A 57,671-nucleotide genomic window follows, 5' to 3' on the forward strand; every position below is an offset into this window, starting at 1 on the left:
GAAGCAGAAATGTTTAAAGATTTCTATTCTCAGGTAACGGGCAATGATATGTCTAATGAGCAACAAGAAGTGATTTCTGGATTGATAAACGATTTGAATAAGTAGGGCAAACCCATGAAACCACGTAAACTTGTTGTACAAGCCTTTGGCCCCTTCGCAACAAAAGAAGAGCTTGATTTTAGCCGCCTGGGCAACAACCCACTATTTTTAATAAATGGCCCCACCGGCGCTGGAAAAAGCTCAATTTTAGATGCTATTTGCTTCGCGCTTTACGGCCAAACCACTGGAGCGGAACGCACTGCAACTCAAATGCGCTGCGATTTTGCCAGCCCTAAACTACTTACTGAAGTAAGTTTAGACTTTTCACTTGGCAACAAAACCTATCGCATTACTCGTATTCCTATGCAAGAGCGCAGCAAAGCAAACGGTGAAGGCACAACCAGCCAAGCATCAAAAGCCACTCTATGGGAATTAGATGGCACTGAAAACAACACTTTATTAGTTGAATCTAAAGTCACTGAGGCTGACGCCCAAATTCGCACTTTGATTGGCCTTGACGTAGAGCAGTTTCGCCAAGTAATGGTGCTGCCCCAAGGCAAATTCAGAGACTTACTTTTAGCTGACTCCAAAGACAGAGAAAAAATATTCAGCCAGCTATTTCAAACCTCGATTTATAAAAAAATTGAGGATGCGCTAAAAACTAAAGCATTGGCTATTACCAAAGCGAAGAGCGATCACGAAAATCAAATTAAAGGGATTTTACAAAGCGCTGATGTAGAAAGCGCAGAACAATTAAAGCTTAGTATTGCTAAAATACAGCCTGAACTTGAGCTTGCTTTAACAGAAAAAACAGCCGCCAGCGAGGCACTGAAATTCGCTGAAAAACGCCTTGATGATGCTAAAATTCTCACAAGCAAATTTGACAATCTTGCTAGAAAAAATGAAGAGCTAGCACAGCACAGTATGCAAAAAGTCGACATTGAGAAAAGTCAGCTTCAGCTAAAGTTGGCACTAAACGCACAAAAGCTTGAAGCCCCGTTTTTAGCTAAAAATGACTTACATGAAAAGGTAGGCACCACTCAAGCCTCGTTGAAGCTTAGTGAAGCAAATTTAACTCAAGTAAACGCGCATCTTAAAGACGTAACATTGGCATTTTCGAAGGCTGAAGAAGCGCACAAAAATGTACAAATATTACAAACTGATTTGAATAAACTTGAGCAATACTTAGGGCTTGCAAACGAGCTAAGCGAGGCTAGAAACACACAAGAAAACTGCCAAAAAGAATTTAACGTTCACCATGAAAAGCAGCTTGGCGAGCAAAAAAAACTTAGCTATCTTAAGGCGCAAATAGCTGAAAAAGAGGCTTCAATAGCGCAGCTCAATATTGCACTTGAAGCATTGCCAGAACAAAGCATATTGCTTGAGAAATATCGCCAAAACAAAGACGCTCGGCAAAAACTTTTCCAAGCCAATGAAGAACTGCACATCCTTAAAATTCACACCCGTGCAGCCAAGAATACATTAGATGGCGCTGCCACTTTATTGAGCGATTTAGAAACCGCAGCTAAAAAATGTGAGTATTCGTGGCACAGCAATCAAGCGGCCATATTAGCGCAAGATTTGCAAACAGGTGAAGCTTGCCCGGTGTGCGGTAGCCTAGAGCATCCCAATTTAGCTCAAGCGCTCTTAGACAATGCCGCGAGTAAAGAAGATGTTGAGCAAGCTAGACAAAAAGTAAGTGCCCAAAGCGCCCTACGTGATAAGGCAAAACAAAGTGTTGATAACGCGCTAATTAAAGAAAATACGAAAGCAGCCGCCATTGCTGAGATTGAAACAGCACTAGGTGAGCTTGCCTTACAAGCACCCGAAGCGCTCAACCGTGAGTTTGAAACGCAGCAAGCCGTGGTAGAGTCTTTAAACAGCACCAAGCAATCTCTTGCCATCATACAAGGCTCGCTTAGTAAGGAAAAACGTGAATTATTGCAACTTGAAGAGACATATTCAGCCACTGAAAAGCTAGCCAATACCAGTAAAGAGCGTTTAAGAATAGCTGAAAGCCAAGTGGAGCAAACACAAAAAAAGTTACCTGAAAAGTATCAAGACTCGGTGAGTTTAAATACTGAAATTGCTGATACTCGCAGCAAAATAGTGAATTTAAACACGGCCCTAGAGCAAGCGCGTAAAAACAAAGATAGCGCGCAGTCACAGCTTGATAAAAGCGAAGCGAACACGGCCTCTTTAGCCAACCAGTTAAAAGGGCTTCAAAACGAACTCGCTACCGCCATACAAGCCTGGGAGCTTAAGTTACAGGCAAGTGAGTTTGACAATGAAGCGCAATTTACGCAAGCCCTACTAAGCGACGAAGAACAAGCTCGGCTCAACAAAGAAATTGATAACTACAAGCAAACTCTCAACACCCTTGAAGGGGCTAAAACGCAGCTTGAAAGTGAGCTTAAAGATAAGACGCTACCTAACTTAGTACAGCTTGAAGAACAACTTACCCTTGCCAACCAAGGGTATGTACAAAAAGATGAAGCATGGCGGGGTATTGAGCAGCGTAACAATCAGTTAAGTCAAGTGCAGGCCAAACTCGTTGGTGCGCTTAAGAAGCATGAAGCTTTAGACCAACAATACAATACAGTGGGCACGCTGTATGAAGTGTCAAACGGCATAGGCGGCAATAAAGTTAGCCTTCAACGCTTTGTACTAAGCGTACTGTTAGACGACGTATTAATACAAGCTTCTGAGCGCTTACTGCTTATGAGCAGTGGGCGTTATCAGCTCATTCGCAAAGAAGAGCGTGCAAAAGGCAATAAAGCTTCAGGCCTTGAGCTTGAAGTAGATGATACTTACACAGGTAAATCCCGCTCAGTGGCAACATTGTCAGGCGGTGAGTCATTTATGGCGGCACTTGCCCTTGCGCTGGGTTTGTCAGACGTGGTGCAATCATACGCTGGGGGCATTAAGCTTGACACCCTATTCATAGACGAAGGCTTTGGTAGTTTAGATCCTGAATCATTAGAACTCGCCATTCGCACGCTGGTAGACTTACAAGCAACGGGGCGCACCATTGGTATTATTTCCCACGTAAGTGAACTGAAAAACCAAATGGCCCTGCGCGTAGATGTGCAAGCAAGCCAAGCAGGCAGCAAAATTGCCTTAATCGCCTAAGGTAAGTCATAAAATCAAAGGCCAAGGCCTACTAGTGAACAATAATTAATAGTTAAAAATTAAAAAAGGTCAGCGACTCTTGCGAATCACTGACCTTTTTATGAGATAGTTTATCTAAGTCTTAAAATAAGAACTTAGCGCCTAGGTATAAGCGACGAGGTTCAACAAAGTCTTTTGCTTCACCAAATGCAAAACTACCGCTCCCAGCAACTAATTGCTCTTCTTCAAGAACAGCTTGGTCATCAAGCACGTTGAATACGTCTAAGAAGAATTCTGCTTTGTAGTCACCAAAGGTATGGTTGTACTTAAAGCGAATATCTAGGGTGCCGTATGCCTCAGTTTTTTCACTGGCTAGATTTCCTGGAGCAATCCATAATCCATCATAACCACCAAAGTCATAAGACTCCTCTTCGCGTAATGGTAATAAGCGGCCATAAACGTTTTGAGCTCTGTTATAAAAGGTACCCGAGTTCCAGTTATAAATTGCGCCAATTTCAAAACCATTATCAAAGTAGTAAGTACCGAACACTTTAAATTGATGTTCAATATTGCCTGGCTGCTTACCATACATGTTAGGTGCGCGAGGGTCTAAGTAATAGAAATCACCTTGTAAGTCTGCATTACCATCTGAATTTGAATTACCTTCCGCGTCATTGTAAGTGTATGAAGCGAGCAAATTCCAATTGTCAGTACGTAGCTTTTTGAAAGTCACTTCAATACCTTGATAATCTCGTTTACCACCTTCAAGCGTAGCTAGCACGTAGTTTGATCCAGGATTTTCAGTATAACCAAAGTAAGACAAAGGTAAGGCCAAGCTTGAACCGTCAAGTTGCCCGCCCTCAGTATAAACACCTAAATCGTAATCTTCTAAAATATCTCTAGTAGCACGTTTAGTGTATGTTACTGATATATTGGTACTTTCACTTAAGTTTTTCGAATAACCTATTAGGAATTCGTCGGTATAAGGCGTTTTAGTAGTAGGGGCAAAGAAAGCGTCTTGCGTACCCACACCACCGCGAGTACGGAAAGTTTCCCATGCGCCGTTGTAGTAAACCTGCTCTTCACGTACCGAACCTGTTAAATTACCTGCGAATGATGTCATATCAGTACGCACTGGGTCATAATATCTTCCAGTAAAGGCCCATACTTTTGAATCACCGTCGCCATTAATGTCATAAACAACACTTAGTCGCGGTGCTATTTCCCAATCAAAACTAAAGATTTTAGCGCCTGTAGAAGCGTAATGATCCCATTTTTCAGCGCGTAGCCCTACATTCACGGTTAAATCGTCAAAGTTAACACTATCTTGAATGTAAAAAGTCTGACCTTTAGTTTCAAGCTTCGACTCTGCTTGTTGAGTTTGAATAATTCGATACGCGTTTACGTCACCGGTTGGGTTGCCGGCAGTGCTATCAAATACAATAGATGCAACATCTTCAACATCAATCCCCACTGCAGTAGCTATACGTTCTGCATCATCTTCAGATAGGTCTCTAGAACCAACCCAGCCTTGATTTCCAGTGTAATCTGCAAAGGTTACGCCTGCATCTGCATCGTCTATAGACGTATATTGAGCCGAATCACCGGTATAAACTGAATTAGTGATATTTTCGTTAGTTTCACGTGAATAACCCGCTTCAATTGTATGGTAACCAAAGTCAGTATCTAAATAGTATTCAACATTTACGTAAGCACTTTCTTTATTACGGTCACGCAGCGTGTTTGCGCCTAAGCCGCCTAAATCGGTGTCTGATTGAGAGGCACTGCCAGCATTACTTAAATAAGCAACATCGTTACGCGTTGTAGCATCTTTTGCTAAATCAGAAAGTTCAGATTCATGACGCATAAATCCAGCGTTAATCACCACATCATCCCATAGGTGTGAATAATCTATTTTGAAGTTGTCACCACCTGCATCTCTTGAGCTGTCACGATTTGAAAGAACGGTAAAGTCACTAGTACCTGACCTTTCAAGCGGGTCATTAAAGTAGGTTAATACTAAACGGTCATTGTCTGTTGCTTGCCAAGTTAGTTTACCAAAGCCAAGTGTCTCTTCCCTCTCAGTAGAACGAGAAAACTCACCTGTATCAGCATTTAAAACATCATCTTTTCTGTTTTTAATTTGGTAAGAAGCAAAAAACCACAGCTTGTCTTTAATAATTGGGCCGCCTAAAGTAACGGCAGTATCGTAAGTTGAAAACCCGCCACTAGCTTGCTCAGCATCTGCGACTAGACTGTCATTTTGAAAATAATAGTTAACCGAACCGTGAAATTCATTACTACCTGATTTTGTAATAACTCGCGATACTAAGCCAGTACCCCCAGCATATTTAGCAGGTACACCGCCGGTTAATACTTGTTGCTCTTGAATAATCTCAGAGTTAATGTTGCCGCCGAATGTACCGGTAACATTATCAGTTACGTTTACACCATCAATATAATAAACGTTATCTGAAGACTGCCCAACAGTACCGCCGCTATCGGCATAGTTAACACCTGATTTCGAAGAAGGATTCCCACCGGCACTTGGCTTCACGCCCGGTGTTAATTGCAAATAGCTTTGGTAAGAACGCCCAGTAGGCAATGACTCTGTTAGATCAAGCGTAATATCGAGTCCTGTTGATGAAGACGTTGTATCAATAGCCGTAATGGCACGCCCTGATATACTAATGGTTTCAACATCGCTTGTATCGGTGCTCACAACATAACTTAAGTTTAAACTTTTACCTGTAATTACTCTTACATCAGTTGCTTCAAATGGCTGGATATTCGCACCGTTAACGCTTACCGTATATTGACTTGAAGCGTCTAGCCCTCTTAAAGTCACAAACCCGTCTGCATCTGTTACGGCATTTTTACTCACTAAACTATCAGGTGCCTCTACTAATATAGAAGCCCCGGCCAATGGATTACCACTAGCATCTGTTATTTTTATTTTTAAACCACCGGTATCTGCTGCATAGACTGAAGCGGATACACCTAATGCTGCAGCAACAGCGAACGCTGTTAAACTGCGTTTAATATTTTTCATGTCGATTTCCCTGAATTATAGTTATTTTAGATACGGCGCGTAGATGAAGATTAATCTAGATTCTAATTTTAAGTCGCTTTTTTATACTATAGTCTAATAAATGTGATGTAAACATATGTTTTTTGCGCACTCAAATTCGCTTTTATTGTTAATAAAGGCCACTTAGTTAAGCAATGAAAATTGCATACGCACGCTCGTAACCGCACGAGCAACGGGCGCACTATTGGTATTATTCCCCACGTATATGTCTGGTATTGTGTCCCACGTATATGTCATCCCCTTGAAGAAGGGGGAGCCCCTTGCCACTCGCTATTCTTTGACGAGCCGCGCTAGTGCATTTTCTATACTAAAGTTTGAGAATGACCTGCCGTTAACCTATGATGACTGCACATATCGGCGAATTTTGTCTTATCGCTAAAATATCACCTATATGTTTACTCTAAGCTTCGCTTCGATATCCTTAATATTTAACGAGAAAGTACGAGTTACGTGATAGCAAACAACAAACTCAAACACGCCATTTCTTGGGTTGGCGGTAAACATGAAACTGAGCAAATCAAATTTGCTCAATTTAAAGAATTGGTGACGAAAGTCCCTCTGCTTTACTTCATATTGCTCGTAAATTCACTCGTTTTAGCCTATACATTTTATTCTGTAGCACCAAACTACCTTACTGTTTTTGTGGCAGCTGCGTTATCGGTAGGTTGTGTTTTTCGCTCATTCAAATGGTACGGCTATAGAAAAAAGCACTTCACGATCAAGCAAGTTGAATATCAAATAAAAATGACTGTGCTATTTTCCATCATAATGGGATGGGGTTTTATGGCATGGGGGATAGCCTTATTTCAGTATGGTGATATTGGCCAACAAGTGCATGTTGCTTACTACATATCTATTACTGTGTTTGGCATCATCGTGTGTTTAATCCACTTACCCGCTGCGGTTTGGAGTATTTCTATTTCGGTAGGCATCCCGTTCGTAATTTTCTTTTGTGCAACCGGCTCACCCATCTTCATGTCTATTGCGTTTAATTTTAGCATTGTTGCCGCAGTTTTGGTTTCTATTGCCCTTAGTTACTACAAGTCTTTTTCAAACGTAATTACGTCGCGCTATGCACTTGAACAACAACATAAACAAACCCAAGCACTTAACTTACAAAATGAATTATTAGCCAATCAAGACGGCTTAACGCAACTAGCAAATCGCAGAAGCTTCGCCAAACATCTTGAAAACAAACTAGAAAGCGCTTCGAGTAACAATCAATTTATAGTAGGTCTATGCGATTTAGACGGCTTTAAACCAGTCAATGACATTCACGGCCATGCCGCTGGTGACCGAGTATTAAAAGAAGTTAGCCTGCGCTTGCGGCAAATTGTCAAAGATGACTGCATGCTAGCGAGAATTGGCGGTGACGAGTTTGGTTTTGTGATTGACCACAGCGCTAGTCCTGACAACATAATAGTCCTTGGAAACCAGATTACGCAGGCACTTCGCTCACCCTTTATTATGCGCTCAGGCTTGGTCCAAATATCAGGCTCTTGTGGCTTTGCTGTGTACCCTGAAGCGGGTAATACTGTTGATAAACTACTAGAGCGTGCCGACTTCGCTCTTTACCAAGCCAAAAACGAAGCACGAGGCTCATCGGTAGTTTTTTCAACTGACCATGAACAACTTATTAGCAACAAATCAAAAATTGAACTCGCTTTAACTCAAAGTATGCTCAACAAAGAACTGAGCTTACATTATCAACCAATTGTGAATGGTAAAACGGGTGACATACGAGGGTTTGAGGCGCTTGCTCGTTGGTATAATGACGAACTAGGCCATATACCGCCAAATGAATTTATTAGCATTGCTGAGAAAACCGGCATTATTAGTGAATTAACTTTGTATTTGTTTGAACTGGCAGTAAAAGAACTCGCCCGCTGGCCAGAACATCTATTTTTGTCGTTCAATTTGTCGGTACATGACGTAATGAGCAGTAAAACACTGCATGACTTAGAAAACATATTGATGACACACAATATTGCGCCGCAGCGAGTGCAATTTGAAATAACTGAAACCATTATGATGAGTGATATTGACCATTGCTGTGAGGTAACAAAAACCTTGCGTGAAAAAGGCTTCATTATAGCGCTTGATGATTTCGGCTCAGGCTATTCTAGTTTAGGGTATCTGCACAAGTTAAACTTCGATACTCTTAAAATAGATCGCAGTTTTGTTGCCAATCTTGAGCATGATCCGCGTAGCCAAGGGATCATAAAAACAATGCTTGAATTGTGCAGTAACTTTGATATTACGAGCACCATTGAGGGTGTTGAAACCGAAGCACAACGAACAATGCTTCTGTCTTTAGGATGCAAAAACATGCAAGGTTATTTCTTTCACCGCCCCGCCCCTATAAGCGAGTTTAATCTACAAATTCAGCGTGCATCTTAGCTAAGCATTAATATTTCGACTTTTGTTGAAGTTTTATTCAGTCCTGCCGTTACCCTCACTAATCCGTATGCTCGTTTTCACATTGGAAGTTATTACTTACTATAATTATGCTTGAACCTTTCTTTGATCTTTTTGTATTAGACGAAGAAAGCCTCCTGGTTGTTGGAAGCTTTCACCCTGCTGTAGTGATGATTTCTATTGGTATTGCCATTATTGCCTCATTCATGGCGCTACAAGTTGCCACGCAGGCAAATACTACACGTAGTAAACACAAAAGACGCTTATTAACAGCTTGCGGCAGTATTGCCCTAGGCGGTGGCGTTTGGTCAATGCACTTTATTGGCATGCTCGCTTTTGACCTTTGTACAACGGTGAGCTACAACATAGAAATTACCGCACTATCTTTTATCCCAAGCGTTGCCGCATCATGGGTAGCATTAAGTGTAATGGCCAAACCTCAACCTAAGATGAGCGAATTTATTGCAGGTGGTGTACTGGTTGGCGCCGGCATTGGTACCATGCATTACGTGGGAATGGCGGCTATGGAAATGGCCCCTTTACTACGCTACGACTTGTTTTATTTTTTGCTATCGATTGTGGTGGCGGTAGCCCTCGCTATTTTATCATTGTGGATTCGTTTCAGCTTAAATCGTTTTGCTGGCATTAAATTAGGTCACATGCACAAAAATGCTATTGCGGCCTCGGTAATGGGCTTTGCTATATCTGGCATGCATTACACCGGCATGGCAGCGGCTCGCTTTGTAAAGCCTCCGGGTTTTGAAACCGGTTCGCAAACCGGACAAATGTCATTTTATTTAGGCTCTGCGGTAGCCATTATCACCATTATGATTATATTGCTGGTACTTTTGGTGAACATGCTGATTAAATATCAAGACTCCCTTCAGCAAGTAAAATTAAGTGAAGCTAGATACAAAGCCACCACCAGCACAGCCATAGATGCGATTATAACGTTCGATGACAAAGGCCAAATTGAAAGTGGCAACAAAGCAGTAGAAACTTTATTGGGCTGGCAATTACGCAAGCTCGATAAACCTAATATTCGTCAATTTATTCCCCCTAAATTTGTTGACGACTTCAATGCATATATTCAGCATTTTTCAAATAATAATCAGGCGCTTGCATCAAAAGAAGGCCGAGATGTAGAGGCTATTCATAAAGATGGCAGCCATATTCCAGTATCAGTATCAATTGGCCATACCTGCGTTCAAGGTAAGAGCCTTTTTGTAATGTACATTAGTGATTTGCGCTACCGTATTGAAATGCAGCGCGCTCTAGTTAAAAGTGAAGCGCAGTTTCGCTCACTTATTGCCAATATCCCCGGTATTGCTTATAGGTGCATGAACGCTGAAAAATGGCCCATGCTCTTTATTAGTGACGCGGTAACCCAAATTACAGGCTACCCAGCAAGTGACTATTTAGGCAAGCAACCCAAGCGATACTTTTACGAACATGTACACCCTGATGACCTTGAAAAAGTAAGCCAACAGGTTAAAGAAGAGCGAAGCTATCAACTAGAATACCGAATTATTGATAAAGACAAAAACGTTCGCTGGTTATTAGGATATGGCAATAGAGTTGATGGCATAGACGAAGCAGACGTGTGGCTAGACGGCTTTATTATGGACATTACTTACCGCAAAGAAATGGAGCAAGATTTACGTATTGCTAAAGACAATGCGGAACAAGCGGTAGCTGCTCGCACGGCGTTTTTGGCTAATATGAGCCATGAAATTAGAACACCTATGAATGCCATTATTGGTTTTAGTGACATACTACTAGATGACAAGCTTGCACCTGAGCAACAAAAACACCTGCAAACTATTAACCAAGCGGCTAAATCATTACTTCACTTACTCAACGACATACTTGATAGCGCCAAGCTTGAAAAAGGTAAATTTGATTTAGAGCTTCGTGATTATTCACTTGTTGAAGAAGTTGATTCGGTAGTATCTACCCTCTGGCTGCAAGCTAATGGAAAAGGCTTGTATTTGAATGTAAATATGGATTCAAATATAGCACAGCAATACCACGGTGCCCCCGACAGAATTCGCCAAGTGCTGACCAATTTAATCGGTAACGCTATTAAGTTTACGGCGCAAGGCGGTGTTAATGTAGATGTATCAGTTAACACAAAGCAAGAATTAGAAGTGTGTATTCGTGATACCGGCATAGGAATGACCGCCGAGCAGCTAGACACGGTTTTTGACGCTTTCGCACAAGCCGACGCAAGTGTGAATCGCCGCTTCGGTGGAACAGGTTTAGGTACCACTATAAGCAAGCAACTAGTTGAACTTATGGGCGGCGTTATATCGGTTCAAAGTATATTTGGCTCAGGTACAAGTTTTACCTTTACCTTTCCTGCTCACCCCGCACATAACGACGCTGAGAACGAGTCAGTCATAGCGAAGGTCGATATTCCGCCCTTGAATATGCTACTGGTAGATGATATTCAGCAAAACTTAGATTTACTCACCATACTCATGCGCAGGCAAGGACATACCATTACCACTGCTCGTGACGGCCAACAAGCCTTGCTTCGCATGCAAAGTGATGCCATAGATATTGTATTGATGGATGTTCAAATGCCCATTATGGATGGATTAAGTGCAGCTCGAGCCCGCCGAGAACAAGAACTAGAGCAAAACTTAGCACATATTCCATTAATCGCCTTAACCGCAAGTGTGCTTCCTGAAGACAAAAAAGCCGCATTTGACGCAGGCATGGACGGTTTTGCCAATAAGCCGGTTGATGTAGAACTGCTTCAGCATGAAATAGCCAAGGTACTGCAACTAGATACGCGCGCTGCCGTTGGAAGTAGAACTACCACGCGTGAAAGCCATACCCAAAGTGTGAATGAGAAAAAAGGCGCCCTAATGTGGGGCGATAGCCAAACCCATTTAAAAGAAATTCGCAGCTTTATGCAAAGCAAAGCGCATTTTATTACGCACATTGAAAAATTACTCGCCAGTGAAGATTGGCCGCAAATTTGCGCCCAGCTGCATGGTGCGAAAGGCTTAGCTGGCAATTTAGCCTTAAGCGCACTTACCCAAAGATTAAGTGAAGCTGAAAAGCACGCCTTGAAGTCATCAAGCCATAATCTTGAGGTATGTTTGCCGCTGATAAAAGATGAAATGGATGCGCTGCACACTTATTTAAAGGGCCAGGCAAATATTGGCGGAATTGAACGCGACGCCGATAAGAATATTGATGTAGAGAACTGCTTGCGCCTAATTAGTAATATTCGAAAAAGCGCCGCTGACAACCAATACAACGAAGCTGATTTAGACACCTTATTAGCAAGTGTACCAAGTGCTCAAAGAGCACAATGCGAGTTAATTCATGAGGCTTTAGATGACTTCGAATTCGATCAAGCCATAAAGCAATTAAACATTTTAGAATCACAAATTAAAGCGACGTAAAGACAGTACTATATGAGTGATAAAAAGATAGAACGCAAACATACAATACTGGTGGTTGATGACGAACCCACCAATTTACGAGTATTGAAAAAAATGCTCGAAGAGCATTATTTGTTAACGTTTGCTAAAAGCGGGGAAGAAGCGCTTCGCATTGTAAAACGAGACTTACCCGACCTAATATTACTTGATGTTATGATGCCTAATATGAGCGGATTTGAAGTGTGTAAACACTTAAAATCTGAGCTTATCACTAAACCTATTCCGGTTATATTTGTAACCGCGCTTAGTGATGACGTAGATGAAGCAAAAGGCTTTGAGGCAGGCGCGGTAGATTACATCACCAAGCCAGTGTCACCTTCGGTGGTAAAAGCGCGGGTGAAAACTCACCTATCATTAGTGCAAGCCGATGATTTACGTCGCACCCGTTTACAAGTTATTCAGCGCTTAGGGCGAGCATCAGAATACAAAGATAATGAAACCGGAATGCACGTTATGCGCATGAGCCATTATTCTAAAGTGATTGCCCTTGCCCATGGTTTATCTGAAACCGCCGCTGACAACTTATTACACGCCGCGCCCATGCACGATATTGGTAAAATTGGCATTCCTGATAGCATTATGCTTAAACCAGGCAAGCTTACCGATGAAGAGTTTGCGGTTATGAAAACACACCCTCAAATTGGTGCTGAAATTTTAGGTGAAGACGACTCAGAGCTAATTGCTCTAGCCAAAGTAGTATCACTTACGCATCATGAAAAATATGACGGTACAGGCTATCCCGCGGGCTTAAAAGGCGAAGAAATACCTATTGAAGGACGCATAGTGGCAATAGCCGATGTATTTGACGCACTCACCAGTAAGCGCCCTTACAAAGAGGCTTGGAGTGTTGAAAAGTCTTTAGAATTTATTCGAAGCCAAAGCGGAAAGCACTTTGACCCAACCATGGTTGTGCTGTTTGAGCAATCTTTGGATGAAATTTTACAAATAAAAGAGCGTTTTCACGATTAACTTGCTGCGCCAGCATCAATGCATTTGCGCTTTTTAGTGCACCACTATGTAACATTACCAGCAGGCAAGGAAGCAAAGCCGCTCTTTTATCTTATGTTTCACTCTACTTTTCCCGCACACCAAATACACCTATCCAGTTGATACATAGACACTTTTAAATGAAACAAATGTTTCACCCTAACAAGCTTGTAAAAATTTGGGTCAAGTTCTTGCATAAGAAATAAATTAGCACTTTTTTAAAGCACTGCAAACGAATCATGCAAGTTACACACATCCACTCAGTTATCCCCTGTACGAGGACCATTTAATGAAACCAAATTCAGATGTATTGTTTGCATTAGATGACATACCCACTCCCAAGCAATCTATAACCGCTGGCTTACAGCATATTTTAGCTTGCTTCGTGGGGATTATTACTCCCTCGTTAATTATAGGCTCTGCGCTTGGATTAGAATCTGAAGTTCCTTATTTAATTAGTATGTCGTTGTTTGTATCAGGCATAGCAACCTTCATTCAAGCTAAAACCTTTGGGCCTGTGGGCTGCGGCCTTATAGCAGTGCAAGGCACAAGTTTCGCGTTTATTAGCGCACTATTAATAGCCGGCTTCTCGGTGAAAGCAAATGGTGGCAGCAAAGACGAAATTTTAGCCAGCTTATTTGGCGTGTGCTTTATGGGCGCATTTATCGAAATAATTGTGAGTTTGTTTGTTGATAAAATAAAGCGTGTTATTACCCCCTTAACCACCGGCATAGTAATTACCACTATTGGCGTAAGTTTAATTAAAGTAGGGATTACTGATTTAGGCGGCGGGTTTGGTAGCGAATCATTTGGTAGCATGACTAACCTAGCCATTGGCGTATTTGTGCTAAGTTTGATCATTGGGTTAAATGTCTCTAAAAATCCGTGGGTTCGTTTATCAGGCATTATGATAGGCATGGTATTGGGCACTGTTGTAGCCTACTTTATGGGAATGGTGTCATTTGATGGGCTAGCTGAACAACCCCTTGTTAGTGTTCCTGTGCCGTTTAAATATGGCGTAAGTTTTGAATGGGATATATTTATCCCTATTGCAATGATTTACTTTTTAACGGCTCTTGAAACATCGGGGGATTTAACGGCCAACAGCCTATTTTGCGGCCTTCCAATTAAAGGCCCAAAATATATTAAACGCATTAAGGGCGGCATATTAGCCGACGGCATTAATTCAGCTATAGCGGCTGTATTTAATACCTTTCCAAACACTACGTTTGGCCAAAACAATGCCGTAATTCAACTTACCGGCGTGGCGAGTAGGCATGTAGGTTTTTATGTAGCGGGCATGCTTGTAATTTTAGGCCTATTTCCAATTATTGGCGGCGCACTGCAAGCTATTCCCAAACCCGTATTAGGCGGTGCTACACTGGTTATGTTTGCGACCATTGCAGTGGGCGGGATCAAAATCTTGGCTAGTGAGCCCATTGATAGAAGAAGGTCACTTATTATTGCAACATCACTTGGCATGGGCTTAGGCGTATTAATGGTGCCTGATGTTCTTCAAGGTTTACCTAGCGTGTTACAAAACATATTGTCATCTTCAGTTACCTCGGCCGGATTTACCGCTATTGTAATGAGCTTACTAATACCTGAAACACATGATGAAGCAACAGCGAGTGAATCATTAAAAGATACCGCACCATAAGAACATCGAGCTGTTATTCGAAACTATTCCTAACATATACATTGCAGGCGCAATATTTTTCTTACGAGGTATTAACGTTTAGCAGAATAAGATTTAAGTCGCTTATATCAACAACCTTTGTTGCAATACACGAAGCGTTTTACGTTGATTAAAAAACCCGCCAAGTGGCGGGTTTTTTGTTTGGAGGTTAGAGTAAAAGCGTGGCCCGTTACTCTGGCAAAATAGGGGACCTTCCGTTGCTTGGATCGTAACTTTCGTTGACAGGCTTTACGTAATGTTCTGTTACTTTTTCTTTGAAGGCTGTACATGAAACCAGTTTGTCTATTAATTCGCCATTTCCTATTGCTGGCCTATAGAAGGAAGTTCTTGCATCTCCTCCAATATAGTAAGCAAACGCCTCTGGCGTAAGAGTCGGCCCATTTGTTTCAAAAATGCTTTCAAGATCAAAACCTGTGAACACCACGGTGCGGTTAACCCGTTGACGCGGGGAATTGTTATGATCACTCACTGGCCATATTTCAAACCAGGTTATGTCACTGCCCAGCACCATGCGAAAATAAAAATCTTCACTTTTAATTTCTTTCTTTGTGTAATTAGCAGCAAGGTTATCCAGAGATGCTACCCGAGTGGCCGTTTTTTCGTTATGGAATTTATAGACGCTAAAAGTACCACCCGTGTCAGGGTCAAGATCCAATGCGTAACTGTTGAATTTCTTGTCATTGGCGCGATTGCCAACCCTAAACCCAGCAGTTCTTATTTCCGTAAACCCATTCCGAATAGTTTCATTTAAACCGACTGTGAAAATGATTCTATTTTTTTTCTTTAAAAAGGGCTTCAGTTTTATTGGCTTGGTAATTGCGCACACATCAATATAGTCCCGAGGAGATCTTCTATCCTTGACGAAAACTTTGTCAGATGAAACATAAGGAAAATCAGACTTAGCAGTATATCCATCGAAGTATTCACCATTACCAAACGCATCAAGTGGTTCCACATCCAACTCATAAAACCCCTTGTTATTAATGCGGACGTCGGCGTTAGCCGCAAACCCCAGCGTAAGTCCCACTGCGACGGCAATTGACTGTAGTTTATTTAAATATTTCATTATTAATCCTTATATCCAAATGGGATAGATTTTTCGACTTTATGGGCAATCGTGCCTTTATAAAAGATAGGCACATCTGTGTTCATTACAGCGTATTGCACACCGGGAATAGATGACATCCAGTGTTGATTGCCTCTCATGTCTGGCTCTTTACCTGCTGCTGTTTCATTGCCAAAGAATTTCCAGTTGTATTCGCGGCCGAATGTGCCCTTGTCACCCATGGGGTCAATGCTCCACATTGCCGGACGAACGGGTATTTTATTTCTTCCATTTAATTCGGTTAACACATAGGTCATTAGGTTTTGGCTTCCCTCCATACTCGATGTCCAGTGGTACGGTGAGTACACAGCGACTTCATAGGTGGCAACGCCCCTGCTATTGTTTGTTTTTTTGTGCCAGGCTTTTATTTCTTTGACAGTATCATTCTCAGATATACTTGCAGACTTGTTGGGAATGGGGCTCCAGAGAAATTTTTTCATAAAAGTTTCTCTTTTAGCAGTGTTTTGCCATAGACGTTTTCGACCATCATATGGTCCCCTTGCATAGCTCCAACGAAGCATAGTGTCTACTCGCTTCCATATTTCTTCAAGTGGGCTGGCTGTTTTTAGCACTATATGGTGCTCAGCCGCGTTTTCATAAGCTAGCACCATGGCGCGAGCCAGCAGCCTGGCCTCATGGTTGTAAGCCTCTTTTTCCAGTACTTTTTTAGAAGCGCCGGGGAAGTACTCTTCTAAGTTCGGCACTTTAGGGTCAACCATCAGTACGTAATCGTTTCGTTTGGCGTGGCCTAAAATATGCTCAAAACGGACGTAACTGTCTTTGTATAGGAAATCACCATAAAAATTTCGCCAGGTTTCTTTGTTTTTCTTTATTGTTTGGTTGCGCAAGCGCATGTGCGCAAGGTTTATGTCGGAGTTAGCTTCCTCAAGGTCATCAAAAAAGACGGGCATGTTCATAGGCCTAAGATTGAAACTTTCGTAGATTCTTCTTCCTTTAATGTCAGTGTATTGTCCATCAATAGTTTCAAGGTCAGTAGCATGAAGCCTGAAATAGTGCCCAAGAAAAAGCTGCCAGGTGTCACCAGCACCCTCTGCAAAAGCGTCCCTATAGCTATCTTTTTTGATATCGCCCATCATCGCCACGTCAATTTCTACAAACCGGCATTTTGCGTCAATTGTGGCAGCTTCAATTGCACCAAAGGTATTTTCAGCTCGCTGTTTGGAGTGGTCTAATTTCATTCCTGTATTGGTTTGTATACGCTTCGGGCCCCATATACCTCGGTGGGGTATGCCGATAAAATCGGCTTTGTTTTGGTACATTTGTGGCACTTTTAAGTGGTCGAGTGCTTTACAAATTTCAGGGCGATCATTACCCCTATATTTGTAGCAAAAATGTTCTTCGTTATAAATTTGTCTTAGATCAACTTGATCACCATCAACGTCACGAATAAAATTGTTTGGCGTTTTAATGGTTTGACAATCACTGTCGGCTATCGCCGGTAGTGACTGCGAGGCAATTAGCCCTACTGAAAAGGCTAATATCATTTTAGGTATGTTCATAATTATCCCGTTATAAAGTAAATGTGAAACGACGTGGTGTTGATTTTGTACTGCTTAATTTCAATATCAGTATCGTAGAGAAGGTTTATGACAGCAATATTAAATAAAGTTTACCTAACTTAATTGAATGGTTTTTCGGAGTGATTTTATATTTTTTGTGCCGCCTAGTTTAGATCCGCAGCTATTGTAATGAGCTTACTAATACCTGAAACACATGATGAAGCAACAGCGAGTGAATCATTAAAAGATTGAGCTTAAGGGGATATTATGTTGAGTTTACTAGCAGTGGTCGTAAGCACTCAAAGAGAGCGCTACTCCAATATCAAGTATTCATGTTGATCCGTACTAATGTGAAGTTCGACTTTACCATTTTCGTTTAATCTTGAATGCATATGACTATTCGAAAAAGCATTGGAAAAAACATCCCCAATTAGCTGAGGCCCTTTCCAATTGATGGAGCCATCTTTATTCATATTTACTATACGCGGTAACGCTCTGTTTTTATTTGATTCGGTCACTTCCGCAATGGCAAAGTAAGTTTGAATATCACTATTGTTCGGATTAGGCACTAATGCGCTCACTTCGTTTTGTAAGAAATATTCAGCACTTAATTGAAGTTTATCTTGATCAATGCCGTAATATCTAAACACATATGGAGCAGAAAAATCACTGGAAGTGTTCTGGTTATTTGGACTTGCACAAAGCAATTCATGATTTGCGCCTACATCTGCTTTTACAACGCTAAGAATATTACAACTAGTTGGTAGTGCTAAAACATCTATACTACTTAAACCTGCTTCATTAATTTGCAACAGTATCAACTCCGAGTTAAATACCGCAACAATGTAAGCCATTTCACCGTGTTTCAGCGCTTTAAATCTTCCATACCTTTCCTGAAGAGTAAGCCGTCCTAGTTCTTCATTATTGTAAAGGTCAAAAACAACTACCGTTTCGTCAATAGCGTAAATCATCTCCTCTTTGCCATCACCGTTCATATCAAACGCATCAATAATTTTTACTTCGCTGTTAAGGTCAGTAACTTGGGCCTCATGCCATTGCCCTAAGTCAGAAAGCTGAAGAGCTGATACTCCTTTGAAAGCACCTGAAACTTGATTAACAAACAGGTCACCGAAGCCATCTTTATTAAAGTCGTTTACAACGCCCTTATCACTTTGCCAATTACCAAGGGCATCACTTACTGTTTGATTATCATGATCTTTATACGATAAGAACCTTGCCCCATAAACATTGTCATTGTCAGCTTCTATTAAATAAACGAGTTCACTATCAATACCATTTACTGAGGCCCAGCCTGCAAAAGAATATGAATAGGCTATTACTTCATTATAATCTCGAATATCTTGACTACTTTGCCCAAGTTCTACAACTGAATAACGGGAGGGATTTGAATGCATATTAATGCTCGCTAAAATCGCTTCGGCTTTACCATCGTTGTCAATATCTCCTAGTGTAAAGTGCTCAAAATTCCACGTGCTGTCTTGCTCAAGTGTATATCGCTCATGTAACTCACCATCTGCAAAATCTAATACTTGCAGTTGTCTTTTGCCAACATCACCAAATACTAGTTCTTCAGCTAGATCATCATCTATGTTTACTGCTGAAAGTCCGTTAATGTCAGTCAGGTCAAATGCAGCCAGTTGAGTTCTTGATACCGCAGAATGGATCAGTAAATCATCAGCAGGTTTGCCTACTATTTCTTTAATTCCATTACCATTTACATCTGCAAGAATAAGATTTCGGCCAGCAAAGTTATCAGCATTTTGCCATTCAATTTGCCAATTTTGAGTATCTAAAATAGAACCTTCTGAGAGCACTATTTCAAGGGCCGGATCAAGATCTACATTCCCAACGGCTATCGATGAGATTAAGTTAAACTCACCTATATATAGTGGAATATCAAAACGGTCCCAACGATATATGTAAAGCCTAGTGCCATTACTCGTGCTAGTACCTAAAATAAGTTCGTCAATGCCGTCACCATTAAGGTCGGCAGCTTTCATGGTTTCTATTGCACTATCAAACCTTAAGACCTCTCGCGGTTTTTGACCTAAATCATCAATAATAAATAAGACACCATATTGATTGACTAAAATTTCTTTTTTGCTATCTGTTGCCGTTGTTTCAATAGGGGTTATTTGTGTTCCCAAAAAAAGCCCTTGGGTAGCGCCAGTATCTGCGTCAATAGCAAAAGGGTAAACCCATTTACGTTGTAAGCCATTATTTTGTAGCCCCATCAAATAGATAGTTCCTTTATTATCGGTGGCTAATAACTCTTGTCCCGTTTCGTTGTCAAAATTTCCTACATATAAAGATTTATCTGATATAGGCGGGCCTACTTGAGAGGTAATAACAGGTAGTTCTTTTTCAGACTGAACCTGAATTTCAATGCTATCTTTTAGAGGATGCCTGAGGTATCCGTCATATTGAATGTTTGCTTGAAACACGTAGCTTTGTTGTGCAAAAAGCGAGTCTTCTGGCACTTCCCACGTAAGCTCTCCATCATTATTTACACTTGCGCCCTTTGGCAAACTTATAAACTGTGCTGATTGTTCTGAGCCTGGTAAATCAGGGTCGCGCACTACCGATGTAAAACTTATTCGATCACCAGGAGAAACAAGCTCAGGCACATTTGTAAAGTTTAATTCAGGAGCTGAATCTTCAATTTCGACCCTGTATCGAGCGCTAGGAACACTATTTACACCATCGAATACGGTCGCAACAAGTGATACTTCGTCACCATGAACTGCATGGTACGGAGGAAAGTAGTTGCTTGTGCTGATATCATTCTTTGGTTGATCATTTACAAACCAATTATATGTAACAACTAACTGCTCTAGTGCTGTATCTTCATCTTGTAAGTTATGCAGTTTAGCGGTAATAGTGCTGGATGTGAAAATGCTGTTTGATGTATAAATGCCATTAAGGCCATTATCGAAATCTATCCATACAGATTCAGGAGGGAGCGTAAGAACATTTAGGTCTGTTAATGTTGAAAAAGCGCTTTCGCCTTGCAACAGTGCTCGTGCGCTTCCAAAATATAAGCCCTTGTCATAAGACCCATCTAAATTGGTATCTACCAGCAGTTTCACTCGTTCATGTGGTGGCAATATTTCAAAACGTGAAGTGTTTACGCCTTCTAGATCAATATAACCGATTTGGCTAGGGTACCTATCTATTTTGAAGTTAGCAGCGGAAAATTTAATATGCCCGCCTTGTTCGATATATATTGAGCCAGTATCAAGCCTAGTCTCATTATCAGCATTGATGCTGATTTTACGATCAATGAAAGTTGTTTTATTAGCAAACGCTGCAACCGTAATATATTCTTGTGTTTCGCGCTCATCTTCAACAGTTTCAACGCTTGCTCGACCTTCTGTAAAAGCAAAATTATATAAGCCAGATAGCTTCACTTGAGAACTAAAGCTCGTCGCCTTGAAACTTACATCATCATAAGCCGTGAAACCAAGCAAATTATTATCATCAATTTCCTCTACTACAAAGGCCATTGTGCCGTTCACCTCATTTAAAGAAGGCGTTAATTGATAGTCTTGGCAACGGTCGTAATTAATTGATATTTTAAGTGAGTTACTAGTGTCTGCAATACCCTTTATTGAGGCAGTACCGGTGCTAGAGCAGTTGATTACAGTGTCTATGCTTCCAGGGTTTTGCAGCATTTCCTCAACCAAGCCACGGGCAACGTAAGGAAACTCTATGTTTTCGTCGCTAGCAAACAATAACTTCGACACATGAAGAGCTTTAGCATCATCTATGGTTGCAAGTGAAGTATCACCGGTGTATTTAGCATCAGCTAAAGCGCGGGCTGCAGCTTTTATACTCTCGAGTGATTGTGTTGAAACGTCTGCAATGATTGCAGAATCTGTACTTAACACCGGCTGTTCAGGAGAAGTAGGTGTTGGCAAACTAGGGCTGTTATCTGAACCTCCCCCTCCTCCGCAAGCAAATAAAAAGAGTAGAGCTAAAGAGCCAATAAGGCGTGTAATGTATTTGAGGCTATTCATACTAGATGCTATCCGTGTCAATTTAGTACCGCTTAAGCGGTTGTTAACACTACCATTAAATAACGCTCATAGTAAATATTGTTAAGCCTGAAAACCACCACAGGCTTGCATCTCGCCAGTTACAACTTATTGCTCGTGCTTTAAAAAAACAGTTTTGTTTAACCAATCCACAATGTGAGAATGTTCTTGCTCGCCAATCATCGACATATAAGCGTGTTCACGATTATTTATTTCAAGTACGTTTATTTGACTAGATTTCAAGGGCGCAAACTTAAGGTAAGGTGATACGCTGTCAGTGTTAGACGCAAAAATTAAATAGGGTATTTCGCTGGCGCTAATTACCGGTAGCGTATTGGTTTGCTCAACGCTTAAGCCTGCTGCCCGCAGTGCGGCATTTGCCCCCTTACTTTTGTGCGCGTCTGACAATAAAAAGTCATACCAAGGTTTAGTGTCTTTAAAATAACCCAGTAAGGAGTCATCAAATTGCGTCATAGGGGCTTGCAGTACAACGGCATCTACTACCTTGTTTTTGCCAAGTGTTGCGGCAACTAATCCTCCCATAGAATTGCCAACAGCAATAATGGGTAAGGTGGTGTTGAGCTTTTGGGAAATAAAGTTTTGCACGTATTGGCTATCGCTAACCCCGAAGCCTTTAGCAGCTGTTGAGTTACCGTGGCCAAGTAAATCAAGTAGGTATACATCAAAGCCTAAGAATTGAAAATACGCAGCTGATACCAACATCCACTCTTTACTGGCCCTAAAGCCATGCACAATTACAACACTGCCTGTAAAGGGCACAATGTCGGCTCGTTTGAGTTGTAATGAACTAGTATGTGGCGTGCGAGTAAATTGCGCCTCAATATTCATATCAAACTTTTTACTAGCGCTTTTGCTTGGAGCGAACAAATACTCATAGCAGCCAAACTTAGGGTCACAATGTTCACGCACCTGCACGTCAAACTCTTTCATCATGTTTTGCGTGTTACTTAAGTTATTCGGATAACTTTTTGCATTGAGTAGCGTGGTTTTCACAAGCGTCTCGCAGCCACTTAACAATACAACCATCACTAATAAAATACTCCAAAGTAGCTTTGGCCTTTTGTGGTTTATAGCAGTGCTTAACGTGAACATTATTTCTAACTCTAAATTATGAAGTGAATAAGCACAACAAACTATAGAAGCTGTACACTATTTGCAATGCTCAAAACGGGTATTACAGGTTTATAGGATACTCAACATACTAAACGCGCCTTAAGGCTTGCGCATTTTATATAAGCACTCTGCTCAAATATCGCACTTTGCCAGTGCAAAACTTTCACCAAAGTATTGCACTGAATTACCGTTTGTAGGCTAAACCCCGTAAAAACGAACCACATGGTCAGGATTTGGGCATTTGGCATAAGTATTGCCTTAGCCTTATTAGTTCATGCACGACACCGTATAAAAAAGACCAATAAAAGCGTGAATATATCACCATCAAGGAATCGCTGCGGCGAAAAACACGCGAGATAATAATCATGAAACAATTTAGATATAAACCCTTATGCGCCAGCATTATTTCAATAATGGCCTTAAGTTACGGTACAAGTGCATTAGCACAAACAGCACCTGAAGAAGACCTTGAAACGATTTCTGTTACAGGTACCAAAGATGTAAATTCACTTATTCCCATTGAATCAAGCAGTGCCTTTGGATTAGATAAATCACTTATTGAAACCCCTCGTTCTATTACAGAAATAAGCTCTGACTTAATAGAAGCTTACGGTTTACGAAGTGTAGATGATTTAGTCAGAATTACTCCGGGCGCATTTACCAGTTCATTTTTTGGGATTCAAGGTGCTATGGATATTCGCGGCGAATCGGCTGACAACTACTTTAGAGGCTTTAGAAGAATAGCCAACCCTGGCGCTTTTAAAACGAATATTCGCGGAGCAAAAAGCCTAGAAGTAATGCGCGGCCCAGTAAGCCCATTATACGGGAATGGTAGTGTAGGCGGGCAACTAAACTACTCTCCTAAATCGGCAAAATCAGATGCCACCAAATATGTTGAACAAGCCAGTGGCGAAGTGCATTTAACCTTAGGCACGTATGATCAAAAAATATTAGCCGTAGAGGGCGGAGCACCGTTCATGCTAGGTGACAAACAAGCCGGTATATATGTATTTGCCGAAGCTGAAGACTCAGGCTCATATTATGATAACTACAGTCCAACTAATGAAATTCTGCAGGTAGCTTTAGATTTAGACCTAAGCGAAAATACCGTTATGGAATTTGGTTTTCAGTATCAAACCTCTGATGCAATTCAAGTACCGGGCTGGAACCGCGTTACGCAAGATTTAATTGATAATGGCACCTATATTACCGGTGCACCTGTAGCCAAAAATTCTGATAACCCCATTGGTGCTGACCGCCTCCTTCCCCAGGAATCTGGTTTTATAACTCCCTTTGCGCCTTTCTTTATTAACTCGTCATTCTCGGGCGTTGGCTCATTTTGCAGCCCAGGCACTACTGATAACACCAACTATCAATACAATGGCATGTTACTTTCGTGCCCCGGGGTAGGCACTGAAATTGAAAATTTATATTCGCTCAGCAACCCCGGTACCACGCAAATAGATCATAAAACCACGTTTATTGATGACATTGATTTTGCTGACTCAACCGCCTTTACCGCGTATTTGGATTTCACCACATATTTAGATAACGACATAACGTGGAAAAACCAATTTTACTATGACTACATGGACCACACTAAGTATCAAAGCTGGGGATTCACCGCTGACTACCCAGGGGCAAAGGCGATGGAATTTAGATCTAGCCTTAACTTTGAAACCACCCACAATAGCGCAGTTGTACAGCATATTACGGGCATAAGTGTGCGCAACGAAGACTTAGATTATAACCATGCTTACTATGATGAAACCTTTGATTTTAGGGATATCACCGTAGGGCCAACACCTGATGACAGAATAGATTGGGCAGTTCATGACCCATACGAAGACGCCACCATTTTATATGATGATGAGGGCAACCCCACCGGCATAGACGGCACTGTGCGCAGAAACTATAACGAAGTACAGCTATCAACTGCGCTAAACGCTGGCTTGTTCTACATTGCTGATATAACCGTTGATAAACTAAGCGTGTTGTTAGGTTTGCGCTATGACTACTACGACATAGAGTCTGAAGATAAAGCAGTATCTTTACTTGGCATCCCATTTGGCGACGGCTTAGTACATAAAGATTCGCAAACCGCCACAAGCTATAACTTAAGTGTATCTTATAAAATGGATTCAGGCTTTGTACCTTACATGACTTACGCTGAATCTAATTCTTTAAGCACCAACCAGCTTGGCGGTATTATTCCAAGCAGCGTTGATAATGGAGAGTACTTAGCTGATTCAACCTTAAGTGAAGTTGGCCTGAAATACAGTAGTGACGATGACTCTATATTTGCCGCGGTAGCTTACTTTGACCAAGAAAAAACAGACAGAATAGGCCAAACCTCAGCCCTAGTTGCTGTTTACAGTAAAGGCCTTGAGTTTGAAGCGCGCGCTATATTTAACGAAAACTACTCATTAACGGCTACCGCTACCCACATTGAAACTACCGAAGTAAGTGATGGTGCCCTAGCGGTAATTAACGGCGCTGACTTTGCAATTCAAAATGGCTTAGAACCTTACCAAGTTTACGGCGGCCGTATAGCCGGAAATCGTTCTACCTTTGTAGGTGAAGGCGTTGAGCTTGATCGTGGCGGCTTACCTGACAATACAGTAAGTATGTATTTAAACTACAATAAACCTTTAGAAAACGGTAGACTCACAGGAAGCTTAGGCTTCGGTTGGGCTGACGAAACTTACACTGATGTACTAGAAACAGTTTTACTGCCTAATTACATGGTGTGGACAGGCTCAGTTGGGTACGTGGCTGATAACTACCGCGTACTCTTTAGTGTGAACAACTTGTTTGAAGAAGAATACTATACATCGGCTGACTTGTTTGACTCTGTGGTTGTAAAACCCTCAGAAGGTCGCACAGCATCGGTTATGTTCAGTTATTCTTTCTAGCTTTTAAGCACCATCATCCCCATGGATGATGGTGTAGTTCACCCCCTACGAGGCGCTAATATTTTATAAAACCTAACATTACAAGAAGCATATATGACCAATCCGCATCGCCCTTTGTTTAAGCATATCCGAAACCATACCGCGCTTTTTGCTGAATTAGCGCAGCTTCGAAACAATTATGCACACAGCCTAGGCATGCAATTTGACCAATTTCACAAAACTCCCAAGTTGATCACTAAAAGCGGGCAGCGCTTGTCTATAGAGCCTGAACGCAGCATTGTATTAAAGAATTTTAGTGCAGCGAGGGGGCTTAAAACTATACTAAGTACTCGTATCCTAGGCTTTCACTTAGTAACAAACAGTGACATAGGCTTTCGTTACCCTACGGCTGCTTTAGCGGGCTTAGATGCCCCTTACATTAAGCGCTTTCGCTCAGAGTACTTTCACCGTGTAGACGAAAACCGTGACATATGCCGTCCAACTAACTTAAGTTATGGGATTAAAAGCCGCGGTAAAAGTGATAACAGGGAAGAATACGAAGTATGGATACCCGAGCAAGACGTTAAGCTTGACCCATCACCTTTGTTTGTAAATAAATACGCAGAAGATTTACCCGAAGCCGTGCGCACCTTTGCAGCTGAGCCTCCCGTTGTACATGGCTGGATGGGCGTTAAACGCTGCGCATTTGAAGGTATTTATTACAATAAAGCGTTATTTGGTGATATTGCCATAAGTGTGGCCTTGTCATTAGACGCCTATAACATTGGCGCCAAACCTGATTTATCAATGTCATCTGAGGTAGGTAGCTCAATATGCCTTGGCGGCGCCGAGGTAGAATGGGAAGTAATGGGGTATTTTGCTCCTAAACAAATGCATGTTGAGCATGACCATATTTGGTCAGCTATTAACCATACCTTAGAGGCTATTTCAGCGCCTTTAGAAGAAGCATTTGCACCTGATATACTTACCACTGACCAAAGTAAAACTGAACGTATTTTAAGTGCCGTGGCAAGCGCCGGCGTAAGCGATGCCGCAATTGCAGAGCAAAACTTAAAGCCTTGGGAATTTTTACAAACTATGAGCGAAGAGCGCAAGAAAAATCATGACGCAAGCAGAAGCGTGAATTTCTTAGGGCGTTTAAACCGCTTGTTTTACCACCCTGATATGCCACTGCCTTCATTAAAAGAGTTACACTTTTTGGCTCAACAAAGCCTTGATTAAAAAGCATTATAATAATCAAATAGCCCCTGCCCAAGCAATTGGGTAGACTACAATTAGTTTAACTAGCAAGAGACAATGAATGGCCTCTAATAAAAACATACTCGAACGCATGGTTGCTGAGTTTCCTAGCTTGTCACCCAATGCGCGTGACATAGCGAACTATATTCAGCAAGACCCACTACGTTTAATGAGTATGTCGGTACAGGCCTTGGCTGACGCCACTAACACTTCAAAAGCTACGGTTAGCCGGTTTTTCCGCCAACTTGGCTATGCCTCGCATCAAGAGGCCAAGCAAGCCATTGTTAATTTACGCAGTAGTGGCTTCCCACTAGGAAATACGCAACAAGCTGATGATGACGCCACTCATCTTGATAGCGAAATCCACAATATTCAAAAGACCTTACAAAGTATAAACACCGCTGAGCTTGAAGCTATTGTGCTTAAGTTAAAACAAGCAAAGCGCATTTTCATAATTGGCTTTAGAAACAACTATCCTTTAGCCCTTCATTTGCGCCAGCAACTCATACAAGTTCGCTCACAAGTTTTAGTGTTACCACAACCAGGGCAAACCTTGGGAGAAGATCTGGTTGATGTGCAAGATGATGATTTGGTGATTGTATTTGGCTTTAGACGCAGGGCGGTTAATTTTGAAGAGTTAATATCTCAATTAGCAGGCAAGCAAACAGTGCTAATTTGCGATCCAACTGGGCAAGTTTTTAACCAACAAGTTGCTCACTTGTTGGTTTGCCACTTAGGTAACAATGATGCTTTTGACAGCTACGCAGCCCCCATGAGCTTAATATCGCTTTTGTGTAATAATTTATACAAAGCTAGCTCAAGCAATGGGCAGGCTCGTGTTTCAGATATATCGCACTTGTATAGCCAATTAAACGAAATATCGAAGCTTTAAGGTAAGCTAACACTTACTTACTTTTCTGGATTCATGGCTGTCCACGACTTATCAATACTTGAAGACTCTTCTGTTTTATCCAGTGTAAGTAAGTTTTCAAGTTGCTCATTGTGTTTTTGATACGTAGCAATGTAGTCATGTTCGTCATTTCGAATGGCGTGCAGTTTTGGCATCAAATCTACTTCTTTATGTCGAAACATGCGGCTTAGCCGATGCGCATCGTAGGCGGTTGTGCCAAGTTCAATAAGCGCGTCTTGCCCTAGCTCTAATGCTGTTCCAAAGGTTTCGCGATGAACTTTATCAACGCCCGCATCCATTAACTCAAAAGCGGCTTTTCTATCTTTGGCGTTACTAATAATTTTAAGGTGCGGAAAATGCTTTTTAATTGTTTCTATAAGCAGCAAAGAACGCTCTTTATCGCCAATGGCAATTACCAGCACTTCAGCTTTGTGGGCGCCTGCAGATTCAAGTAAATCAATACGTGTTACGTCACCAAAATACACTTCAAAGCCCAGTTTTCGCAGGGTTGAAACGTTTGCGGCGTCGTGGTCTAGAATAACAGGTTTAATGCCGCCGCTAATCAATAAGCGCCCAATATCAATACCCATGCGGCCAAAGCCCGCTAATATAACGCGGCCTTCATCTTTTACATCGTCAGCATCGGCTTGTGCATCTTCGTTTTGTGCCTCGCTTTTACTCAGTTTATCGTGCAATACAAAAAGAATAGGCGCAATAAACATAGATATTGCTACTGCAGAAATAAGCGGTTCAATTACACTTGTAGGCAGTACGCCATTGGTTTTAGTCACTTGAAACAGAACAAAAGCAAATTCACCACCTTGCGCTAAAGCCACGGCAAAAAATGCACGGTTTTTCTTGTCAGTGAATACTTTGAAACCAAGTGCAAATAACACTAACCATTTCACGGCTATTAAGGCTAAAGCTAAGCCTATAATCAATATAACTTTATCCCCAATTAGGGTGAAGTTAAGACTTGCCCCAATTGAGATAAAAAATATACCTAATAAAAGCCCTTTAAAGGGTTCTATATCACTTTCTAGTTCATGGCGAAATTCACTGTCGGCCAGCATTACGCCTGCTAAAAATGCACCCAAAGCAGGTGACAAGCCAACAAGTAACATAAGTACAGAGGCACCCACCACTAAAGCCAAAGCGCTTCCTACAAAAATTTCACGCACGCCGGTGGCGGCAATGGCGCGAAACATAGGGCCACACACATACTTACCCAATACAAAAATTAAACCAATAGAGGCCGCAGTTGCAATTACTTGTAAGTAGCCCGGTAGGGAGTGAATATCAAACAATGCCGAATGATGGCTAGCGCCGCTATCAATGCTCAAAGTAGCAAGTAGCGGAATACCTGCAAGCATTGGAATAACGGCTAAGTCTTGAAATAACAGCACTGAAAAGATTGAACGCCCAGCAACGCTTCCCATCAGCCCCTTCTCTTGTAGGGTTTGAAGCACAATAGCCGTAGAAGACAAAGCAAGAATTAAACCTATAGCCAGCGCCTGTTGCCAAGGTAAAAAGAATACCGCTATAGCAAAAATGATGAAGCTGGATGCAAATACTTGTACACCGCCGGTGCCTAAAATTGGCCCTTTCATTTTCCACAACATTGACGGCTTAAGCTCTAAGCCAACAAGAAACAACATCATTACCACGCCAAATTCAGTGAAGTGCATAATGTCATCAATATTATTAATAAGTGATGCCCCAAAAGGCCCCACAATAATCCCTGCTATTAAATAGCCAAGCACCGAGCCTAAACCTAACTTTTTGGCAATAGGCACCGCAACTGCACCAGCAGCAAGAAAAATAAACAACTGCAATAAGAAATGTTCCATTTATTTACTCCTTGTGATGGTGCTAGCGCTAGAATTCAAATATTCAAATTCTTTCGCTAAACTCAAATCCAGCGTATCGTCACGCAGCGCTGTTATAAGCTTTTTGTACTGTTTTGCATGATTACTTAATACCTCACTAGCCAAACCGCGATGCACACCACTAACGAAAAACGGGGGCAATGTTTGCATTTTGCATAAAGCCATAGTGGCGTGAAACGGCGAAGTAAGCTCTGCAACTGTAAATTTATTTGCGCCCTCTTTTTGGTAGGTACTGGCATCACCACCTGCTGATATTGCTTGAAAGCTTAACTTGCCTTCAAGCGCATGGCCTTTTGCACCGTAGGCCCAGTCATGCTCTAGCACTAGGTCCATCCACTCTTTTACAATTGAAGGCGTTGAATACCAATAAAAAGGATGCTGAAAAATGATGATGTCGTGGCTTTCACACAGCTCCTGCTCTCGTTTTACATTAATCATAAAATCAGGATAACGGTTGTATAAATCATTTACATATACACCATCAAGATTATCAATAGCTTCTTTTAGCGCTATATTGACGGCTGACTTTCCTTGGGCAGGATGAGCGAAATTAACCAGTATTTTTTTCATTGTAGACTTAGTGTTAGCTTGCATTGATGCATAATGCAGCCATAATATTTTAATAAGTCTAAAATGATAATAAAGCGTTAAGCACAATCAGTATTTAGATTTTATTGATAATAGCCAGCATTCAGCTTTCCCAAATTGGCGGCGAGCCAATTTTCTCGACTAAGTAATCAATAAACACTCTCACCTTGGGCGTGAGCACATTTGATTTAGGATATACCAACCACACTGCGGCTTGATCATCTACATGGTAGTCAGGCAGTACATGCACTAAGGAGCCTTCGCTTAATTCAGCTTGCACGTTCCAAGTGGAGCTCATACATATGCCTACTCCAGCTTTCGCCGCTATGCGCATTGAAGCGCCATCATCACACACCACTCTTGATACAGCTTTTGCAGGCGGAAAAGTATAATCTTGTTGATTACTGGCTGATTTCAATTTGCGCCGTTTAGCATTAATAAACATGAGCAATTGGTGAGCATCTAAATCTTCAGGGCTTTTGGGCGTGCCGTACTTTGATAAATAAGAGGGAGAGGCACACAATATACGTGTATCACTTGCAAGGCGCCTTCCAATTAGGCTGCTATCTTCTACTGCATAGTTACGTAAAGCTAAATCAAAGCCACCTTCAATTAAGTTCACTTGAGTGTCTGATAGCTTCAATTCTATGTTTATGTCAGGGTACTTCTCTAAAAACTCAGGCAGTATTGGTGCAACGTAGCGCTGAGCAAAAGTACTTGAGGCAGCAAATCGTAAAGTACCGCTTACCGCTGAGTTACCTCGCCCCAGTGCGGCAAACGCGGCTTCTTCCTGCGCTATAATTTCCTTCGCATAAGGCAAAAACTCGCTGCCTTCTATCGACAGAGTTACTTTTCGGGTAGAGCGGTGGAATAAATCAGCCCCAATTTGCAGCTCTAACTTTGATAAACGCGCACTGGCAACAGACGGCGTTAAACCCAACCTATTTCCTGCAGCGCTAATATTTAATAACTCTGCCGCGATTACAAACAACTTTACGCCATTGGTATCCACTTATTATCCTCAAAAACCGAATTGTGATTCCCTTTATACGTCATTTATCTCGTTATTCCAAAGTATTAATATGAAGTCATTGAGAAATACAAGCGCTTAACAGGCGCTGTTAGGAATAATTTTAAAGGCTATTTATGAACATTAGTGCAACGGTAAATTATCATATTAAAAGCAATACAAGCCAAGCCTTCCATTTTGATGTGGACGGTATTGACGGCAATCTTATTTCGCCAGAGTTAGTTACTACCGAAGTGAAGGTAAAGGATTTGCGCGGCCAAACCGATGCGGTCAATTTTAATGACAACGGCATCACCTTTAAGACCTTCCCAAGCAATATTTCAGCTTTTGATGACAGCGATGCATGGCATAAACAATACAACCAAGAAATTAGCCAATTACTGAAAAGCGAAATTGGCGCAAGTGAAGTAATAGTGTTTGACCACACCTTACGTATTGATGACCCTGACGCCCTTCGCCGTCCTGCCCGAAATGTACATAATGATTACAGTAGCGATGGCGCTGAACAACGCCTTGTTGATCTATTAGGTAGCGAAAAGGCGAATGAATATTTACAAGGTTCATTTGCCTTTGTAAACGTATGGCGCCCTATTGAAAATATCATTACAAGCTCGCCCCTTGGCTTTATTCACCCGCTCTCGATGCAACAAGATGATTGGATGGATATTGAGCTTGTATACCCAACTCGCCATGGGCAAATTCTTGGTGTAGCCGCAAATGCTAAGCATGAGTGGTTTTACCAATCAAACATGCACCCTGATGAAGTCGTAATTTTTAATATTTACGACAATCAAGGCCGTGCCCACTTAGCTCATAGCGCCCTTGACCTAATCAATCAAGCGCCTACTTCTGTGCCTAGAAAAAGCTTAGAAACGCGTACTTTAGTGCGCTACCCCAATTAGTAATATTAATAAAATAAACATTTACAGGCCTTTAGGTCTACTCAAAGGAAACTACTATGAAATATGAAAACTTCACGACCTTTACTACCGAGCAGCAAAACGGCGTACTTACTGTAACTTTTGATTTTGGCCCTGTGAATGTGCAAGGCCAAGAAATGCTAGCTGACTTAAACAGCTTAGCCATGCGCTTAGAGCGCGACAGAAACACCAAAGTGGTTGTGTTTCAATCGGCCAATCCTGAAATTTGGGTGTGCCATTACGACACCGAGCTACTTAAAGATATGTCAACCGTGGCGGTTTCACGTGATGACGCTAAGTTACTTGATTTACAAGAAGTGTGTGAAAGAATTAGCCGAGTACCTCAAGCTACCATTGCTAAGTTAGAAGGTTTTGCTCGTGGGGGCGGCCATGAATTAGCGCTAGCTCTTGATATGCGCTTCGCTGCACGTGGCAAATATAAATTTATGCAAATGGAAGTAGCCATGGGAATTTTACCTTGTGGCGGCGGAGCTTCGCGTATGGCACGCCAAACGGGTTTAGGTAAAGCTTTGGAAATAATATTAAGTGCACGCGACTTTGATGCTGATGAAGCAGAGCAGTTAGGCACTATTAACAAAGCCTTAGACCCGAATGAAATTGGCGAGTACGTTGATACACTAGCTAATAGAATTGCGCAGTTCCCTGCTGAATCAATTAATGCATGCAAACAAGCGGTTTACGAATCTATTGATAGACCGATTGAAGACGCACTAAAAGCTGAAGCGTATTGGTTGTATCAGGCAACAAGCAAAACGCCGGCGATAAAACGATTCACCATAGCTGATGAACAGCGTTTAGAAGATGATATTGAAACCCAGCGCAATTGGAATGATGTGGTTATGCAAGTGCAAGATATTAACTAAACAAGGAATAAGTAGCCTACGCCGCAATGACGTTACTCACCTTGCCGTCATCGTACTCACGTTGCCGTCATCGTGGCGAAGGCCACGACCTCTTTGGGCTCCCTTTAACTTTAAATTCGTCGGTAATTTTGGCGGGTTGCAGCCTTCGCTGCAATGACGATGCTTAAATTACCGTCATCGTGGCGAAGGCCACGACCTCTTTGGGCTCCCTTTATATATGAGTTTCTCAAGTTATATTGCCCTGCAGAAGAACTGTGCATAATCTTGATTCGCGTTATTTTCTCGGCTATAAACGTATTACAAAGGAAATAGAAAGGTAAAGCAGGGAAGAACCTATGAAAGTAACACTATTGGTATTGATGTGCGTTTTAAGCTTAATTGGGAACATTAAAATTGTTGTGTCCAAAGAGGTGAGCAAGCCAAGCATGTTCAAGGAGGATGTTAGTCGCATCATTTCAGATTACAGCGAACTAGGCTGGTTTAGTGGCAATCTTCTGGTGGTTGAAAAAGGTAAAACGTTACTGCGTTTGCATACCGGAATGGCCAGCACTAAGCGTGATGAAAAGAATCAACAATGCACTCGATTTAACACAGGTTCTTTAACCAAACACTATACCGCTGTATTGATTTTGCAATTGATTGAACAAGGCAAACTCAGTTTTAACACACCACTGTCGAGTTTCGATTTTGGCTTCACCCAAGTAGACACTACCTCAATTACCATTGAGCACTTACTTAAACACCAAGCAGGGTTTGCTGACATATTTGTTGCTGAATATATGAATAAGCCACTCGCCTTTACCAGCCTTGAAAAAAAGATTGCGCTTTTAATCAATGACCCCCTGCAGTATATACCCGGTAGCGACACACAGTACTCAAACTATGGTTTCATTATTTTAGGCGCCATTGCAGAAAAAGTTACTAATACAAGCTTTGCTAACCTGCTAAAAGAACGTATTTTTACACCTATTGGAGCAGTAAATAGCTCTTTGAAACGCAGTGAAAATGATAAGTGTCAGTCTGATCGTTTTACTTATGCAATATCAGGTCAAAACGTTGAAACACAGTTTCGTGAGGTGTCGGGTCCTGATGGGGGCATTGAAGCGACTATTGATGATGTGCATAGGTTTTACGACGCACTTTTCTTTTCTGATTCACTACTTGAGCGCAAAGGGCCTACTTTTAAACGCTACTTTCAAGATAGCAATCATATTGGTTCTTACGGTGGTGGAACGGGAGTGAGTGCGGCCGTTGAAGTATTGCGTAGCGAGCAAATTATTGTGGTGGTACTTGCTAACACAGATAATTTAGTGGCTGAACGCGTATCAGCAAGAGTGCTGGAGGCGGCACAAGGTAAAGCTATTTCGCCCGTTAGATTACCCGCCAAACATTTTGTTTATAAGCATTTTGAAAAATTAGATTCAAAAACGTTTCAAGCAACATTTAAAGACACGTATCAAACTTCTGGGTACAAAATGTTTTTAGGCCGAGCGCTTAATGAAGCTGGCCTTAGTATTCTACGGATAAGCCCTGATAAGGAAGGCCTTGAGATTATCCAAATGCTCGGGCACTTTTACCCAAACGCTCCTCAGGCTTATGATAGTGAAGCCTACGCTTATCAACTTCTTGGTGATGAAAACAAAGCACAACAAGTATTTAAGAAGGCTCTAGAAATAAACCCCGCATTTATAAGCGACTACAGCGAAAGTAACTTTGGGCTTAAGTAGTGGGAAAAAGCAAGTTAAACCAAAAGCACTAAAATGCGTAAAAGAAGGAAAACTTGATTTGGGGCTTTTTTTAATTGCAATCTGCACCCGCATTCTTACTTCTGAATAAGCTAAGCTTAAGGGCGTGAACTGACGTATTCCTGCCCTTAGTTTTCTTGAGTCCTGCTACTACCTCCCGTCATCGTGACGAAGGTCACGACCTCCTAGGATTAACACAAAACCCAATCAAATCCAGTTCCAAAAGCCAGTAATCAGTCACCTAAATAAGTGATATGTTTGAACCTTTGTAAAAAGGAAATCAACATGAAACAACCCGCTATTTATTTTATTACCAATTATCACAATACTACGCTGTATGTTGGTGTCACTAGCAAACTACAACAGCGTATATACCAGCACAGAACCAAAAAGGTGAAAGGCTTTAGCTGTAAATATAATCTTGAAAAATTAGTGTATTTTGAATTGTTTGAAACGATGAAAGAAGCGATTTTAAGAGAAAAGCGGTTGAAGAATTGGCAACGTGCTTGGAAGGATAGATTGATTTGCGAGCTAAATCCGTTTTGGGAGGATTTGTATCTGAGCTTATAGAAAGAACGAGTGGTTCCAAGGGGGTCGTGGCATGCGCCACGATGACGTGAGGGATGTATCAATAACGCAATTACAAATGTCCGCTTTGGCGCTGATAGGCAAGATTAATCAACGGTCTTGTTTCTGGAACTGCCGTAAACCTAAGGTATGTTTACAACAAAGAAACGTCATCCCGTTGTATACGTGCTTGATGGACCTGGCTCTTTTAATTTTTTATGCTAGTAATCGACTTGCGAGCATTGATAATTTCGCTTTATGTACCAACGAGATGAATATGCGATTTTCCTAAAGATTAAAAGTGACTTTCCTTAGTTCAACTTAAAGTGTTGTTTATTATGTAAATATGTTAGCTTTGTTGTATCTATATCTTACTCTCGCTCAGACATGTTACTCTTAAACGACACTGTTCAGGCTCGCCTCTATTTGCAAAAGCGCGCTTTTTTCATCTCCTTTTTCACCGTTGCTGTGCTATTCATTTTTCAACCGTTTGGGACCTACGAGTCCCAAGATTCCTTTAAGTATTTAAAACTCACCGGTTATGGGCTTGCTACTTTTTTTGCCATTATTGTGTCTGGTCTCATTGAGTTGCAGTTAACACGCTTTAAGACTCAATATAGGTTTTATCCGGTCGGTATTTTAGTCATGAACTTAATCATCGCGGCCATTTTTAATCACAGTTACTTTGTCGTCGCCATCTTAGAACAGTGGCATTGGGCCAACCAACTAATGTTTTTTATTTATGTCTCTGCCATTGCCACTTTCCCATTGTCTGTAATGTATATACAAGAGCAAAGCCGCCAAGGTATTAAGCAAGAAGCTACTCAAGGCACGAAAACGATCAGTCTTGAAGATCACGCAACAACACAAGACCTTACAAATGAACAGGTCAACGAATGTACCACTGGGTTTACCTTGTATGGCGATAACAAAACAGAACAACTTACTCTGTCGATTGAAGAGTTGGTTTACCTAAAAGCGGCCGATAACTATTGTGATATTTACACTTATAAAAATGAGACGCTACACACCACGGTACTGAGAATTCCTTTATCTCGCGCAATAGAGCAGATTCCTCCAAATAAAAGAATCATTAAGTGCCATCGCTCTTATGCCGTTAATTTATTATTTGTGAAAAGTAGCTCAGGCAATGCCAATGGCTTACAACTCGCCTTAAACGTGACTGAAGAGAACATACCGGTATCTCGTACATTCGTGGACGCCATAAAACAGTCTTTGTTAGCCACCACAAACACCTAGTCATTCACCCCAAATAAGTGCAAACAGCCCAAAACAGAGGCTTTCATCCCTGCCTCATTGCTGAGAATCAAAGCCTGTATCACACTTCACCTCGTTAATTAAATTTCATAGAGGAAAGTGAAAATGAACAAAAATATAAAAGCTATATTACTTCTTATTGTATTCGTGTGTTGCCACTTATTCATGCGCAGTCTTTTCCCTTCAGAATGGGTAAGCACTTTACGTGAATTAGATTCTGGCTCGGGCGTTGTTCTGTCTTTGGCCAGTTGGTTGTTTATTTTTGGGCCTTTTGTCGTATTAACGTTAATCCTGTTCAGAAACGAAGACTGGTTAACCACCCTTGGCTTACGCTCTGACAATGGTAAATGGTATTTAAAAGCGGCTGTCATAACCTGTATGCCAATGTGTATTGGTTATGCTTACTTATCAACGAGCTTAGATCTCTCACTTGCTAATATCTTAACTGGCTCAGTGTACCCTGCCTTTTTCGAAGAAATTATTTTCAGAGGTGTTCTATTCGGGCTGCTGTTTAGAATTTGTAAGTGGGGATTTGTGCCGGCAGCATTGGTCAGTTCACTCATTTTCGGATTTGGTCATCTATACCAAACTAACGATGTTATGTCTGGACTCATGATGTTCGGATTTATGGCAGTTGCGGGATCTTGGTTTGCTTGGTTGTACTGTGAATGTGGCTACCGAATTTGGTACCCAATGTGGATGCACTTTATTATGAATGCAGCCTACGGCATATTTGGCATGTCAGGCGGTGCAATGGGAGAAGCAGATGCCAATATTTTTAAAGCCTCTGCCATTATCTTAAGTATCGTTTATGTCACTTGGTTAATTAAAAATGGTAAGAAAAGAGAAGTGACGAAACAGCGCTTGTTTAAAAATAGAGACACCGAGCTTACTATTCAATTAAATAGCGTGACCGTTTAGGTAAAGTCATTGTTTATTTTTGTATTTTAATACTTTCTCAACGAAATTGCCTTTATGTTAACTTGAAAAGTATTTTGCAATAAACCCGTTTTGTTGTAATTTCAACCATGTTTAGGAAGTCCAGTTTGGCCTATGTTATGTCTGCGGGGTGACTCTTGACTTCCAATTTGTATTGAACCAACTATACAAAAAGTAAGAATTAATGAGGAAATTATGAAGAATAAGTTACTTGCTGTCCTGTTATTGCTGTCATCATTTACGGCTTACGCAGACCTTGAAATGTGTCGTAAACTTACTGTTGGCTTTGGTGAATATATGGAGGAGCTTGCTCCTGAATATGAAGAGAATGAAATCGCTGTTATGGCAAAACAGTACGCACAAGATCTTGAAGATTTATATAGAAGTGATTTTGTATCTTATGGACTAAGATATAGGGAATATAAAAAAAGAGGAATGAATGAAAAGGCTCAAGAAGTTCTAAATAATTTTTCAAACAGAGTTGGTTACGTAGCAAAAAGCTTTGAAGAAGACACAGAAAATAGATATAAGGTTAAGATTACACTTACACCAGATGAGTATGGGAATATGAAGGTTGATTGGCATATTGCATACGGGCAAGTTATTAAAAATGATAAAGCAGAAAACTTCAGCTCAGAAATAGAACTATATAAAAATGTTATTACTGATAGGCCTGCAATATTTAACGCAGATAAAACCTTAAGAGGAGTAGAGTTAAAAAACTCTAAAATGGTAGAGTTCGAAAGTCTTGAAATGATGGGTGTTTATATAAATAAAGAAGTGCATTCAAAGTGTAAAAAGTATTTAGACTTTGTCGAAACAAAAAGAAATCTTCATAAAGCCACAATATCTGGTAACACAAAAGAAACACTTTCAAAGTCATTTGTATACATTGTAAGAACAAAGGATAAAGAATATTACGGTGACCCAGATAAAATGTCATTTGGTGTAAGATCTTATTATTATAGTAACGTTACTGAAGCTCTGAGTATTTATAAGCAATAGTAAGCCACTAAAACTACTCCATAATTGTATTAAATTGGACGTCACCATAAAATCAAGTAATAGCAGATGATATTCACTGGAATTGAAAACGAAACACTGGAATTTAAAATAGTTGGTTATGAAATTCCCGAAAACCAAGGCCCCTCTTACGAAGCTAACTTTTTGTATATAGAGTTAGATGTAAAAAGTGTTCATAGAAACTGGCACACCGATAATTGTGCGCTTTCAACCACAGATGTTGAAAAAATAATTGATTGGTTTTATAGGCTACAGCAAAACAATATAGTAATACGAGACTTGGAATTTATTGAAAAAGGAATTTCATTTGAATACCTTCAACAAACTAATAGCCAAGTGCAGTTTCGTATACTGCTACATTCGGACTGTACCCCAAATGATATGAAGAATTTTCATATCAATTTCAAGCTAAATGAAAAAGAATTAAAAGTAGTTCATGAAAGCCTACAAAAAGAACTAAGTGCTTTTCCAACTCGCGGTTTTGAAAAATAAAATCTATTCACAAAACTGTATAGCCCCGTTTTGCTCAATGCTGAAACTAATTAGAGTAATCGTGGAAGTTACCATCACCGTCATCACGGCGAAGGCCACGACCTTCTTAGACTACCTCATAGTGATATTTCAGTGCCGCTATAGTGCTCAATAAAAAGGCGTTATTTGAAGTGCGAAGTTTTTTCTCTATATTAAGGGCATAAACGAATGTAATTTCTTGCAACTAAAAAAGGCCGTACATGTTTTCAATATGTGTAGAACGAGTAATAGACAAACCCATCCAAGAGGTTTTCGCTGCCCTAAGTGATCACGAAAACTACGCACAATTCAAAGGCGTAGATGAGTCAAATTTAATAGTAGAAGGTAAGTTTGATAAAAACGGCGTGGGCGCGGTACGCGAAATAATAGCCGCTGGCGCCAATTTGCACGAAGAAATTGTGAAATATGATCCACCTTACACTTTGGGATACAAAATAATTAAATCAACACCGCTCCCATATGATCACGAACTAGGCGAAGTTACTTTGCGGGAAGAAAACGGTAAAACCCATGCGACTTGGCGCTCTAAAGGGCATATAACAATATTTCTTTTGGGCAGCCTGTATTTTGATAAGGCTATTCAAAAAAATGGAAGTAGAGCCTTTGGCAGTATTTTAAAACAAATTAGCCAACGTTAAAAAAAGCGGCTTAAGTAAGTAACCAAAAGCCGCCTTACAAGCTTTATTTTTTAGTTAAAGAACATTCTAAAGGTTACACCCACGGTGCGTGGTTCACCTACTCTATAACCTAGGCGAGCTCTTCCACCGCGCTCTCGGTCAAATGACAATAAAGCGTTTTCGTCAAACAAGTTATTAATATAAAGCAGTACTTCATACTCATCATAAACAAAGCCTGCGCTTACATTCATTGTAGAGTATTTATCTAGCTCTAAATCAAGGTTTGTCACTTCTTCACCTGTGGCTCCGCCAAATGCAAGGTTTGACTGGAAGCTTCCGGCGCCTTCTACTTGGTCACTTGGTTGAGTAATTCTATCTCCCACAAACTGATACGAACCTTGTAGGTAAGTTGCACTTGAACCAAATAATGGCTTATCAAATTCATAGGTAGATGAAATTGCATAAGATGACTCAGGCACTGATGCCAAACGGTTACCATCTTTTACGCCGCCTAGCACATTACCACTACTATCTAGTACCGTACTTCCAAACTCAGCATTTAAGAAACTACCGGCAAATGAAACGAACAAGTTTTGCGTAACTTGGCGCGTTAACTCAAACTCAAGCCCTTGAGTAGTTGCCTCTGGTACGTTAAACGAGATACGTGAAGAACACGAACCAGCGTCTAAGGTTACTTGCAAGTTTTCTATGTCAGAATGAAACGCAGATACATTTGCTGTCCAGCCTCTACCCGATGATTTCACGCCTATTTCATAGTTGGTAAGGGTTTCATCATCATAGTCTTGGAAGTTACCAAACACGTCCAAGTCTTGGTCGTTACATAAGCTTCTGTTTAGTGGGTCATTTACACCACCTAAACGAAAACCTTGTGAAACTTGCGCGTTCACATTTACGTTGTCGTTTACTTGGTATTGGGCAATCGCACGCGATGTAAATCCATCAGAGGTGGTTGAATCGGTTTGATCATCACCGTTAGCGAATAAACCACCGGTCGTAAAACGGCGCGTTTCTTCATAGTCATACCAACGGCTGCCTAAAGTCACCATTAGCTTTTCAGTTGCAGCGTAATTGATTTCACCAAAAATAGCGGTTTGTTGTAAATCATACGGCAAGGTTGCATTGTAAGGTGAATCTGCAGCAAAGCCATTTGCAACAGCTGCGGAAGTGCCGGCACCTAAGGTAGCATCAGTAGCCGCGTCGTATCCGGGTGTAGGCAAAGTTTGCTCATACGTACGCTCAGTATCTGACATAAACGCACCAACAACCCACTGTAAATCGCCTTCGCCGTTTGAAGCAGCACGTAGCTCAAAAGTATCTTGGGTAACTTGTGTTCTATCAAGCAAGTTTGACGGAAGTAGCACCGCCTCATCAGGGAAACCTAAATCAATGCTAACGCTACCGCTTAATGCGCTGGCATCACGGCTAACTAAAATGTCACGGTCGGTATAGCTATACACAAATGTAAAGTCAGCTATATCTGCTGAGTATTCTGCGGTTAAATCAGCAATAAGGGTTTCGTCGTCAAAACCTTCATCAAGCAACAAATATTGTTGTCTTTCTTCAAGCGTAATAGCTGGGCGAGTAGTGGTATATGGGTTTGCAAAAATACTAAACGCTTCCTGGCGGTTTGCGCCATTCACGCTAATGTCTTGCATAATAATACGCGGTGTAATGGTAATGTTTTCAGTAGGTGTATATTTAAGCGCAATACGCCCGCCCATTCTGTCGCCATCATTTACATCTTCTTTTAACGAACCGCCTTCGCCAAGTGCATCAATAAAGCCGGCGTAATCAGTGCGGTAAAACACAGCACGCATGGCTAGGGTGTCATCAACTAGAGGAACGTTTACCATGCCTTTTAAATGATTGCCGTGGCCGCCATCGGTTTTAGTGTTCAGGTTAGCTTCTATTTTAGCATCAAATTCGTCTAACTCAGGTTGATTAGTAATGTAGCGGAGTGTACCGCCTATTGAGCCTGAGCCAAATAAGGTGCCTTGAGGGCCGCGCAATGTTTCAACACGGCTTAGGTCAAACAAGTCTAAGTCAGGTGTAAATAATGAAAGCGAAATAACACTTTCATCTAAATACACACCTACTTGCTCTTTAACACCCGGTTGGTCACGTACTATTTGGCCAGCCGATACGCCGCGCATTGATATTTGGCTTTGTCCGGGGCCTAGATTTTGAATAGAAACGCTTGCTACATTGCGCGAAACATCTTCTAAACTATTTGCGCCAGAACGTTCTATGTCTTTTTGCGTTTGAGCGTTAATTGAAAACGGAACATCTTCAATAGCTAGGCTACGTTTAGTTGCCGTAACCATGATTTTTTCAATTTCTTCATCGTCGTTGTTTTGTGCCGCAGTTTGCGCCATAGCCGGTGCACTAATAACAGCACCTAAAGCTAGACTCACTAAACTTCTTTTAAAAATATGATGATTGTAAAATCTCATAATATGTCCTTTTTTTGATTATATGTATTATTTGTTATTTTTTTGTTGTTGTGTGTAACGAGGGCGAGGATCGCAAAATGTGGCTCGAATATCTACCGCTTTTAGTATGATTTCACTATTTATTTTTACTTTATGTGGCAAACTGAGATAAGCATTTTCATCCTTGAAAAGCGTAAGAATACTGGCAATATACAAACTAGAGGCACTATAGACTAATATATGAACAATAAAACAAATGTTTCACTTGACATTTTTAAGTAACAATTGTTTCATATAGCATATACACACGTGGAAAGACCATTATGCTCAAAACAAAAACTGGGGCAGCTTTTGTTAACCGAGCAGCCGTTAATATACCTATAACAGATTACGCTTTGCGCGATTTAAGCCTAGCTGTAAAAGACCTATTTCATATTCAAGGGCTACCCACTAGTGCGGGCAATCCAAGCTGGCTTGCATCACACACTATTCCCGAACACACCAACAGTAGTGTGCTTAAGCTATTGCAAGGCGGTATTAAATACACCGGCAAAACGCTAACAGATGAATTGGCCTACAGTTTAAATGGGCAAAATGTGCATTACCCAAGCTTGTTAAACCCCATAACACCTGATCGCATAGCTGGTGGTTCATCAAGTGGTTCGGCGGTAGCGGTTTCCAGCAGGCAGGCTGATATTGGCTTAGGTACCGATACCGGCGGCTCTATTCGTGTACCAGCCAGTTACAACGGTTTATTTGGAATTCGTACAAGCCATGGCGCCATTGAATGTGACAACATGGTTCCCCTTGCTCCCGCCTTTGACACCATAGGCTGGATGACCCGAAGCTTGGATCATCTTCAGCGAATAGCCAAGGTATTGTTACCCACGCAAGGCGTAAAAAACCAAACAACTTTACGCTTATGCGTACTCAACAAATTGGTAGAGGGAGCAGAGCACAGCAGCGCAATAAATACTTGGTTGCAAAAGTTAAATGGCGTGCAAATTCAAGCCAAGGCATTTGATGTACAAGCTTTAAATACCAGCGAAACCTTTCGCGTACTGCAAGGCGAACAAATTTGGCAACAGCATGGCGAATGGATAAGCCAGCAAACGCCAGAATTTGCGCCTGATATTCACGACCGATTTAAATGGTGTGCCAGCCTCACTAATGAACAAGTTGCAATGGCCAAAACACAGCAAGTTGTTATTAATGAGCAGGTCAACGCCCTGTTTGAAGATTGCGACTTGCTTGTTATACCTACCACACCCGGTAGAGCGCCAATGCTAGATACACCCGCCAATGAATTAGTAACATATCGTGAAGACTTAATGAGCCTTACCGCTATTGCTGGTTTAGGCAGCTTACCGCAGTTGCACTTGCCTTTATTTAAGATACAAGGCGCGCCTTGTGGCGTATCACTTATTGGTAAAAAGAATACTGACCACGAACTAATTGCAATGGCTCAGCGCCTTATTCATGATAATGAACACGCTTTGCCACCCGTAAAATAACCGAAGAATAAGAATATTATGAGTACAACACAAAAAGCACAAATCGCGTTTACCGCGCCGCATCACGCCGCTACAAATGCTGGCCGTGAAATACTAGAACACGGCGGAACCGCCATTGAAGCCATGGTGGCTGCAGCGGCCTCTATTGCCGTAAATTACCCCCATATGAATGGCCTAGGTGGTGATGGATTTTGGCTTATTAGCGAGCCAAACAAAGCCCCCATAGCAATAAATGCAAGTGGCACCGCTGCACAAAATGCCAATCTTGATTTTTATGCAGGTGAGTCAGCCATTCCTAGCCGCGGCGCCAAAGCTGCGCTTACTATGGCAGGTGCAGTTTCAGGCTGGAAAAAAGCCTTGGAAATAAGTGCGCAGTGGCAAAGCAATCTGCCTCTTGAAGAACTGCTTGATACAGCCATTAACCAAGCACAATGGGGCATTGAAGTGACCCAGAGTTTGTCAGATGCTAGCTTTAAAACCTTTGATGAAATGGCAAATAACCCTGGCTTTGAGCAATTTCTGATTAAAGAAAAAGCACTCAAAAAAGGTAAAGTAATTAAGCTACCTTTAATTGCTAAAACACTTAAAACTCTTGCCAAAAATGGCTTGGATGACTTTTACCAAGGTGAAATAGCTAAGCAACTGGCACACGATTTACAGCAAGCTGGCTCGCCTATTCAGCTATCTGACTTCGCACAATATGAAGCACAATTAGTTGAGCCTTTGAGCGTAACTACGGGCCAAGGCAAGCTTTATAATTTATCAGCACCTACTCAGGGCATTGCTTCGCTAATTATTTTAGCTTTATACGACAAACTGCAAACTAGCAGTATGAGTGAAGCTGAGCACGTACATCTTTTAATTGAATGTACTAAGCAAGCATTCATTAAGCGAAATCAATATGTAAGCGATGCATCTAAAGTGAGCATTGACTTGCAAACACTTCTAAGCCCTAGCGCGCTTGATGAAATGGCAAGTAATATATCAATGGATTCAGCCTTAACATGGCCCCATGAAGCCAAACAAGGTGATACCATTTGGATGGGCGCATGTGACAGTGAAGGGCGCATGGTAAGTTACATTCAAAGCTTATATTGGGAATTTGGTAGCGGTATTGTTAGCCCAAGTACCGGCATTGTATGGAATAACCGTGGTACATCTTTCTCATTAGACGAAGGCCACTTACAGCAACTAAGCCCCGGCTTACAGCCTTTTCATACACTCAACCCAGCTTATGCTGCACTTGATGATGGCCGCAGAATTGCCTATGGCACCATGGGCGGTGAAGGACAGCCTCAAACCCAAGCTGCTTTGTTTAGCCGCTTTGTTTATCAAGGCTTTGATATTAAAGAAGCCATTTCTAGAGGGCGCTGGTTGCTGGGGCGCACTTGGGGTGATGAATCTCATAATCTTAAAATTGAAAGTGACCTAAACGACAAAATAGGCGCAAACTTGTCGCATTTGGGCCATGACATTGCCGTGGTAGACCCATGCAATGAACTTATGGGCCATGCTGGCGCAATTGTGCTTGAAACTAACGGAGAAGTAGCAGCGGCTACCGATCCTCGCAGTGATGGCAAAGCCATTACACAAACATTTAAAACCCCAAGTAAGGCTGAATAATGGATTTACTACTAAACAATTTGCCTACCTTGGCAGCACTTATTGGAACAGGCGTTGTAGCGGGCTTGCTCGCAGGCCTATTAGGCGTAGGCGGCGGCATAGTGATTGTGCCCATTCTATACTTTTTGTTCCAAGCATTTGGTGTATCAGCTGATTCAGCCATGGTAATCGCAACTGCAACATCTTTAGCAACTATTGTCCCCACATCGGTAAGCTCTATTCGAGCCCATCGCAAAAAAGGCAATGTTGATTTTAGCTTGTTGAAAATTTGGGGCCCGTTCATTTTAATTGGCGTATTAGTAGGTAGCTACTTAGTGACCCGAGTTGATGGTGAATTACTTACCACGCTATTTGGAATTATTGCGACCTTATCTGCTTTGAACATGTTATTTGGCAGCAAATCTCCCATGTTCAAAAGCCTTCCGGGTACCGCGGGGCAAGCAGGCATGGGCACAAGTGTAGGCTTGTTTAGCTCATTAGTTGGCATTGGTGGCGGTACGTTAACCGTTCCTATGTTGACCTTTTGCAACTATCCAGCACATCGTGCAGTTGGTACGGCCGCCGCCGTTGGCTTAATTATTTCTCTGCCCGCTGCCATTACCATGTTAATTGTGGGCCAAACACCTGCCGATGCGCCGGTTGGCACCATTGGCTTAGTTAACTTAGTTGGCTTTGTGTGCATTGTGCCACTCACGGTTTTATTTGCACCAATTGGCGCGAACTTAGGCAGCAAGCTTGATGCCGCAAAACTGAAAAAGGTTTTTGCCGTAGTACTTATGATCACAGGCATTCGCATGCTATCTCAATTATTCATTTAGGAATTTGTCATGTCTATTTTAACACCGCCACCTCGTTTACTTATGGGCCCCGGCCCAATCAATTGCTATCCGCGCGTTTTAAATGCGATGTCAACGCAGTTAGTGGGGCAGTATGACCCTGTAATGACCGGCTACATGAATGAAACCATGGCCTTGTATCGCAATGTGTTTAAAACCCAAAACCAGCAAACCATGTTGATAGACGGTACTTCTAGAGCCGGTATTGAGGCGGTACTTGTGTCGGTACTTGAACCCGGCGATAAAATTCTTGTGCCTATTTTTGGCCGCTTTGGACATCTATTGGCTGAAATAGCTGAGCGTGCCGGTGCCGACGTACACACTATTGAAGCACCTTGGGGTGAAGTATTTGAACCTGAGCAAGTTGAACAAGCAATTAAAGCGGTTGGACCTAAAGTAGTCGCCTTAGTACAAGGTGATACCTCAACTACCATGCTTCAACCCCTTGCTGAAATTGGCGCCATATGCCGTGCCCACGATGTAATTTTTTATTCGGACGCTACCGCATCAATAGGTGGAAACCCTTTCGAAACTGACGAATGGAAGCTAGATGCAGTAAGCGTTGGTTTGCAAAAATGTTTGGGCGGCCCCTCAGGCAGTGCTCCTATTACCTTAGGCGAAAGATACGTTGATATTGTAAATAAACGCCGCCACGTAGAAGCCGGCATACGTGACGACAAACACATAGCAGGGCAAGCAAGCCGTATTCGTTCAAACTACTTTGATTTACCTATGATCATGGATTATTGGGGCGAAGAACGCTTAAACCACCACACCGAGGCGTCATCAATGTTGTATTGCGCCCGTGAATGCGCGTTGAACTTGCTTGAAGAAGGAATTGACGCTTCTATTGCTAGGCACAAAACCGCAGGTGATGCCATGCTAGCAGGCGTAAAAGGACTGAACTTACAACCCTTTGGTGACCTAAAGCACAAGATGAACAACGTGGTTGGGGTATATATTCCAGAAGTGGTTGACGGCGAGGCCATACGCCACCAAATGCTACATGACTTCAACATTGAAATTGGTACCAGCTTTGGGCCACTCAAAGGAAAAATTTGGCGCATTGGCACAATGGGTTATAACGCACGCCCCGACTGTGTTTACCAAACGCTACAGGCATTAGAAACCGTACTTCGCCGCTCAGGGCACAAATTATCAATGGGTGAAGGGGTAGATGCGGCCATTGATGTTTATCAAGCGGCCACACGCTAATGACTACCGCCACCACATTTAATCATAAAGCTCAGTGGGTAATGGATTGCTGTGAAGCCCTTGGTAAAGTGAGCCAGTCACCCGCATACGTTGACCGGCGCTACCTAAGCCAAGAGCATAAACAGGCCAATGCCTTAGTCGCAACATGGATGCAAGATGCCAACATGCGTACATGGGAAGATGGCGTAGGCAATTTGTGGGGGCGCTTTGAAAGCGACTCGGCCAACGCTAAAAGCTTACTCATGGGAAGCCACTTAGATACCGTGGTAAATGGCGGTAAATATGATGGTATGTTAGGCGTTGTTGCCCCTATTGCCGTGGTTAAATATTTTCATGAACAAGGTATAAAGCTTCCTTTTCATATAGACATTGTTGGTTTTTGCGATGAAGAAGGCACTCGCTTTGGCTCAACTTTATTAGGAAGCCGCGCACTTACTGGCAAATGGCAAAACGAATGGGCCAACCTTATAGATGCTGACGGCGTTAGTTTACGTGATGCAATGCAAAGCTTCGGTTTGAACTTTGATGCGGTTAACGCTTGCGCCATAAAGGGTGAAGACATTCTTGCCTATTTAGAAATGCATATTGAACAAGGCCCTGTGCTTGAAGCACAAAACTTACCCACCGGCATCGTTACCGGTATAGCCGGTGCTAAGCGCATGTTGTTCAATGTTCAGGGAATGGCGGGCCATGCTGGCACGGTTCCTATGAACAGCAGGCAAGATGCTTTAGCCGGTGCCAGTGAAATGATACTTGCGGTAGAAAAAGTTGCTCAAAGCAATAATATTGTGGCAACGGTAGGCAATATTGCCAACCATCCAAACGCTGTGAATGTGATTTCAGGTAACACCCAATTTAGCGTAGATATTCGAAGCATTGATGATAAGCAGCGTGATGTATGCGTAGCTTCGCTTTTTGCAATGTGCCAAGAAATAGCTGAAAAACGTAACTTAGTACTTACTATTAATGAAACGCATGCTGCGCCTGCAGTTAAGTGTGATAGCGCCCTTATGTTGCAACTAGAAGCCGCAACGAAATTGGCACAAATAAAACCTTTTAATTTAGTTTCAGGTGCTGGGCACGATGCAATGGCCATGGCTGATATTTGCCCTGTAGCCATGTTGTTCACGCGCTGCGAAAAAGGCATAAGCCACCACCCCAAAGAAGCGATTGAAACCCCCGACGTAGCAGCCACATTAGCGGTGCTGTATCACTTCATTCGTAATTTCTAATATAGTTACAGCTGTTCTCACTTATTGACTCACTATAGCAGTGAGTCAATTTTAGCTATCCACTCGCGCTTTGTTTCCTTGGGTAAAAAGCTAGCGCTAAAGCTATTTTTGACTAACTTCACTAAGGCCTTTTCTGTTAAAGGCAAATTATGTAAAAGCGCTAAGTAGTTTTCGTTAAGGTATCCGCCGAAGTAAGATGGGTCATCTGAATTGACCATCACCATTAAATCCATATCAAGTAAATCCAATATATTGTGCTGCGCCATGTCATTTACTACGCACAACTTTAAATTACTCAATGGACATACCGTTAGCGGAATTTGATGCGTTTTTAAGTACTCCATAAGGCTGGGATCTTCACTGCTTCGTACGCCGTGGTCAATGCGGTCTACATCAAGTAAGCGAATTGCTTCCCATACATAGTCAGCTGGCCCTTCTTCACCGGCATGAGCCACAATCAAAAACCCTAGCTCTTTACCTTGCTTAAACACTCTTTCGAACTTGCTAGGCGGGTTGCCTAATTCTGAACTGTCTAAGCCAAGAGCTTTTATCATATTGTAGTAGGGCTTAGCTTGCGCTAAACAAGCAAAAGCGCTGTCTTCACTTAGGTGGCGTAAAAATGACATAATCAAATAAACTGACATACCAAATTCATTTTCAGCTTGTTTAATTGCTCGCTCAAAGCCCTTCATAAATACTGAAAATTCTATTCCGCGCTCTGTGTGTGTTTGTGGGTCAAACATAATTTCTGTGTGCACCACGTGTTGTTCATTACATTTACACAAATACGCCCACATGAGTTGATAAAAATCATCTTCATCAAGCAATACACTTGCACCTTGATAGTACAAATCAAGAAAGCTTTGTAGATCTTCAAACTGGTAGGCATCTTTAATATCGTCAACGCTTGAATACGCCAACGAAACACCGTGCTTTTGTGCCAAGTCCCACATTAGCTGGGGCTCTAGCGAGCCTTCAATATGCAAGTGTAATTCGGTTTTGGGAAGGGCTTGTATTAAAGATTCAAGCCTTGATTGTATTGCCTTGCTTTCGCTCATTTGCGTGCGATCCTATTAAATATTAATTGCCTTGCACTGCACTCATTTGGTGCGCTATGAATTGTTTTTTTGCGCCACTATGCTTATTTTATCAAACTATCGCGAAATATATGCGAGTTACGTGCCTAATTTGTACCCGCTAGCGAGTAAAATAATCTACTTTGCGTGGCCCTTGTTAAGCGTTATAGTGGCATTAAATTTAAAAAAGCCTTATGTATACAAACGCTTAGCCTTACATGGTGTAAAGCGCGAATTAAGCGGCTTTAATTTAGTTTAATTAGTTATGCATTTTTTTGACTACTTGGTCAAGTTTTTGCTTTAGCTTTGCCTTAACTATCTACAAGAACACCTGCTGTAATAGCATTAATATAAAGGAATTTTCATGTCTGCTCGTTTTCTAGACCGCCTATTTCAATTGACTGAACATAGCACCACCATAAAAACCGAAGTCATTGCTGGGCTAACTACGTTTGCAGCAATGTCTTATATTCTTATTGTGAACCCTAGTATTCTAGGCTTAAGCGGTATGCCTGTAGAGGGCTTAATTACGGTTACTGCACTGGCGGCCTGTTTGGGTACGCTACTAATGGCTTGGCTTACAAACTACCCTGTTGCATTGGCTCCCGGCATGGGCCTGAATGCTTTTTTCGCATTCACTATATGCTTAACGCGCGAAGTGCCATGGGAAGCGGCACTTGGTATTGTATTTTACAACGGCCTTTTGTTTTTGCTGCTCACCGTAACTGGCGTGCGCACTAAAATAGCGGAAGCCATACCCGCCTCATTGAAGATTGGGGTGCAATGCGGTATAGGCCTGTTTATTGCCTTCATTGGCCTTAAAAACGCAGGTCTAATAGTTGACAACCCAGCCACATTCGTCACTTTGGGTGACTTATCAGAACCCGCTGTACTGCTTGCCTTATTGGGGATTATTTTTACCGTAATACTGGTCATCAAACAGGTAACTGGCGCCATATTAATATCTATTATTACGCTCACGGTAATAGGCGTATTTATTCCTACCGAAAGCGGCTATTTAACGGCCACACCCGATGCCATAGTTGGCATGCCAGAATCAATTTCCAGCACATTTTTGGCAATGGATTTATGGTATCCCATTGAGAATTTTGCCAACACTTGGGATCTTATATTCGCCCTAATGTTTGTAAACATGTTTGATACCATTGGCACCCTAATTGGCGTATCAAAACGCGCTAATTTAACTGACGAAAACGGTAAACTTCCTAAAATGGGTAAAGCCATGACAGCCGATGCGGCAGCCAGTATTGTAGGCGCTGGCGTAGGTACATCACCGGTAACCAGTTATGTTGAATCAGCTGCTGGGGTTTCTGCGGGCGGTCGCACAGGCTTAACGGCGGTGGTAGTCGCTATATGCTTTGTTCTAGCCTTATTCTTAACGCCACTCATGGTAGTTATTCCCATTATGGCCACTACACCTGCCTTGGTGATGGTAGGCATATTTATGATGGAGTCAATTAAAGACCTAGAGTTTGAAGATTTGGCCAGCGTATCAACCGCCACCATAGCACTTATGGCAATGCCCTTAACCTTCAGCATTAGTGAAGGTATTGCTTTAGGCTTTATTACTTACGTGGGAATAAGGCTAGGCACAGGTGAATACAAAAAAGTCAGTATGATCACCTATGCTATGGCAGCAGTATTTCTGCTGCGCTACATTCTTGACTTAAAGTAAGGGTGGTTTGAAGTAAAAGGCTACTCGCCTTTTGGCGGAAAGTGGGCAAGCCAGTGTTCAGCAATGGCTTGCCTTGTACAAATCCATACATCATCTTGCGCAACCACATATTCAATAAAGCGTGCTAGGGCTTTAAGCCGAGCAGGGCGCCCAACAATTCTGCAATGCAAGCCAATTGACAGCATTTTAGGTGCGTAATCACCTTCTTCGTATAGCACATCAAAAGCATCTTTTAGGTATTGATAAAAATCATCACCGGTATTGAACCCTTGCGGCGCCGCAAAGCGCATATCGTTTGTATCTAGTGTGTAGGGCACCATTAGCAAAGGCTTGCCGTAATGGTAATCGTAATAGGGTAGGTCGTCAGCGTAGGAGTCAGCGCAATATAAAATATCATCCCGTTCAGCAACTAAAGCAAGGGTATTAGGGCTTGTGCGGCCGGTATACCAACCTCGTGGTTTTTCGCCAGTGAGTTTTTCTTGCAAAACAATAGCATCGTCCATGAGTTTGCGCTCTTGCTCAATGGGCATGTCTTGGTAATGAATCCAGCGCATAGCATGGCTGGCAATTTCCCAACCCGCTGTTTGCATAGCATTTAGCGCTTCAGGGCTGCGTTCAAGGGCCATAGTTACGCCAAACACGGTTACTGGTAATTGGTATTTCGTAAACAAGCGGTGTAAGCGCCAAAATCCTGCGCGAGAACCGTATTCATACATCGACTCCATGCTCAAATGGCGGTCGTTAAATGCTTGGGCACCAATAATTTCTGATAAAAACGTTTCTGACTGTTCATCCCCATGAAGCACACAATTTTCAGCGCCCTCTTCATAATTAATCACAAATTGCAGGGCTATTTTAGCCTTATTCGGCCACTTTGGATGTGGCGGATTTTCACCATAGCCTAATAAATCACGCGGATAATCAGCATTAATGGTGTTGTTTTTTGTTTGGCTCATGGGCTTAACTCAATTGTTCAAATGTTTATGAATCGGCTAATTGATACTGAACCGGCACTTCTAAACCGCATCCATGTAAAATCAATTTAATCACCGTTTTAGTGGCCTCAGCAAACTCTTGCTTGGTCATAGCTTTTCCGCGCAGTTGCTTTATTTGCGTGGAAAAATCGGCATAGTGCTGGGTGGTAGACCAAATGTGATATAGCAAAAATTGCGGGTCAACCGCATTTAACTTACCGTTTGCAATCCATTTCTCAATAACTTCTACGCGCCCTTGCACCCAAAGCTTATGCTGCTGTTTAAACGAGCGGTCAAGGTTGCTACCACCATTTATAATTTCTATGGCAAATACTTTCGAAGAAAAAGGATTTGTGCGCGACACTTCCATTTTTTCCGCAATATACTTCGCTAAGGATTCCGCAGGGCAGTCGTGTTCGTTCACGTCATCAAAACTAGAATTCCACATGTCTAAAATAGAGGCCATTACTTCAGAATATAGGCTCTGCTTTGAGCTAAAGTAATAAAGTACATTGGCTTTGGGTAACTGCGCAGCATCGGCAATTTTTTGTATTGAAGCCCCTTTGTAGCCGTCTTGCGCGAACGCTTTTAAGGCGGCAGACATAATAAGTGAGCGCCGCTTGGCACCAATATTTGACACGCTTTTACTTTTCACTGTCATTGGTGTTCACACCGTGTGCTCATTTTTATTTCATTTTCCATAATGTTGCTATACATCTCAATTACTGCTCAAAAACTAAAGTCGAATCTACCTAAGCATGCATCATACCAAAATTTCTAATTTATAGACCTCAAACCAGATAAAAATTTTCTGACCGATCGGTCTACTTTTTGCATTAGAAACCCTATATACTTTGTTTATTCGCTAGGGTGTGGAAAAGCATAATGATCCAATTTTTAATCAACAGCAAGTTAGTTAGCGTAGAAAACGAAGCCGCCGACTTAACTTTGCTTAATTATTTACGCAACGATTGCTCCTTAAATGGAACAAAAGAAGGTTGTGCGTCAGGTGACTGCGGTGCATGCACGGTGGTAGTGGCCGAACCTTGCTCAGGCAGCCAAAATAACGCTGCGCCTAAGCCATTGCAATACAAAGCAATTAATAGCTGCGTAACGTTTTTATCAGCCCTGCATGGCAAGCAAATTCTTACGGTTGAAGGCATTAAACAAGGCAAAGACTTGCACCCCGTGCAACAAGCCATGGTAAGTGAGAATGCCACCCAATGCGGCTTCTGTACACCTGGATTTGTAATGTCTTTGTTTGCACTTTACCAACAAGCAAACGAACAAAGTGCATCAAGCCCTGTTAAGCGAAGCGAAGTCATTAACGCCTTATCAGGCAATTTGTGCCGCTGCACGGGTTATCAATCTATTATTTCGGCTGCATTACGCGCTTGCAACGAAAAGAGCGAAGCAATAAATACATTGGCTGAACAGGCTGTTGCTACGCAATTACAAAGCCTTCAAGGTACCAGTGAAGCGGGCACCGAAGTGCTGCATTTACCCAGTTCGCGTCAAGCCTTAGCGCAGTGTATGCAACAACACCCTGAAGCAATGCTAGTGGCCGGCAGTACTGACCTAGCCCTGCTTCATACTCAGCAATTAAAAGCGCTCCCTAGTTTAATTAGTTTGTCATACCTTCCTGAACTTAAATCAATTGCCGTGAATGAAAACACTTTGAGCATAGGGGCCGCCTGTACCTTAAGTGACTTTGAAGCAACACTACTAGAACACTTCCCAAGCTTAGAAGAAATAATGGAGCGCTTTGCAAGTTTGCCCATTCGAAATCAAGCAACCTTAGGTGGAAACATTGCTAATGCCTCTCCCATTGGTGATATGGCTCCCGTTTTAATTGCACTAAATGCGAACATAGTGCTCGACAACGGTGCAGAATATCGTGAAATGCCACTTAAAGAATTTTTCACTGGCTACAAGCTTACTCGCTTAAATACTAACGAATGGTTAAGCCGAATTGAAATACCCTTGTTAAAGCCAAATGAAATATTAGCTGCCTATAAAATATCAAAGCGTTGTGAAGATGATATATCAGCCGTGTGCATGGCAATAAAATTAAGCCTTGAGAATGGCTCGGTAGTGCAAGTGAGTACGGGCTATGGCGGCGTAGCAGCTACACCGGCATATTGTGACGAATTACATAATGCCCTTGTTGGCAAAGCTTGGCAAAATCAAGAATGCGTAGCACTAGGGCAAGCCGTTTTAGGTAAAGCCTTTACCCCCCTTGATGACGTACGAGCAAGCGCGAATTATCGTATCCAAATGCTAGAAAATTTATGGCATCGTTTTTGGTTAGAATCTAATGCAAAGCAATCGCAAAATAGCATTGATATAAGAGTACAAGCCCATGCGTAAACTGGTTGAGAACACAACAACATCCAAGGGCGCAACAAGCCAAGTAGGTTCGCAGTACACAAAAGCTTGCCCACATGAAAGCGCAGTGCGACAAGTAAGCGGCGAAGCCCGTTACGTTGACGATATTCCCGCACCCGCTAATTTACAATACGCAGCGGTAGGCTTAAGCCCATTTACCAGCGGCACTATTACCAAAATAGATGTTGACGCGGTATGGCAAAGCCCCGGTGTGCTAGATGTAATTACCGCTGATGACGTGCCGGGGCACATTGATATAGGCCCCGTATTTAAGGGCGATCCTGTACTTGCGCATAAAGAAATTAAATTTCATGCACAGCCCGTATTTGCCGTTTTAGCGAAAACCCAAGAGCAAGCGCAAATTGCTGCAAGCCTAGGCAAAATTGAGGTAAACGAGCAAACAGCCATATTAAGTGTCGCGCAAGCGAAAAGTGCTGATACCACCGTTCGCCCCCCTCATTTTATGCAAGCGGGTAATTACAGCGAAGCAATTAAACAAGCAGAACATACCGCCAGCGGCAGCCTAGAAATAGGCGGACAAGAGCATTTGTACTTAGAAGGGCAAGTTTCAATGGCCTTGCCTCAAGAAGAAGAGCGCATGTTCATTTACACCTCAAGCCAACACCCTAGTGAAGTGCAAAAGTTAGTAGCCGAAGTACTAGATATTAAGCTTAACAAAGTAGTGGTAGATATGCGCCGCATGGGCGGTGGTTTTGGCGGTAAAGAAACCCAAGCTGCGCAATGGGCTTGTATTGCCGCTTTATTTGCTGCTCGCCAAAATTGTGCGGTCAAACTTCGCTTACCACGCCAGCAAGATATGATGATTACCGGCAAACGTCACCCTTTTGAAAACAGTTATGAAATTGGCTTTGATAGTACAGGCTTAATTCAAGCGGCAAATATTGAGCTAAACGGCAACTGTGGCCATTCACCTGATTTATCAGACGCAATTGTAGATAGAGCCATGTTTCATGCTGATAACGGATATTACCTACCCCATTGCAATATTGCGGGGCACAGGCTTAAAACGCATCAGGTATCACATACCGCATACCGTGGTTTTGGCGGCCCTCAGGGGATGATCATGGCAGAAGCCATGCTTGATAAAATAGCCCGCGCAGTCAAGCAAGACCCACTTACCGTACGTAAACGTAATTTGTACGGGCCAAGCACCGGCATGACTACGCCTTACGGCATGCAAATTGAACAAAATTTACTGCCCGAAATTATAGAAAGCCTTGAAGCATCAAGTGACTACTGGGCGCGCCGCGAAGCAATTACTGCCTACAATAAAACAAGCCCAATTATTAAAAAAGGCTTAGCGTTAACCCCGGTTAAATTTGGTATTTCATTTACTGCCAAGCATTTGAATCAGGCGGGTGCATTAGTACACATATATACTGATGGCAGTGTGCAAGCAAACCACGGCGGCACTGAAATGGGCCAAGGTTTACACACTAAAATTAGCCAAATTGTGGCCAACGAGTTCGCGCTTAATTTAGACGAAGTTGAAGTTACCTCAACACGAACCGATAAGGTGCCTAACACCTCACCCACGGCGGCTTCAAGCGGCACTGACTTAAACGGTAAAGCGGTGCAAAATGCCTGTATTACCATTAAGCAAAGGCTCGCTGAATTTTACGCGCAGTCAGTAAACGGTGATGTAAACGACGTACGCTTTGAAAACCAAACCGTTTATTGCAATGAACACAGTTTGCCTTGGTTTGATTTAATTCAGCAGGCTTATTTTGCTCGCGTGTCATTATCCTCTAGTGGTTTTTATAAAACCCCTAAGCTCGCTTATGATCGTGAAACAGGCAAAGGCCGCCCATTCTTTTATTTTGCGTATGGCGCAAGTGCAACAGAAGTAAGCATAGATACCCTAACAGGTGAATACAAAGTAGAGCGCGTAGATATTCTTCATGATGTGGGCACTAGCTTGAACAAGGCCATTGATATAGGCCAAATTGAAGGTGGTTTTATTCAGGGTATGGGCTGGTTAACTACCGAAGAGCTAAAATGGGATGATGGCGGCAAACTAAGCAGTAACAACTTGGCTACTTACAAAATTCCGGCTATTGGTGATACCCCTAAAATCTTTAACGTTGACTTGTTTGACCGACCCAATAACGAAGACAGCATTTACCATTCCAAAGCCGTGGGCGAACCACCATTTATGTTAGCTATATCGGTGTGGTGTGCGCTTAAAGATGCTATTGCGAGTTTACACGACTACGCAAGTGACCCAACCTTGCATACCCCAGCAACCCCTGAGCGTATAATGCAAGCCATAGCCAGTATGAGAGATAAGCACTAATGCGCGTTTCAACATGGTATGAAGCCCTTTATAAGTGCCAGCAACAAGGCCAAGGCTACGTGCTTATTACAGTAGTTATGAGCGCTGGCTCGGCCCCTCGTGAAGCTGGCTGTAAAATGCTTATTACTGATGATCAACAATTCGATACTATTGGCGGCGGGCATTTAGAATTTGAAGCTACTCGCCATGCTCGTGAGTTATTGGCTAAAAACGAACAAAGCCAAACCTTAGTGTCTTACCCACTTTCTAGCAGTTTAGGCCAATGCTGCGGCGGAGCCGTTAAAATATTATATGAAGTGCATGTGAATCATCATCAGCATATTGCGGTATTTGGTGCAGGCCATGTAGCGCAGTCGTTGGTACCAATGTTAGCGCAATTACCTGTGCAAATAAGCTGGGTAGATGGCCGTGAGCGCTTCTTTGAAGACCTCCCGTTGCATATGGTAAATTTAAGTAACGTAAAAGCCATTGATAATGACGACCCTTGCCAAGTACTTGAAGCATTGCCTGACAACACTTGGGTAATTATTTTAACGCATAATCATCAACTCGATTATGACTTAGTGGAAGCCGCGCTTAAGCACCCCAGCATTGATTTTGTGGGGATGATTGGTTCGCAAACTAAAGCAAAGCGTTTTCGCACAAAATT

The 57,671-nt window shown here is 42.0% G+C and carries 39 protein-coding genes (2 of these 39 running past the window's edge); 27 read left to right on the plus strand and 12 right to left on the minus strand.

Annotated features, from left to right (window positions below):
• Both ACOI22_RS10990 and ACOI22_RS10995 read left to right on the plus strand, forming a co-directional pair.
• Positions 1-105 carry the final stretch of an exonuclease SbcCD subunit D gene (locus tag ACOI22_RS10990; RefSeq protein WP_420672071.1) on the plus strand. The gene continues 1,023 nt to the left of window position 1, outside the view, so the window shows 105 of its 1,128 coding nt (coding positions 1,024-1,128); its start codon lies off the left edge, out of view; the stop codon is at positions 103-105.
• Between the two features lie 9 nt (positions 106-114).
• Entirely contained in the window at positions 115-3,171 is a 3,057-nt protein-coding gene (locus tag ACOI22_RS10995; RefSeq protein ID WP_420672072.1) for an AAA family ATPase, read from the plus strand.
• Between the two features lie 121 nt (positions 3,172-3,292).
• Here ACOI22_RS10995 and ACOI22_RS11000 read toward each other — a convergent pair whose 3' ends face one another.
• Entirely contained in the window at positions 3,293-6,202 is a 2,910-nt protein-coding gene (locus tag ACOI22_RS11000) for a carboxypeptidase regulatory-like domain-containing protein (protein ID WP_420672073.1), read from the minus strand.
• A gap of 489 nt (positions 6,203-6,691) precedes the next feature.
• Between ACOI22_RS11000 and ACOI22_RS11005 the strand changes: the two genes are divergently transcribed.
• The 4 genes from ACOI22_RS11005 to ACOI22_RS11020 all read left to right on the plus strand — a co-directional run bounded on the left by ACOI22_RS11005 (position 6,692) and on the right by ACOI22_RS11020 (position 14,767).
• Entirely contained in the window at positions 6,692-8,641 is a 1,950-nt protein-coding gene (locus ACOI22_RS11005; protein WP_420672074.1) for a putative bifunctional diguanylate cyclase/phosphodiesterase, read from the plus strand.
• 107 nt (positions 8,642-8,748) lie between these two features.
• Entirely contained in the window at positions 8,749-12,081 is a 3,333-nt protein-coding gene (locus ACOI22_RS11010; protein WP_420672075.1) for an MHYT domain-containing protein, read from the plus strand.
• A 12-nt stretch (positions 12,082-12,093) separates the two neighbouring features.
• On the plus strand, positions 12,094-13,089 hold the full coding sequence (locus ACOI22_RS11015; protein ID WP_420672076.1) for a response regulator: 996 nt from the start codon (positions 12,094-12,096) through the stop codon (positions 13,087-13,089).
• A gap of 307 nt (positions 13,090-13,396) precedes the next feature.
• On the plus strand, positions 13,397-14,767 hold the full coding sequence (locus tag ACOI22_RS11020; protein ID WP_420672077.1) for a uracil-xanthine permease family protein: 1,371 nt from the start codon (positions 13,397-13,399) through the stop codon (positions 14,765-14,767).
• Positions 14,768-14,975: 208 nt separating this feature from the next.
• Here the strand turns inward: ACOI22_RS11020 and ACOI22_RS11025 are convergent, their stop codons facing one another.
• The 4 genes from ACOI22_RS11025 to ACOI22_RS11040 all read right to left on the minus strand — a co-directional run bounded on the left by ACOI22_RS11025 (position 14,976) and on the right by ACOI22_RS11040 (position 22,602).
• On the minus strand, positions 14,976-15,872 hold the full coding sequence (locus ACOI22_RS11025; RefSeq protein ID WP_420672078.1) for a hypothetical protein: 897 nt from the start codon (positions 15,870-15,872) through the stop codon (positions 14,976-14,978).
• Between the two features lie 2 nt (positions 15,873-15,874).
• Entirely contained in the window at positions 15,875-17,431 is a 1,557-nt protein-coding gene (locus ACOI22_RS11030; RefSeq protein ID WP_420672079.1) for a hypothetical protein, read from the minus strand.
• Between the two features lie 311 nt (positions 17,432-17,742).
• Positions 17,743-21,471 (minus strand): hypothetical protein, encoded by a 3,729-nt coding sequence (locus ACOI22_RS11035; protein ID WP_420672080.1) that lies wholly within the window; start codon positions 21,469-21,471, stop codon positions 17,743-17,745.
• Between the two features lie 126 nt (positions 21,472-21,597).
• Positions 21,598-22,602 carry an alpha/beta hydrolase gene (locus ACOI22_RS11040; protein ID WP_420672081.1) on the minus strand — a complete coding sequence of 335 codons (1,005 nt, stop codon included), beginning with the start codon at positions 22,600-22,602 and terminating at the stop codon, positions 21,598-21,600.
• Between the two features lie 386 nt (positions 22,603-22,988).
• Between ACOI22_RS11040 and ACOI22_RS11045 the strand changes: the two genes are divergently transcribed.
• The 3 genes from ACOI22_RS11045 (at position 22,989) to ACOI22_RS11055 (ending at position 27,669) form a co-directional block, all read left to right on the plus strand.
• Positions 22,989-25,538: a TonB-dependent siderophore receptor gene (locus tag ACOI22_RS11045; protein WP_420672082.1), complete on the plus strand. Its 2,550-nt coding sequence runs from the start codon at positions 22,989-22,991 to the stop codon at positions 25,536-25,538.
• A gap of 93 nt (positions 25,539-25,631) precedes the next feature.
• The gene (locus ACOI22_RS11050; protein WP_420672083.1) at positions 25,632-26,759 is read left to right on the plus strand and encodes a hypothetical protein; all 1,128 of its coding nucleotides are present in this window, start codon (positions 25,632-25,634) and stop codon (positions 26,757-26,759) included.
• 79 nt (positions 26,760-26,838) lie between these two features.
• Complete coding sequence (locus ACOI22_RS11055; protein ID WP_420672084.1) at positions 26,839-27,669, plus strand: MurR/RpiR family transcriptional regulator; 831 nt, start codon at positions 26,839-26,841, stop codon at positions 27,667-27,669.
• A 17-nt stretch (positions 27,670-27,686) separates the two neighbouring features.
• Here the strand turns inward: ACOI22_RS11055 and ACOI22_RS11060 are convergent, their stop codons facing one another.
• The 3 genes from ACOI22_RS11060 to ACOI22_RS11070 all read right to left on the minus strand — a co-directional run bounded on the left by ACOI22_RS11060 (position 27,687) and on the right by ACOI22_RS11070 (position 31,176).
• Positions 27,687-29,537: a monovalent cation:proton antiporter-2 (CPA2) family protein gene (locus tag ACOI22_RS11060; RefSeq protein ID WP_420672085.1), complete on the minus strand. Its 1,851-nt coding sequence runs from the start codon at positions 29,535-29,537 to the stop codon at positions 27,687-27,689.
• The gene (locus ACOI22_RS11065) at positions 29,538-30,146 is read right to left on the minus strand and encodes an NAD(P)H-dependent oxidoreductase (RefSeq protein WP_420672086.1); all 609 of its coding nucleotides are present in this window, start codon (positions 30,144-30,146) and stop codon (positions 29,538-29,540) included. It abuts the gene before it with no gap.
• A 121-nt stretch (positions 30,147-30,267) separates the two neighbouring features.
• A complete protein-coding gene (locus ACOI22_RS11070; RefSeq protein ID WP_420672087.1) occupies positions 30,268-31,176 on the minus strand; it encodes a LysR family transcriptional regulator in 909 nt (302 codons plus the stop codon).
• A 134-nt stretch (positions 31,177-31,310) separates the two neighbouring features.
• Here ACOI22_RS11070 and ACOI22_RS11075 point away from each other — a divergent pair, with 134 nt between their 5' ends.
• From ACOI22_RS11075 to ACOI22_RS11115, 9 genes are all read left to right on the plus strand, one after another.
• Positions 31,311-32,096 (plus strand): CmcJ/NvfI family oxidoreductase, encoded by a 786-nt coding sequence (locus tag ACOI22_RS11075; RefSeq protein WP_420672088.1) that lies wholly within the window; start codon positions 31,311-31,313, stop codon positions 32,094-32,096.
• A 56-nt stretch (positions 32,097-32,152) separates the two neighbouring features.
• The gene (locus ACOI22_RS11080; RefSeq protein ID WP_420672089.1) at positions 32,153-32,998 is read left to right on the plus strand and encodes an enoyl-CoA hydratase/isomerase family protein; all 846 of its coding nucleotides are present in this window, start codon (positions 32,153-32,155) and stop codon (positions 32,996-32,998) included.
• Between the two features lie 335 nt (positions 32,999-33,333).
• Positions 33,334-34,725 carry a serine hydrolase gene (locus ACOI22_RS11085; RefSeq protein ID WP_420672090.1) on the plus strand — a complete coding sequence of 464 codons (1,392 nt, stop codon included), beginning with the start codon at positions 33,334-33,336 and terminating at the stop codon, positions 34,723-34,725.
• A gap of 303 nt (positions 34,726-35,028) precedes the next feature.
• Positions 35,029-35,313 carry a GIY-YIG nuclease family protein gene (locus tag ACOI22_RS11090; protein ID WP_420672091.1) on the plus strand — a complete coding sequence of 95 codons (285 nt, stop codon included), beginning with the start codon at positions 35,029-35,031 and terminating at the stop codon, positions 35,311-35,313.
• Between the two features lie 642 nt (positions 35,314-35,955).
• Positions 35,956-36,570 carry a LytTR family DNA-binding domain-containing protein gene (locus ACOI22_RS11095; protein ID WP_420672092.1) on the plus strand — a complete coding sequence of 205 codons (615 nt, stop codon included), beginning with the start codon at positions 35,956-35,958 and terminating at the stop codon, positions 36,568-36,570.
• A 123-nt stretch (positions 36,571-36,693) separates the two neighbouring features.
• Positions 36,694-37,509: a CPBP family intramembrane glutamic endopeptidase gene (locus tag ACOI22_RS11100; protein ID WP_420672093.1), complete on the plus strand. Its 816-nt coding sequence runs from the start codon at positions 36,694-36,696 to the stop codon at positions 37,507-37,509.
• A gap of 213 nt (positions 37,510-37,722) precedes the next feature.
• Positions 37,723-38,532: a hypothetical protein gene (locus tag ACOI22_RS11105; protein WP_420672094.1), complete on the plus strand. Its 810-nt coding sequence runs from the start codon at positions 37,723-37,725 to the stop codon at positions 38,530-38,532.
• Between the two features lie 66 nt (positions 38,533-38,598).
• Positions 38,599-39,042 (plus strand): WapI family immunity protein, encoded by a 444-nt coding sequence (locus tag ACOI22_RS11110; RefSeq protein WP_420672095.1) that lies wholly within the window; start codon positions 38,599-38,601, stop codon positions 39,040-39,042.
• 239 nt (positions 39,043-39,281) lie between these two features.
• A complete protein-coding gene (locus ACOI22_RS11115; protein ID WP_420672096.1) occupies positions 39,282-39,719 on the plus strand; it encodes an SRPBCC family protein in 438 nt (145 codons plus the stop codon).
• Between the two features lie 50 nt (positions 39,720-39,769).
• Here ACOI22_RS11115 and ACOI22_RS11120 read toward each other — a convergent pair whose 3' ends face one another.
• A complete protein-coding gene (locus tag ACOI22_RS11120; protein ID WP_420672097.1) occupies positions 39,770-42,172 on the minus strand; it encodes a TonB-dependent receptor in 2,403 nt (800 codons plus the stop codon).
• A 302-nt stretch (positions 42,173-42,474) separates the two neighbouring features.
• On the opposite strand from ACOI22_RS11120, the gene ACOI22_RS11125 reads away from it, so the two are divergent.
• Genes ACOI22_RS11125 through ACOI22_RS11145 form a run of 5 tightly spaced genes read left to right on the plus strand, consistent with a single transcriptional unit; the run spans position 42,475 to position 48,571 of the window.
• Positions 42,475-43,665, plus strand: coding sequence for an amidase (locus tag ACOI22_RS11125; protein ID WP_420672098.1), 1,191 nt, complete (start codon positions 42,475-42,477; stop codon positions 43,663-43,665).
• Positions 43,666-43,683: 18 nt separating this feature from the next.
• Positions 43,684-45,288 (plus strand): gamma-glutamyltransferase family protein, encoded by a 1,605-nt coding sequence (locus ACOI22_RS11130; RefSeq protein WP_420672099.1) that lies wholly within the window; start codon positions 43,684-43,686, stop codon positions 45,286-45,288.
• Positions 45,288-46,106, plus strand: coding sequence for a sulfite exporter TauE/SafE family protein (locus tag ACOI22_RS11135; RefSeq protein ID WP_420672100.1), 819 nt, complete (start codon positions 45,288-45,290; stop codon positions 46,104-46,106). The genes ACOI22_RS11130 and ACOI22_RS11135 overlap by 1 nt, the downstream gene beginning before the upstream one ends.
• A gap of 9 nt (positions 46,107-46,115) precedes the next feature.
• Positions 46,116-47,339, plus strand: coding sequence for a pyridoxal-phosphate-dependent aminotransferase family protein (locus tag ACOI22_RS11140; RefSeq protein WP_420672101.1), 1,224 nt, complete (start codon positions 46,116-46,118; stop codon positions 47,337-47,339).
• Positions 47,339-48,571, plus strand: coding sequence for an allantoate amidohydrolase (locus tag ACOI22_RS11145; protein WP_420672102.1), 1,233 nt, complete (start codon positions 47,339-47,341; stop codon positions 48,569-48,571). Before ACOI22_RS11140 ends, ACOI22_RS11145 begins: the two co-directional genes overlap by 1 nt.
• 32 nt (positions 48,572-48,603) lie before the next feature.
• Here the strand turns inward: ACOI22_RS11145 and ACOI22_RS11150 are convergent, their stop codons facing one another.
• A complete protein-coding gene (locus ACOI22_RS11150; RefSeq protein WP_420672103.1) occupies positions 48,604-49,629 on the minus strand; it encodes an adenosine deaminase in 1,026 nt (341 codons plus the stop codon).
• Between the two features lie 382 nt (positions 49,630-50,011).
• Between ACOI22_RS11150 and ACOI22_RS11155 the strand changes: the two genes are divergently transcribed.
• A complete protein-coding gene (locus ACOI22_RS11155; RefSeq protein ID WP_420672104.1) occupies positions 50,012-51,343 on the plus strand; it encodes an NCS2 family permease in 1,332 nt (443 codons plus the stop codon).
• 20 nt (positions 51,344-51,363) lie between these two features.
• On the opposite strand, the gene puuE is transcribed toward ACOI22_RS11155, so the two are convergent.
• Entirely contained in the window at positions 51,364-52,299 is a 936-nt protein-coding gene (gene puuE / locus ACOI22_RS11160) for an allantoinase PuuE (protein ID WP_420672105.1), read from the minus strand.
• A gap of 25 nt (positions 52,300-52,324) precedes the next feature.
• Positions 52,325-52,978 carry a TetR/AcrR family transcriptional regulator gene (locus tag ACOI22_RS11165; protein WP_420672106.1) on the minus strand — a complete coding sequence of 218 codons (654 nt, stop codon included), beginning with the start codon at positions 52,976-52,978 and terminating at the stop codon, positions 52,325-52,327.
• A gap of 224 nt (positions 52,979-53,202) precedes the next feature.
• Here ACOI22_RS11165 and xdhA point away from each other — a divergent pair, with 224 nt between their 5' ends.
• The 3 genes in view from xdhA to xdhC are tightly spaced (each overlapping or abutting the next) and all read left to right on the plus strand, a layout consistent with a single transcriptional unit that may run on beyond the window.
• The gene (gene xdhA / locus ACOI22_RS11170) at positions 53,203-54,687 is read left to right on the plus strand and encodes a xanthine dehydrogenase small subunit (protein WP_420672107.1); all 1,485 of its coding nucleotides are present in this window, start codon (positions 53,203-53,205) and stop codon (positions 54,685-54,687) included.
• Positions 54,680-57,022 (plus strand): xanthine dehydrogenase molybdopterin binding subunit, encoded by a 2,343-nt coding sequence (gene xdhB / locus ACOI22_RS11175; protein WP_420672108.1) that lies wholly within the window; start codon positions 54,680-54,682, stop codon positions 57,020-57,022. The genes xdhA and xdhB overlap by 8 nt, the downstream gene beginning before the upstream one ends.
• Positions 57,022-57,671, plus strand: partial view of a xanthine dehydrogenase accessory protein XdhC gene (gene xdhC, locus ACOI22_RS11180; RefSeq protein ID WP_420672109.1) — the 5' portion only. It continues 226 nt past the right edge of the window; 650 of the gene's 876 nt are visible here — the first part of the coding sequence; its start codon is at positions 57,022-57,024; the stop codon falls past the right edge of the window. The genes xdhB and xdhC overlap by 1 nt, the downstream gene beginning before the upstream one ends.

The sequence above is a fragment of the Glaciecola sp. 2405UD65-10 genome (genome assembly GCF_048820975.1).
GTDB lineage: Bacteria > Pseudomonadota > Gammaproteobacteria > Enterobacterales > Alteromonadaceae > Glaciecola.

What these genes read in the sequence shown, in the direction of transcription:
- ACOI22_RS11025 (WP_420672078.1), bottom strand. Translation starts at nt 15,872, where the DNA reads ATGAAATATTTAAATAAACTACAGTCAATTGCCGTCGCAGTGGGACTT.
- ACOI22_RS11010 (WP_420672075.1), top strand. Translation starts at nt 8,749, where the DNA reads ATGCTTGAACCTTTCTTTGATCTTTTTGTATTAGACGAAGAAAGCCTC.
- ACOI22_RS11055 (WP_420672084.1), top strand. Translation starts at nt 26,839, where the DNA reads ATGGCCTCTAATAAAAACATACTCGAACGCATGGTTGCTGAGTTTCCT.
- ACOI22_RS11100 (WP_420672093.1), top strand. Translation starts at nt 36,694, where the DNA reads ATGAACAAAAATATAAAAGCTATATTACTTCTTATTGTATTCGTGTGT.
- ACOI22_RS11145 (WP_420672102.1), top strand. Translation starts at nt 47,339, where the DNA reads ATGACTACCGCCACCACATTTAATCATAAAGCTCAGTGGGTAATGGAT.
- ACOI22_RS11120 (WP_420672097.1), bottom strand. Translation starts at nt 42,172, where the DNA reads ATGAGATTTTACAATCATCATATTTTTAAAAGAAGTTTAGTGAGTCTA.
- ACOI22_RS11165 (WP_420672106.1), bottom strand. Translation starts at nt 52,978, where the DNA reads ATGACAGTGAAAAGTAAAAGCGTGTCAAATATTGGTGCCAAGCGGCGC.
- xdhB (WP_420672108.1), top strand. Translation starts at nt 54,680, where the DNA reads ATGCGTAAACTGGTTGAGAACACAACAACATCCAAGGGCGCAACAAGC.
- ACOI22_RS11090 (WP_420672091.1), top strand. Translation starts at nt 35,029, where the DNA reads ATGAAACAACCCGCTATTTATTTTATTACCAATTATCACAATACTACG.
- xdhA (WP_420672107.1), top strand. Translation starts at nt 53,203, where the DNA reads ATGATCCAATTTTTAATCAACAGCAAGTTAGTTAGCGTAGAAAACGAA.
- ACOI22_RS11020 (WP_420672077.1), top strand. Translation starts at nt 13,397, where the DNA reads ATGAAACCAAATTCAGATGTATTGTTTGCATTAGATGACATACCCACT.
- ACOI22_RS11135 (WP_420672100.1), top strand. Translation starts at nt 45,288, where the DNA reads ATGGATTTACTACTAAACAATTTGCCTACCTTGGCAGCACTTATTGGA.
- ACOI22_RS11155 (WP_420672104.1), top strand. Translation starts at nt 50,012, where the DNA reads ATGTCTGCTCGTTTTCTAGACCGCCTATTTCAATTGACTGAACATAGC.
- ACOI22_RS11050 (WP_420672083.1), top strand. Translation starts at nt 25,632, where the DNA reads ATGACCAATCCGCATCGCCCTTTGTTTAAGCATATCCGAAACCATACC.
- ACOI22_RS11140 (WP_420672101.1), top strand. Translation starts at nt 46,116, where the DNA reads ATGTCTATTTTAACACCGCCACCTCGTTTACTTATGGGCCCCGGCCCA.
- ACOI22_RS11085 (WP_420672090.1), top strand. Translation starts at nt 33,334, where the DNA reads ATGAAAGTAACACTATTGGTATTGATGTGCGTTTTAAGCTTAATTGGG.
- ACOI22_RS11060 (WP_420672085.1), bottom strand. Translation starts at nt 29,537, where the DNA reads ATGGAACATTTCTTATTGCAGTTGTTTATTTTTCTTGCTGCTGGTGCA.
- ACOI22_RS11045 (WP_420672082.1), top strand. Translation starts at nt 22,989, where the DNA reads ATGAAACAATTTAGATATAAACCCTTATGCGCCAGCATTATTTCAATA.
- ACOI22_RS11075 (WP_420672088.1), top strand. Translation starts at nt 31,311, where the DNA reads ATGAACATTAGTGCAACGGTAAATTATCATATTAAAAGCAATACAAGC.
- ACOI22_RS11125 (WP_420672098.1), top strand. Translation starts at nt 42,475, where the DNA reads ATGCTCAAAACAAAAACTGGGGCAGCTTTTGTTAACCGAGCAGCCGTT.
- ACOI22_RS11130 (WP_420672099.1), top strand. Translation starts at nt 43,684, where the DNA reads ATGAGTACAACACAAAAAGCACAAATCGCGTTTACCGCGCCGCATCAC.
- ACOI22_RS11015 (WP_420672076.1), top strand. Translation starts at nt 12,094, where the DNA reads ATGAGTGATAAAAAGATAGAACGCAAACATACAATACTGGTGGTTGAT.
- ACOI22_RS11105 (WP_420672094.1), top strand. Translation starts at nt 37,723, where the DNA reads ATGAAGAATAAGTTACTTGCTGTCCTGTTATTGCTGTCATCATTTACG.
- ACOI22_RS11035 (WP_420672080.1), bottom strand. Translation starts at nt 21,471, where the DNA reads ATGAATAGCCTCAAATACATTACACGCCTTATTGGCTCTTTAGCTCTA.
- ACOI22_RS11080 (WP_420672089.1), top strand. Translation starts at nt 32,153, where the DNA reads ATGAAATATGAAAACTTCACGACCTTTACTACCGAGCAGCAAAACGGC.
- ACOI22_RS11095 (WP_420672092.1), top strand. Translation starts at nt 35,956, where the DNA reads ATGAACTTAATCATCGCGGCCATTTTTAATCACAGTTACTTTGTCGTC.
- ACOI22_RS11000 (WP_420672073.1), bottom strand. Translation starts at nt 6,202, where the DNA reads ATGAAAAATATTAAACGCAGTTTAACAGCGTTCGCTGTTGCTGCAGCA.
- ACOI22_RS11115 (WP_420672096.1), top strand. Translation starts at nt 39,282, where the DNA reads ATGTTTTCAATATGTGTAGAACGAGTAATAGACAAACCCATCCAAGAG.
- ACOI22_RS11110 (WP_420672095.1), top strand. Translation starts at nt 38,599, where the DNA reads ATGATATTCACTGGAATTGAAAACGAAACACTGGAATTTAAAATAGTT.
- ACOI22_RS11065 (WP_420672086.1), bottom strand. Translation starts at nt 30,146, where the DNA reads ATGAAAAAAATACTGGTTAATTTCGCTCATCCTGCCCAAGGAAAGTCA.
- ACOI22_RS11040 (WP_420672081.1), bottom strand. Translation starts at nt 22,602, where the DNA reads ATGTTCACGTTAAGCACTGCTATAAACCACAAAAGGCCAAAGCTACTT.
- ACOI22_RS10995 (WP_420672072.1), top strand. Translation starts at nt 115, where the DNA reads ATGAAACCACGTAAACTTGTTGTACAAGCCTTTGGCCCCTTCGCAACA.
- ACOI22_RS11030 (WP_420672079.1), bottom strand. Translation starts at nt 17,431, where the DNA reads ATGAACATACCTAAAATGATATTAGCCTTTTCAGTAGGGCTAATTGCC.
- puuE (WP_420672105.1), bottom strand. Translation starts at nt 52,299, where the DNA reads ATGAGCCAAACAAAAAACAACACCATTAATGCTGATTATCCGCGTGAT.
- ACOI22_RS11150 (WP_420672103.1), bottom strand. Translation starts at nt 49,629, where the DNA reads ATGAGCGAAAGCAAGGCAATACAATCAAGGCTTGAATCTTTAATACAA.